Origin of the sequence: Citrobacter sp. Cf087 (genome assembly GCF_030334285.1) — a bacterium.
Lineage (GTDB): Bacteria > Pseudomonadota > Gammaproteobacteria > Enterobacterales > Enterobacteriaceae > Citrobacter > Citrobacter freundii.
This window is the reverse complement of the sequence record NZ_JAOWED010000029.1, coordinates 2,291-59,961: the sequence shown is the minus strand read 5'-3', so window position 1 is coordinate 59,961 and position 57,671 is coordinate 2,291. Positions and strand designations below refer to the sequence as shown.

Genomic DNA, 57,671 nt, shown 5'->3' with positions numbered 1-57,671 from the left:
AGACGACCCAGTTCGAGCGACTCGGCAGTCCCTAGCTGCTGACCAATACTGGCGAGAAGATCGCTATCCCAGCCAGCGCCTTCACGGATAACCGCTTCGCACAGCGCGCCGTCGGACAAATATAAGTTACTGTTATTGAGCGGTACAGGTTGGTTAAAAACGGTATGCGTTTGCCAGTGCATTGTGTCTCCCTCCGTCAATGGCCGTCGCTTTAAGTATGGTCATAACCCCAGAATTCGCGACGGAAGGAGATCACAAAAGCACGGTTAGCCCGCAATATAATGAGGAATAAAACGAGAAGTATCTTTAGTGATCAAAGTATTATCCTCGCGGATCCCCATACCACAGGCTTCATCATCCACGCTCCAACTGCCAATCAACGTGTAGCTGTCGCCAAAGCGCGGTAATGGCTGAAATGCCTGATAGATCATCGGTTCTTCCGCGTAATCACCCTCAGCATGCTCCACTATCTGTTGCTGACCATCAAAAATGGTGACGTTACCCCCCTCTCGAGAAAATATCGGTTTGCGTACATAGCTTTCACCAACCGCAATCTGTGGCGTTTCTCCTTCGAACCAGGCAGGCAGCAGGTTGGGATGGTTGGGAAATAAACGCCACAGCAAAGGCATTAGCCCTTTATTGCTAAGCACACTCTTCCACAACGGCTCAACCCACTGTTCGCGGCGATGGCGCAGCAAGGGGCCATTCTCATCTCGCATCATCCACTCCAGGGGATAGAGCTTAAAGGCGCGACGAATGACGTTATCGTCAAGGTCTGTGAGAACGCCGCCAACGCCAAGCCCCAGATCCTCAACGTAAATAAATCGCGATTCTTGCCCGGCCTGCTGTGCGCAATCCTGTAAATACAGCACCGTGGTACGGTCTTCATCGGTATCTTCACAGCAGCAGAAATAGAAGGGATCCGGGCTATAAAGCTCAGCAAAACGGGAGATCAACCGCTCCTGAATAGCGTTGTACTGATCGGCATCGCGTGAAATCACCCCGTTGCGACGCGCATCTTCCAGCCATAACCACTGGAAATACGCTGACTCATAGAGCGACGTTGGCGTATCCGCGTTGTACTCCAGCAGCTTGACCGGCGAGTTATTTCCGCACCAGACAAAATCCATACGGCCGTACAGAGAGGGATCGCGATTGCGCCAGCTTTCGGCAATAACGTCCCAGTACAGCGGCGGGATCGCCAGTTGCTGCATAATCTGTTCGTCGTTAACTGCTCGTTCGACGACATCCAGACACATCTGGTGCAGTTCCGCAGTAGGTTTTTCGATCTGCTCTTCCACTTGTCTGAGCGTAAAGCGGTAAGCCCGACTCTCATCCCAGTAGATTTCGTTATCGATAATATGAAAATCGAAACCGTGATCGTAAGCGATCCTGTCCAAATCTTGCCGAACAGGAACATCATGTCGCAGCATCGTTAACCTCCCCAGTGCCCACGCGCGCTGGACGAACGTCCGTAGCCACCGCGTGAAACCGTCGAAACTTTCTTTGTCGTATAGCTATGGCTGGTCGCGGTATCATTTTTTCCACTACCGGAACGCCAGCTGTAATCCCCAGAAGTCGTGCGCCAGACCGGGCGCGAAGCATAAGAAGAACCGCCGCTGCTGTAGACATACTGTTCGTCGCGATTTTTACGAATGACGCGACTGAGTAAAAAACCGGTGAATACAGGCACCCAGCTTTGATCGGTGCTGTCGAGATAACAGTCGCCAAACTGGGTCTGACAGCTTTGCTTATTCATCTGCTTTGGCAGGTTGGAGTAGAACTCTGTTTTCGCATTGTTCCAGCCATCAGCACAAACGGTGGCGCTATTGCCATCGTCAATACATTCACTCACCGCTGAGTAAAAGGTACCGTCGCCATCGTTATCGGTATTGCCGTCGTCTGCACATCCTTTAAGAACAAAAAATACCGCTCCGCCCATAATGGCCAGCGTCAGGTACTTTCCGCTGTAACGACTGCGTTTTTTGGCAAAAGGATCTACCGGGCGCCCGATTCGCGTGATGGCAGAATGCCCTGGCGCCCTGTTTTTGTTTCCTGATTTACGTTTTCTTGCCATGATCGTCCATTACCATGTCATGCAGGCGGCGTTAAAAATGCCCCCCGCCAGCGCAGCAGTCCCCATAAATAATCCCGCTGCAGTATTATGATTAATAATTTTTTCACTCAGTGTCGGCATATATAAACGCACGCCACCGTAAACGATAAGTTGTATCACCAGCGCGATACCGCCCCAGGAAAAATAATCCGGAATGCTGACGGCGTTAATTGCCGCGCTGGATAACGGAATAACGTAGCCAAGTAACGTACCGCTAAAGGCCAGTGATGCTGCTGTATTATTATTTTTAATCAGTTGCCATTCGTTGTGCGGCGTGATTTTTGAGTAGATAAACAGAAAAACGATCACCATGGCTGCGCCAATAAAAAAATAGGCGCAGAAAGCCAGTAATGAATCCAGTATGTGCATTGTGTAACCTTCCCTGAAATTAACCAATTACATTAAGTGATGTTAATGGAATATCCACACCCAGCGCCCGCGAGAATACCCACTCAGGCTCTCCCAGCTCATTAAACGACTCTTCACCGTTCAACAGCAGGTATTCCCATGTATCCTCTGTAACCTGCCGCTGATAACCCATGGTAAAATTATGTACATCCCATGTGGCATGCTGATGATTTTCCACTTTTTCCAGCATATAAACCGGCTCAATGTTCCCCGGCTCTTCCTCGTTAAAAAAGCGCTGCCAGCGCTCTTCCTGCCAAGAGAGCGTTGGCGTACCTATCGCGGATGGGCTAATAGCAGACTGCCAGTTTTTTTTCTGCGAAATCCCGTAGCTTTCTGCATAAACAAAAAATTTGATATCGTCGATATCATCAATGTCTGAGCCGCCCGTGGTATTGATTTGCAGAAACTCTTCTCCGGACGTGTAGTAGCGAAAAATCTGGCTTCCGCCGCCTAAATCGATGTGGCTAATCGCGGCGACGGTGTACTCTTCGCCGGGAAATTCGATCAATAAAGCCTCTTCTAACAGGCGAAACGCCAATGTATTGAGCGTAAACCCGGCATTCAGATGTAACCCCAACGGCCCGCGAACTGGCGCAGCAACATCCGCTTTACCAAATAAGCGCTGGAAAAAACTCATCATTATTTTCCTTTAATGACCTGCCAGCCATCTTTCGAGGCCGGCGCATTTCACCGACGTTTACTCGCCTTGCTGGCGCTGCAGTCGTGCCAAAACATCCTGAGCCGAACTTTTATTGGCTGACCCAATGCCGGCTTCGGCCAGCTTCTCGTCCAGGTCACGCCCATCCGCAACCTTTTCCAGCTGCGCAGCGGCATCCAGACGGGCCTGACGCTCTGCCTGGCGCGTTTGTAAACGCTTGAGCGACTCTGCGGCTGTAGAAACGCTGGAAGACGCGCCCACGGTCGACGTGGTCACGGCCTGCTGGGCGCGCTGCATCGCTTCTGTAGCCTTTACCACCTCCAGCTGCTCGAACTGTGCAATCCGTTGAGCGGTAGCACTAACCGCTTTTTCAACGCCATCACGAGAGGCTTCAAGGTTAGTAAGCACTTGCTCTTCAGCGGTAATGACATTCTCCAGACGGGCAATTTCTTCTGCAACCTCGTTAATCAGAGACGGGTCAGCGTTTTTACTCAGAGCTTCCAGCGCTCGCGTTTCCAGACTACTTTTGCGTGCCTGCAGATCGCTCAACTTGTCATGACTCAGTTTCACGCGCGCCAGCAGGTCAACCCGCGATTTTCCGGCTTTATCCAGTTCACCCTTCGCATCACGAATATGTTGTTCCAGCATCCGCACACCCTGCGCTTCTTCAATTGACTCTTCCGCCTGAGAAAGTACGGACTTGCCGAGGGTAAACAGGCTTTTTAAAATTCCCATAAATAGCGTTCCTTGTTATTCGTGAGTGTATTCTTCAGTGATTTCAGCCAAATCCAGAGCGTTATCCGCAAGCGTCGTCATCTCCAGGACCACATCATCCAACGATGAGTTCAGGGAAAGCGCCCCAAATGCAACGTAATATTCATCATGCTGAACGCGTGAAATCCCCACGGAAGACAGAGGAAGGAGTTTCTGATTACGCAATAAGAAAACATTAAACTCATCTTGCTGATGAATACTGCTGACAGGACAAATAATGGTTTCAATAATAATCTGGCGGGATGTAAATAAAACACTGAGCGGCAAATCGCCATAATCATTCATTTTAATAATTAATGACCGCTCATTATTTTCAATATCTATATTTAATTCATGAAGAGTTTGTAGTGCTTCAGCAAGCACCTGCGGATTCCATGCCATATATTTCCCATACATTAGTCAATTAGAAATAAATATCATTTTTCAGCCTTTATCATACTTGTTTAAGATAAAAAAAAGCCATCCGAATCAGGATGGCTTTTTCCGAAAATTAAGCTTAGCTGCGTTGGCGGACTGCTTCAAACAGGCAGATGCCCGTCGCAACTGAAACGTTCAGCGACGAAACGCTACCTGCCATCGGGATACTGATCAGTTCGTCACAGTGTTCACGGGTCAGACGGCGCATACCTTCACCTTCTGCTCCCATCACCAGCGCCAGACGTCCGGTCATTTTGCTCTGGTAGAGAGTATGGTCGGCTTCGCCAGCGGTTCCGACGATCCAGATATTCTCTTCCTGCAGCATACGCATGGTGCGCGCCAGGTTGGTCACGCGGATCAGCGGTACGCTTTCTGCCGCACCGCAGGCCACTTTTTTCGCCGTAGCATTCAACTGAGCGGAACGATCCTTCGGTACGATTACAGCATGTACGCCAGCGGCATCGGCGCTACGCAGGCATGCCCCCAGGTTATGCGGGTCGGTGACGCCATCGAGGATCAAAAAGAACGGCTGATCGAGCGTAGCAATCAGATCCGGCAGATCGTTTTCCTGATACTGACGGCCCGGCTTCACACGAGCAATAATCCCCTGATGTACCGCACCCTCGCTTTTCTCATCCAGAAACTGACGGTTAGCCAGTTGAATGACAACACCCTGTGCTTCCAGTGCGTGGATCAGCGGCAGCAGGCGTTTATCTTCACGACCTTTGAGAATAAAGACGTCCTGGAAGCGCTCAGGCGCACGTTCCAGCAGAGCCTGCACCGCATGGATGCCGTAAATCATTTCACTCATGAATGTACTCGTTAATAGTTTATGCATAACGCGGGCAACACGAGATTGCCCGGCTTACTGTTTATGGCAGTTATTGTGCGACTTTCTTTTTCGCCGCACGTTTAGCTTTGGTGGCGGCAGCAATTTTAAGCGTTTTTGCCGATGGCTTTTTCGCTTTTTTGTCGCCTTTCTTCTCAGCCGCATTCTTTTCCGCCTGAGGTTTGGCTCTGCCTTTTTTCTCACCGCGGAAAGCGCTATCCGGCTCGAAATTCACCTTTTTGCCCATCTGACGACGTTTACCGGTATTTTTACCCGCATCGCTTTTTTTGGCTTTTTCGCGCGCAGTTTTACCTTCATTACGCGGCGCACGTTCGCTGGAGATCAAGCTAAAGTCGATCTTACGCTCGTCCATGTTGACTGCTTCCACGCGAACTTCCACGCGATCGCCCAGGCGATACATCTGACCGCTGGATTCCCCCGTCAGGCGCTGCCCAACCTGGTCGAAACGATAGTAGTCGTTATCCAGGGAGGAGACATGCACCAGACCGTCGATAAACAACTCATCAAGACGGACAAAGAAGCCAAATCCGGTGACGCTGGCAATCACGCCTTTGAAGACATTCCCCACCTGATCCAGCATGAAGTCGCACTTCAGCCAGTCAGAGACATCGCGTGTGGCTTCGTCAGCACGGCGCTCGGCCATCGAACAGTGCTGACCCAGTTGCAGCATCTCTTCCATCGAATAATGGTAGCCACCCGTTTCCGTGGTGTTGCCTTTATGGCCCTGCTCCTGCGCCAGCAGATACTTAATCGCCCGGTGCAAGGAGAGATCCGGGTAACGACGGATCGGTGAAGTAAAGTGTGCATAAGATTGCAGCGCCAGGCCGAAGTGACCACGGTTTTCCGGATCGTAAATCGCCTGCTTCATCGAACGCAGCAGCATGGTTTGCAGCATTTCTGCGTCAGGACGGTCAGCAATCGACTCCAGCAGTTCAGCGTAATCGCGCGGCTCAGGTTTGTTGCCACCTGGCAGCTCCAGTCCCAGCTCTGCCAGGACGGAACGGAACGAGTTAATCGCTTCGGTCGTCGGCTTATCGTGAATACGGAACAGCGCTGGCTCTTTGGCTTTCTCAACGAATCGCGCCGCTGAGATGTTCGCCATGATCATGCACTCTTCAATCAGCTTGTGCGCGTCGTTACGCTGCGTCTGCTCAATACGCTCAATACGGCGTTCAGCATTGAAGATAAACTTCGCCTCTTCACTTTCAAACGAGATACCGCCGCGCTCTTCGCGGGCTTTATCCAGCACTTTGTAGAGGTTATGCAGCTCTTCAATGTGTTTGACCAGCGGTGCGTACTGCTCACGCAGCTCCTGGTCGCCCTGCAGCATGTGCCAGACCTTGGTGTAGGTCAGACGTGCATGGGAACTCATGACCGCTTCGTAGAATTTAAAGCCGGTTAAACGGCCTTTCGACGAAATGGTCATTTCACAGACCATACACAACCTGTCCACCTGCGGGTTGAGCGAACACAATCCGTTAGACAGCACTTCCGGCAGCATCGGAACAACCTGCGACGGGAAGTAAACGGATGTGCCACGGCTGCGGGCTTCCTGGTCCAGCGGAGTCGGCGGGCGAACGTAATAGCTTACGTCGGCAATTGCCACCCATAAACGCCAGCCGCCGCCGCGTTTCTTCTCGCAGTAAACCGCATCGTCGAAGTCACGCGCATCTTCGCCATCGATAGTCACCAGCGGCAGGTCGCGCAGATCGACACGTCCTATTTTCGCCTCTTCCGGCACTTCTTCTTTCAGTCCGGCGACCTGTTTCTCAACAGCCTGCGGCCAGATATATGGGATTTCATGAGTACGCAGGGCCATATCAACGGCCATGCTGGTTCCCATGTTGTCACCCAGCACTTCAACAATTTTACCCACCGCTTTGGTGCGGCGAGTCGGACGCTGGGTCAGTTCAACGACGACCACAAACCCCATACGAGCGCCCATCACCTCTTCCGGCGGGATCAGAATATCGAAACTCAGACGGCTGTCGTCAGGGACGACAAACCCAACGCCAGCATCGGTGAAATAGCGACCGACAATTTGGCTGGTTTTTGGCACCAGTACGCGCACAATACGCGCTTCGCGACGACCTTTACGGTCCGCGCCCAGTGGCTGCGCCAGTACCTGATCGCCATGAATGCAGGTTTTCATCTGCTCGCTGGACAGGTACAGGTCATCTTTGCGGCCTTCAACGCGCAGAAAGCCGTAGCCATCACGGTGGCCAATAACGGTACCTTTCAGCAGGTCGAGACGCTCCGGCAGCGCATAGCACTGACGACGGGTGAAGACCAGTTGTCCGTCACGCTCCATCGCGCGCAGACGGCGGCGCAGTGCTTCCTGCTGCTCTTCACCTTCAATGTTGAGTTCAGCGGCCAGCTCATCGCGGTTGGCCGGTTTTTCACGTTTAGTTAAATGTTCGAGGATAAATTCCCGGCTTGGGATAGGATTCGCGTATTTTTCAGCTTCGCGTTCCTGGAAAGGATCTTGTGACATTGAGGTTCCTCCATTGTCAGCTCTGATGGAATTCCTTCGTCTTTCACGACGCCTCTTTGTTGGCTGCCTTTGCTCCCACCAGTAACTTACTTTTGTAAGCTCCTGGCGACTCGCTCAGTTGCCGCCGCGATGCGACGCGAAATACTTTGGACTTCATTATTCCACCAGCAATAATTTATAAAGCGGTTGATTCTCTTCAACCAAATCAGCAAGTGTGTAGTTGTCCAGCTCCGTGAGAAAACTTTGCACTGCCTTAGAAAGCGCCTGTTTGAGTCGACAGGCCGGGGTAATGTGGCAAAACTCGCTGCTACAGTTGACCAACGATAAGGGTTCCAGCTCGCGAACCACATCACCAATACCAATATCCTTAGCGGGTTTACCCAAGCGGATACCGCCATTTTTTCCTCGAATAGCAGTAACAAAGCCCGCCCGGCTAAGTTGATTGATTATTTTGACCATATGATTACGGGACACGCCGTAGACTTCTGTCACCTCAGAAATACTGGTCATACGTCCTTCGGGAAGTGACGCCATGTAGATTAGCGCACGTAATCCGTAATCGGTGAAACTTGTTAACTGCACATCAACCTCAGGAAAAGGGATAAAACGGATAAACCTGGTGGTATTAATTATATTGATGATAAACCAGCCACCAGCCAGGTCGCTAATTTATTTCAGTTCGGGAAGGAAAAAAGCGAGGAACTTACGTGATTTTAAGCCGGATTCTGATGCAAAGCACCTTATCCGGCTTGAGATATTGCAAGCGCAGCGCCATTCGACGCCACGCTATAACCAGAATTATGCGTCGAACGGGTCGCGCAGGATCATGGTTTCAGTACGGTCTGGGCCAGTTGAGATAATATCAATCGGCACACCGGTCAGTTCTTCAATACGCTTGATGTAGTTCAGTGCAGCCTGCGGCAGACCGCTACGTTCCTTCACGCCGAAAGTAGATTCAGACCAGCCCGGCATGGTTTCGTAAATCGGCTCGATACCTTTCCAGTCGTCTGCTGCCAGCGGAGTAGTCGTTACTTCACGGCCATCCGGCATACGGTAAGCGACACAGATTTTCACCTCTTTCAAACCGTCCAGTACGTCCAGTTTGGTCAGGCAGAAGCCAGACAGGGAGTTAATCTGTACTGCACGGCGTACAGCAACGGAGTCCAGCCAGCCGGTACGACGACGACGACCGGTGGTCGCGCCATACTCGTTACCTTGTTTGCACAGGAACTCTCCAACGTCATCAAACAGTTCAGTCGGGAACGGCCCCGCACCTACACGAGTAGAGTAAGCTTTGATGATACCCAGAACGTAGTCCACATAACGTGGGCCCAGGCCAGAGCCGGTTGCCACGCCACCTGCGGTGGTGTTGGAGGACGTTACGTACGGATAGGTACCGTGGTCGATATCCAGCAGCGTACCCTGCGCACCTTCAAACATGACGAAATCGCCACGCTTACGCGCCTGGTCCAGCAGATCGGAAACATCAACAACCATCGAGGTCAGGATGTCGGCGATAGCCATCACATCATCCAGCACTTTCTGGTAGTCAACTGCTTCAACTTTATAGAAATTCACCAGCTGGAAGTTGTGATATTCCATCACTTCTTTCAGTTTTTCAGCGAAGGTTGCTTTATCAAACAGATCGCCAACACGCAGACCGCGACGAGCTACTTTGTCTTCATAAGCCGGACCGATACCACGACCGGTAGTACCGATCGCTTTCTCGCCACGCGCTTTCTCACGAGCGTTATCCAACGCAACGTGATAATCAAGGATCAGCGGACAAGCTTCAGACAGCAGCAGGCGCTCGCGAACCGGGATACCACGATCTTCCAGTCCTTTCATTTCTTTCATCAGCGCGGACGGAGACAGAACAACACCGTTACCGATGATGCTGATGACATTCTCGCGAAGAATACCTGATGGAATAAGATGGAGGACGGTTTTTTCACCGTTGATTACGAGAGTATGGCCTGCGTTGTGACCACCCTGGTAGCGCACAACATATTTAGCCCGTTCAGTCAGAAGATCGACGATCTTCCCTTTACCTTCGTCACCCCATTGGGTGCCCAGTACGACGACGTTGTTACCCATTTTTCAAAATCACCGTTTGCTTAAAAATGGATTCTACCACCGCTTTTTCAGATATACAGCACTTTTTGCATGCGAAAATCCGCAAATTAGTCTACTTATTAATCAGCCAATCGTTTTCCTCAACATGTAGTAGACCACAACGCCCGCAACCACAAGACCTCCACCAAAACGACGCAAAATATTTTCGGGAAGTTGCGCCATTGCAGAGATCATTTTCTTCCATGCGCTGGGATAAAGCATCGGACCCAGCCCTTCCAGCACCAAAACCAGCGCGAGCGCCAGCAAAATTGTTGAATTCATCCATCGCCCTTATATAAAAAGAAAACCACCGCATCCCTAGAGATGCCGGTGGTTTTGCTGCTTTAAAACCGCAGGAACGCGATTAGCGTGTCGCGGAACTCGGTGTCTTCATGTAGCGGAAGAAATCGCTGTCCGGACTCATGACCATCACGTCCTGGTTGCCTTCGAAGCTCTTCTCGTAAGCACGCAGGCTACGGATGAAGGCGTAGAAGTCTGGATCCTGACTAAATGCATCGGCAAACAGCTTAGCGGCTTCTGCATCGCCTTCACCGCGCATGATACGGCCCTGACGCTCAGATTCTGCCAGCGTTTTAGTGACTTCATAGTCCGCCGTTGCACGCAGTTTTTCCGCCTCTTCCTGGCCTTGTGAACGATGGCGACGCGCTACCGCTTCACGCTCAGCGCGCATACGGTTGTAGATAGCCTCGGACACTTCAGCAGGCAGGTTGATTTGCTTAATACGCACGTCAACCACTTCGATGCCCAATGCCGCCATACTGTTCGGGTTGATGACCGGTACTTTACCGTTCGTTTCAGCCTGAACACGTTCAGCCGCTTCGGCAATCGCGCTATCTGCTGCCGGAGTCGCCACTTCATCTTCCGTGCCAGCAGAACCGGAGTTCAGCGCGTCACGGACTTCCAGGGTCAGACGACCGCGGGAATCGGTAACGATGTCCTTCACGTCCAGACGACCAATTTCAGAACGCAGACGGTCAGAGAACTTACGTTTCAGCAGGACTTCCGCCTGAGAAACATCGCCACCGCCCGTTGCCAGGTAGTAACGGCTAAAGTCACTGATGCGCCACTTAATGTAGGAGTCAACGATCAGATCTTTCTTCTCTTTGGTAACAAAGCGATCGGCCTGGTTGTCCATGGTCTGAATACGCGCATCGAGCATCTTCACAGATTCAATAAACGGAATCTTGAAGTGCAGGCCTGGTGCAACGACCAGCGGCTTGTTTTCATCGTCACGCAGAACTTTACCAAAGCGCAGAGTAATACCGCGCTCGCCTTCTTTGACCACAAAGACAGACATGAACAGAACTACCAGAACGATGATGATAATCGCAATAACTGACTTACGCATCGTTATTCCCCCTGACGCTGGTAGTCGTTACGCTGCGCATTCGCGCGGCGTTGGTCCATAATATCGCCCTGACTGGTGGACGATGTATTGCTTGCTCCAGTGCTGGAAGTCGTTGCTGGCGGCAGACGCAACAGGTTTGAACTGCTGTCAGTCTTTGCTGCTGGCGCACTACCACCTTTCAGCATTTGATCCAGCGGCAGAACCATCAGATTGCTGCCTTTATCGTTAACCAGGACTTTGCGGGTATTGCTCAGCACTTTTTCCATGGTTTCGATATACAGACGCTCACGGGTAATTTGCGGTGCGGCTTTATATTCCGGCAGAATTTTTGCGAAGCGAGCCACTTCACCCTGTGCTTCCAGGATGGTCTGAGTCTTATACGCACGCGCTTCTTCCAGAATACGCTGAGCCTGACCGTTTGCACGCGGCTGAACTTCGTTGGTGTACGCTTCTGCTTCACGGATGTACTGCTGTTCGTTTTCACGTGCTGCGATAGCATCGTCAAACGCGGCTTTTACTTCTTCCGGCGGACGTGCTGCCTGGAAGTTGACGTCCAGCAAGGTGATACCCATGTTGTACGGACGGATCGTTTCTTCCAGTTCACGCTGGGTATCGCTACGAATAACGGTACGCCCTTCGGTCAGGATACGGTCCATGGTGTATTTACCGATAACCCCACGCAGGGCGCTGTCAGTTGCCTGACGCAGACTGTCATCCGCACTGGTTACGCTAAACAGGTAACGCTGCGGATCGGTCACGCGGTACTGTACGTTCATTTCGACGCGCACGACGTTTTCGTCAGAGGTCAGCATAACGCCGGATGCGGCAAGTTCACGCACGGCTTCAACGTTGACCGGTGTCACTTCATCGATAAAGGTCGGTTTCCAGTTCAGACCCGGTTCAACCAAATGGCTGAATTTACCGAAGCGTGTCACCACGCCACGTTCCGCTTCTTTAATGGTATAGAAACCGCTAGCCGCCCAGATAATGACGATGGCGGCCGCTGCGATAGTAAAGACTCGACCGCCCAGTTGCGGACGCGGGCCTTGAGATGAACTACCGCCGCCAGAACCAGTACCTTTACCGCCACCCAGACCACCGAGCTTTTTACTCAGTTTGCGGAAGATATCGTCCAGATCGGGAGGTCCCTGCTCGCGACCACCTTTGTTTCCATTTCCCTCAGGGTTGCCGCCAGGTTTGCTGCTTCCCCAGGGGTCGCGGTCTTGTCCGTTATTACCGGGCTGATTCCACGCCATTTTTGTGCTCCATATTTGTTATGCGATGCTATACCTGCGTCTTTTGCGCTGCCGATGCGTTGGCTGCGTCCCTCAACTCCAGTCACATAGTTGACTATGCTCCTGGAGATTTCAGGACTTGCCGCCTTCCTGCCGCACAAAATCCACAAGGTATAGAGGCGAAAAAATCTTCAGGCCATATCCGTCAGATCAGACAACATAGTCTTCCAGTGCCGGTTCTTGTTTACAGAGGCGACGCCAGTCTACGATCGGCATACGAACCTGCAGACCTACGCTGCCGTCTTCCTCCATCCACTCTTTTTCTATTGCCTGAAGTTGATAAAACCGGCTTCTCAAACGCCCTTCCTGCGGCGGCAAACGCAACGTATGCTGCGCCACCTCACCGGAAAGTCGCTCAGTCAAAGCCTGAAAAAGTTGTGGTATACCAATCCCCGTTTGCGCTGATACCCAAACGCGAATGGGTTTATTCTCTTCATCTCTATCGATACGTGGCTCAAAGTCATCCAACATATCGATTTTATTCATCACCAGCAGGGTCGGGATCTCATGCGCATCGATCTCTTCGAGCACCGTGTCGACTGCCTCGATGTTTTCCTGCACACGAAAATCTGCAGCATCAATAACGTGCAGCAGCAATGTCGCCTGACGTGTTTCCTGCAAGGTGGCTTTAAATGCCGCCACCAGGTCGTGCGGCAAATGGCGGATAAACCCTACGGTATCCGCCAGCACGGTCTCCCCCACGTCCGCCACGTCTATGCGGCGCAGCGTTGGATCCAGGGTCGCAAACAGCTGGTCCGCTGCATAAACCCGGGCTTCGGTGATCTGGTTGAACAGGGTGGATTTTCCGGCGTTGGTATATCCCACCAGTGATACGGTTGGGACATCCGCTTTCTTGCGCGACTGCCGCCCCTGCTCACGTTGCTTTTCAACTTTTTCCAGGCGCGACTGTATTTGCAAAATGCGATTACGCAGCAAACGACGGTCGGTTTCGAGCTGGGTTTCACCCGGACCGCGCAAACCAATCCCGCCCTTTTGCCTTTCAAGGTGGGTCCAGCCACGGACCAGACGCGTAGCCATATGGCGCAACTGCGCCAGCTCAACCTGCAACTTACCCTCATGGGTGCGCGCACGCTGGGCAAAAATATCTAAAATAAGACCGGTCCTGTCGATTACAAGACACTGGCACAACTGTTCCAGGTTACGTTCCTGGGCGGGGCTCAGAGCATGATCAAAAATCACCACCGCAGCGCCAGTCGCTTTTACGGCTTCGGCAATTTCGATTGCCTTACCTTCACCAACAAAATACTTCGGGTGCGGTGCTTTACGGCTCCCGGTAATCACCTGCATTGCTTCGACACCGGCGGAAGAAACCAGAGATTCAAACTCCTGGAGGTCTTCCATATCTTTGTCTTGCGAAAAATAGATGTGTACCAGTACCGCCTGCTCACCGGCATCATAACGGTCAAACAAGCGTCAACCCCTTAATATAAATCAACGGGGAACGCAGGATCGCTGGCTCCCCGTATGTAAAACAGCTAATAACCTTATTCGGTTTCTTCGCTGTCCTGTTGCGCAGATGAACCTTGCGCGTTGCTACCGTGATGGTAGTTGCTGCCAGTGCCGCCGGTGGCATTATTGCTGTGATGAGAAACCGGACGAGACGGGACAACAGTAGAAATCGCGTGCTTATAAACCATCTGGCTGACCGTGTTTTTCAACAGGATCACGAACTGATCAAAAGACTCGATTTGACCTTGCAGCTTAATACCATTCACCAAATAAATAGAAACTGGAACACGTTCCCGACGCAGTGCGTTCAGGAACGGATCTTGTAAAGATTGCCCCTTAGCCATTCTCTCTTTTCCTTATATGCTTATTTGTACTTTGAACCTTTCGATTCTGAAAAATTGCGCACGATACGTTTCAATTGTACACATTCAGTTCGCGATAGCACCAACAACCTGTAATACTTCGTTTCGCGCCTGGTCAGGCTTTTCACTGTCAAGCCAGTGCACCCCTTCCCAACCACGCAACCAGGTTACCTGTCGCTTCGCCAACTGCCTCGTGGCGCAAACACCTCTATAAACCATTTCATCGTATGAAATTTCACCTTCAATGTATGACCACATCTGGCGATACCCTACACAACGAATGGAAGGCAAATCCGTATGCAAATCTCCACGGGCAAAAAGCGCCCGGACTTCTGCTTCAAAACCTGAAGCTAACATCTGATGAAAACGCTGCTCAATTCGCTGATGGAGCAGTTCACGGCTCGCCGGGGCGATTGCAAACTGATGCACCTGATACGGCAAAGCATCTCCTGACGTTTGCGTCAGCTCCGTTAAAGTTTTACCCGAAATGAAAAAAACTTCCAGTGCCCGGGAAAGTCTTTGCGGATCATTTGGATGAATACGCGCCGCAGCCACCGGATCGATGTCCTGAAGCTGTCGGTGTAACGCGTCCCAACCCTGCTCTGCCGCCTGCTGCTCAATTCTGGCCCTGACTTCCGGGTCCGCCGACGGTAACGGCGACAGCCCTTCAAGCAAGGCTTTGAAATATAACATTGTGCCGCCCACCAGCAACGGGATACGCCCCGCGGCGGTGATGTCGGCCATCTCGGCTAACGCATCGCGACGAAAATCCGCAGCGGAGTACGCTTGCGACGGATCGCGAATATCCAGTAATCGGTGCGGCGCGGCCTGTAATTCATCTGCATCGGGCTTGGCTGTACCGATATCCATTCCCTTGTAAATAAGGGCGGAATCAACGCTTATCAACTCTATGGGCAAAACTTTACGCAATTCAATTGCGAGTGCCGTTTTACCGGAGGCCGTTGGCCCCATCAAAAAAATCGCCTTTGGCAGGCTCGCCTTACGGGTATCACTCATGTTTCAGGGCATTCATTACCGAATGTAAATCAACAGGTTGTAACAGACCACCCGGCGGTGCCTTCACGAGTTGTGGGCAGAGCCGCTCAACATCCGCTAACAGCGTAATCGCCTGTGCCATACTCCACTGTGGATGCTCGCTAATCAGGTTACGTGCGATCCACTGCGCAATATTGCCTGGCTCGAATACGGATTGCTGCGCCAGGTAGCCTATCAGTTCAGGAATCAAGATTTGTAAATTTTGTTGGCGTAAGGGTAAAGGCACCGCCCGGATGGTCACATGCTGCGCATCCAGTTGAAATTCAATGCCCAGCTCAGCCAGTTGGCTCTGTCCTTTTTGCAGCGCCGCTTTTTCATCGGCGTTGACTTTTAACCGTAAAGGGATCAGCAACGGCTGGGCGCAAACGGTCCCCTGGTCCGGCGTTAATTGCGCCTGACGCAGCCAACGCTCAGCCACCGGTAATGCCAGCAACCGAATATGGCCATCGCACTCGAGTAACGCACAGTCTGCACCGACAATTGTTAGCACCCGGCCAAAGCCCTGACTGCTGCCACTCAGAGGTGCCGATGATGTTTCAGAGACCGGCGTTTTACGCGTTGGAGCCGGCGTCTGCATCAGTTTCTGATAAATTTCGCCCTGCTGCTTTTGATATCCGGGTTGGGCATGAGGCCAACTGGCCCCCGCCTGACGGCCTGCGCCACTACTGCTGTTTCCAGCGCCAGTTGAGTACTGCGGTGTCGCAGGTTCACGCGCGGGAGCCGGCTCGGCAAAATGGTTACGTCCGGCAGCAACGCGGTTTTCCGGGATGTGCCTTGGAGCGGGTTCGTCGTCATCAGCCAACGGCAGCGGCGTTTCAAGCTGCTGTTGCAGGACGCTCAACACGCCCTGGTAAATAAAATCGTGCACCAGGCGGGATTGATGGAAACGGACCTCATGTTTAGCTGGGTGTACGTTGACATCCACTTGATGCGGATCGATTTCCAGATACAGCACAAAAGCGGGTTGTTGATCGGCTCCCAGCTTATCTTCACAGGCCTGGCGGATAGCATGGTTGATCAGCCGATCTCGCATCATCCGACCATTCACATAACAGTACTGTATTTCTGCCAGTGCTGCCGTTGTGTGGTTAGGATCGGCCACCCAGCCGCGCAGCGTCAAATCACCATGCTGCCATTCAATCGCCAGCGCATGCTCCAGAAACGGCGTGCCGCAAATCGCGCCCAGCCGGCGCTCTTTCTGCCCATCCGCGGCCACTGCCCGGTACTGACGCACCACTTTGCCGTTGTGAGACAAATTAATCGTCACATCAAAACGCGCCAGCGCAATGCGGCGAATAATCTCGTCGATATGATTAAATTCAGTTTTCTCGGTGCGCATAAATTTGCGCCGCGCCGGGGTGTTGTAGAACAGATCTAACACCTCCAGTGTGGTTCCCACTGGATGCGCAGCAGGTTTTACCGTCACATCCATGTCGCGCCCTTCAGCATAGGCTTGCCAGGCCTCAGGCTGCTCTTGTGTGCGCGACGTCAGGGTTAAACGAGACACGGAGCTGATACTTGCCAGCGCTTCGCCACGAAATCCGAGGCTAACGATGGCCTCAAGATCGTCAAGCGAGGCTATTTTACTGGTGGCATGACGCGCCAGCGCCAGCGCCAGCTCGTCTTTTTTAATCCCGCAGCCGTTGTCACGAATACGGATAAGCTTCGCGCCGCCGCGCTCAATATCGATATCAATGCGCGTCGCACCGGCATCGATGCTGTTTTCCACCAGCTCTTTCACCACTGACGCAGGCCGTTCTACCACCTCGCCTGCGGCAATCTGGTTCGCCAGCTGTGGCGGTAGAACCTGAATCGGCATGGCTAATCCTTAATTTGTTAACGTGTTACCCGGCGATATGGCGCTGGCGGTTTGCGCCGGCGCGCCCTGCGGTCCGGTTTGCATCGGGTGCGCCTGGAAATAGTTACGCAATCCTTTGTATATCGCCTCAGCCAGTTGCTGCTGGTAATCATCGCTCGCCAACAGACGTTCTTCGCTGTTGTTACTGATAAAGCCGGTTTCAACCAGCACAGACGGGATATCAGGCGAACGCAGTACGCCAAGACTGGCGTGTTCCGGACGGCGCTTATGCATCGAACCAATACGTTCTAACTGGCCGATCATGCTGGTCGCCACATCATACCCGACGCGCTGCGAATGACCGAACTGCAGATCCAGTACGGCCTGGCTGAGATAAGGATCGGACTGGCTGTTTGCCAGCACATCGCCCGCGCCGCCCAACAGCTCTGATTGTTTTTCGTGCTGCTCCAACCAGCCGGCCATCTCACTGTTCGCCCGACGGTTCGACAGCACCCAAACGGAAGCACCTGTGGCATCACGGTTTGGCGCGGCATCCGCGTGAATAGAAACCAGGAAATTGGCGTTTTGTTTACGTGCGACGTCTGAACGCCCCATCACCGAGATAAAGTAATCGCCATCACGGGTGAGTACGCCTTTAAACATTGGGTCATCATTGAGCAAGCTGCGCAGTTTACGCGCCACGGCAATCGTGACGTTTTTCTCACGCGTGCCGCCAGGGCCAATCGCCCCCGGATCCTGCCCGCCGTGTCCGGCATCAATGGCAATAACCACTTTTTCACCGCTGCCGGTGCTGGCGCGCGCCGCAGGTCGTGTGGAGGTATTACTGTTGGTCACCATCGTGGTGCGATCGTTCTCTGCTTTAAACGGGTTACGCGCAGGCTCGGCAGGACGAGGGGCGACAACCGGCGTTTCAACACGCTTAACAACCACGGGAGGTGGAGGCGGCGGCGGTGGCGCATCCGCTTTGATGGTAAACACAACGGTATAATTGCCGCCGTTCTGGCGTTTAACGGCTTCGGCCTTGCCGTTCTCGGTTAAATCCACCACCAGACGCAAGGACTGCGCATCTTTTGGCGTGCCGGAGCGGATAGATTTCACCAGATTATTGCCGCTAAACAGCAGCGGTAATCCCTGAATCACTCCGGTTTGTTTAATATCCAGCGCGACCGTGCGTTTCCCGTCCTGGGTCACGGCGTATTCAGGCTCGCCAATAAAGCTCAGAGTAATCCGCGCCTGTTGATTGCCATTGGAAACCTGAAGATCGGAGAGGCTGGCGGCCCCTGCCTGCGCGCACAGCAGGACCAGGGTTGCCATCAGCCAGTTTCTGATGCGATAAATCATCCCGCCACCCTTAAGGTTATTCGGCTAAACGCGCCAGCAATAATTCACCCGATGAGGAGACTGCGCTTACGCGCGCCTCTCGACCTTGCGCCTGATATTCAATGTGTATTTCGACGTCCGGGTCTGGCAGTACACCTTTACCTTGTTGCGGCCATTCCACCAGGCAGATGGCATCATTGGCAAAATAATCGCGGATCCCCATAAATTCCAGCTCCTCCGGGTCCGCAAGTCGGTATAAATCGAAGTGATATACCATCAAGTTATCGAGTGAATAGGGTTCAACCAGCGTGTAGGTGGGGCTTTTTACATTACCTTTATGACCTAACGCCTGCAGAAATCCCCGGCTGAAAGTGGTTTTACCCGCCCCCAGGTCGCCGTACAAATATATAACCGTCGCGCCGTCACAGGCTTTGGCTACCCGCAGTCCCAGGTCTAAAGTTGCCTGCTCATCAGGTAGTGGAATTACTCGATTCATCATGATAAACGTCAATCACATCAGGGTTAACAATACGCTGTAGCGTGGTAAAGAGATCTGTCGCCAGCATGCCGCGCGTACCAAAACGCGCCGCCAGCACATCCGCCGCCGCTCCGTGCGCAACACATCCCGCACATGCTGCATCATACGGGGTAAGCTTCTGTCCGAGCAATGCGCCAATAATACCGGAAAGCACATCCCCCATTCCGCCGCTGGCCATCCCTGCATTGCCAGTATCAATAATACCTAACTCAGCTTGTTCAGCAGCAACAACCGTACCCGCGCCTTTCAGCACTACCACGCCTCCGTACCGTTTTACCAGACGTTGTGCACAAAGTAAGCGATCGTCTTCAATTTCTGCAATGGAACAGCCCAGCAGTCGCGCGGCTTCACCTGGATGCGGCGTGATCACGCGATTGTGACGTTTATCGGGGTTGATTGCCAGCAGGTTCAGCGCATCCGCATCCCAGAGCATCGGTTTGCGAAAATTCTCCACTTTTTGCAGCGCTTTTTTGCCCCACTCCTGCTGACCAAGACCTGGTCCTATCACCACAACATCCGCCCATGCCAGGCTCCCTTCCAGAGTCTGCGGCGTCAGCGCATCGACCATTAGTTCTGGTCTGGCAGTCAGAACAGGCGCAATGTTCTCACTGCGCGTCAATACTTTGACCAGCCCGGCTCCCGCACGCAACGCCGCTTCACCGGCCATACGTATTGCACCTGCCGTGCCGTGGTCGCCACCGATAATCACCAGCCGACCGTGGGAGCCTTTGTGTGAGGTGGGCCGACGCGGCGTTAGCCAGTGCGCAAGCTGTTGAGCATCAAAACGTTGCAGCGGCGCGTTCTGCCCCGCCAGCCAGTCGTCCAGCCCGAGTGCATTAACATGCAGACGTCCGGTGACATCGCGTGCTTTACCGGTGAGCAGACCTGGCTTGAGCGCAATAAAGGTAACGGTATGCGCAGCGTTGATGACTGCCCCCGGCGTCGCCCCCGTCTGCGCCAGCAGGCCGGAGGGAATGTCGATTGCAATTGTAGGGGCTGGGTGGCTATTGGCACGTTCGATCAACGCCGGGAGAGGTTCACGCGGCGCGTTTTTTAAGCCAGTACCTGACAGCGCGTCGATAATGACGTCCACGCTGTCTGGCCAGTTAATATCAGCAGCATGAATAACGCCACCGGCGTTAAGCCAGGCGTCGTGCGCCTGCTGCGCTTCCTCGGGGAGCGGTTTATCACCCTCGTGCGCCAGCAACGTAACATTAAAACCCTGCGCTTTGGCAAGTCTTGCCACCACGTAACCATCACCGCCGTTGTTGCCGTGACCACATAGCACCAGCCAGTGTTGGGCGTTCGGATAGGCCTCGCGGGTGACCTGAAACGCCGCCTCTCCCGCCCGTTGCATCAGCTCATACAACGTCAGCCCTAAACTGTCTGCCGCCTCTCGCTCCATACGCCTGATGTCATCGGCGTGCCAGATGGAGTGTGGTATACTTGCGGGGTTTTTCTTCATTGTATGGTCCGTCATGTCAGAGCCCCTCGATCTCAATCAGTTAGCGCAAAATATTAAGCAGTGGGGGCTGGAGCTTGGCTTTCAGCAGGTCGGTATTGCCGATACCGACCTCAGCGAAGCAGAGCCCAAACTGCAGGCCTGGCTGGATAAACAATACCACGGCGAGATGGACTGGATGGCCCGTCACGGCATGATGCGCGCCCGCCCCCACGAATTATTGCCCGGTACGCTACGCGTCATCAGCGTACGTATGAACTATCTTCCTGCCAAAGCGGCCTTTGCCAGCACGTTGAAGAACCCTTCTCTGGGTTACGTCAGCCGTTACGCGCTTGGCCGCGACTACCATAAGCTGTTACGTAACCGCTTAAAAAAGCTGGGAGAGATGATTCAACAGCACTGCGCTTCGCTGAATTTTAGACCTTTTGTCGATTCTGCGCCCATTCTTGAGCGTCCTTTGGCGGAAAAAGCCGGGCTTGGCTGGACAGGTAAGCACTCACTAATCCTCAATCGCGAAGCCGGTTCATTTTTCTTCCTCGGGGAATTACTGATCGATTTACCCTTGCCGGTCGACCAACCAGCAGAAGAAGGATGCGGGAAATGCGTCGCCTGCATGACAATCTGTCCCACCGGGGCCATCGTTGAACCCTACACCGTAGATGCGCGCCGCTGTATCTCTTATCTCACTATCGAACTGGAAGGCCCGATACCGGAAGAGTTTCGTCCATTGTTGGGGAATCGAATTTACGGCTGCGATGATTGCCAGCTCATTTGCCCGTGGAACCGCTATTCACAGTTGACGACAGAGGATGACTTCAACCCGCGCAAGCAGCTTCATGCTCCGGAGTTAATAGAGCTGTTTAGCTGGAGCGAAGCGTGGTTTTTAAAAGTCACGGAGGGGTCTGCCATTCGTCGTATTGGCCACCTGCGCTGGCTGCGAAATATCGCCGTTGCGTTGGGTAATGCTCCCTGGAATGACGCTGTTATTCTCGCGCTGGAAAGTCGCAGAGGTGAGCACCCACTTCTCGACGAACACATAGACTGGGCGGTTGCTCAGCAAATCGAGAAGCGAAATGCCTGCGTAGTTGAGGTGCAGCTACCGAAGAAACAACGTTTGGTCAGGGTCATTGAGAAGGGTCTGCCGCGCGACGCTTAAGTCATCCACAGCTTGTGTATAAAAATAAAAACACATTGATATTCAAGAAGGAAAAAATCGTCAAGTGATCGCATTAACAATTTGAAATGATAATTAAATCAATAATTTCAATTAGTTAAAATGATACTATTTACCCGGCGAAGCTTTTTGCATTCCAGGAATAATACCCGAACCTGTGGATAAGTCTGTTTACAAGAGTATGTCAATGACGAAACAAAACGTCCCCAACGCGATTATTCGTTGTGGATATTTTTATTGAGGTAAGAATTTGGAGCGGGAAACGAGACTCGAACTCGCGACCCCGACCTTGGCAAGGTCGTGCTCTACCAACTGAGCTATTCCCGCTTGGGTGCGTCTGTGCTTAATAAGCACTTTCAAATTTTGGAGCGGGAAACGAGACTCGAACTCGCGACCCCGACCTTGGCAAGGTCGTGCTCTACCAACTGAGCTATTCCCGCTTGGGTGCGTCTGTGCTTAATAAGCACTTTCAAATTTTGGAGCGGGAAACGAGACTCGAACTCGCGACCCCGACCTTGGCAAGGTCGTGCTCTACCAACTGAGCTATTCCCGCAAATTTGTTGCTGTCGTAATTCGCATTTCTGCGTCGTTACGGGAGGCGCATTATACGAGAAATCCGTTTAGCTGCAACCCCCTTGAATACGTTTTTTTCGAAAATTCGTTCAAGTGATTACTTTACAATCAAGCTGAACAATTTAGCGTCAAAAAGCCGGTGACGCAAGCCACCGGAGAACAAAATCAAAGCTTAATAAAATGTTCGCGATAGTAAGCAAGCTCAGCAACAGATTCACGAATGTCGTCCATCGCCTGATGCGTTCCCTGCTTGGTGAAGCCAGCCAGGATCTCCGGCTTCCAACGACGCGCCAGTTCTTTGAGCGTACTAACGTCAAGATAGCGATAATGGAAATACGCCTCCAGCTCCGGCATGTATTTAAACAGGAAACGACGATCCTGGCCGATGCTGTTGCCACAGATAGGTGATTTCCCTTCCGGAACCCACTCTTTCAAAAAAGCCAGCGTGGCCAGTTCTGCTTCACGATCGCCCATGGTGCTCGCCTTCACGCGTTCCACCAGCCCGCTACCGGTGTGCGTACGTACGTTCCAGTCATCCATTAATGCCAGTTGTTCGTCGGACTGGTGCACCGCAATTGTCGGTCCTTCTGCCAGAATATTCAGGTTGGCATCCGTCACCAGCGTGGCGATCTCAATAATGCGATCGCGCTCGGGATCCAGACCTGTCATCTCCAGATCGATCCAAATCAGGTTGTTTTCATTGGCACTCATGCTATTTTCCACCCTTCAGCGTCACATTCAGTGTGACTACATTGATCTAAAATTGTGTGTATCATAAATGTTTTGCCCATCATGGGCGACCAGGAGCCAGTCCGATTGAGTAAGAATAAACTCTCCAAAGGCCAACAGCGCCGTGTGAACGCCAATCACCAGCGTCGTCTTAAAACGTCCACGGAGAAGCCCGACTACGACGACAACCTGTTTGGCGAAACCGCTGAAGGCATCGTTATCAGCCGTTTTGGCATGCATGCCGACGTAGAGTCTGCTGACGGTGAAATTCACCGCTGCAACATCCGCCGTACAATTCGCTCGCTGGTTACTGGCGATCGCGTAGTCTGGCGCCCGGGTAAAGCGGCGGCTGAAGGCGTGAATGTCAAAGGTATCGTTGAAGCGGTACACGATCGTACCTCGGTACTGACACGTCCCGACTTTTACGACGGGGTAAAACCTATTGCCGCCAACATCGACCAGATCGTTATTGTCTCAGCCATCTTACCCGAGCTGTCACTCAATATTATCGACCGATATCTGGTAGCCTGCGAAACGCTACATGTTGAACCAATTATCGTACTGAATAAGATCGATCTGCTGGATGATGAAGGCATGGCCTTCGTTAACGAACAGATGGATATCTATCGCGACATTGGCTATCGGGTGTTGATGGTATCCAGCCGTACTAAAGACGGCCTGAAACCGCTTGAAGAAGCATTAACCGATCGCATCAGCATTTTTGCCGGTCAGTCGGGCGTAGGTAAATCCAGCCTGCTCAATAATCTTCTCGGCCTGCAGGAAGAGATCCTGACCAACGATGTCTCCGACAACTCCGGTCTTGGACAGCACACTACCACGGCCTCTCGCCTGTATCACTTCCCGCACGGCGGCGACGTTATCGACTCCCCTGGCGTACGTGAGTTCGGACTGTGGCATCTGGAGCCGGAACAAATCACGCATGGCTTTGTCGAATTTCATGACTACCTGGGCCATTGCAAATACCGCGACTGCAAGCATGATACCGATCCAGGCTGCGCTATCCGTGAGGCTGTAGAAAAAGGGGCCATAGCCGAAACCCGGTTTGAAAATTATCACCGCATCCTGGAAAGCATGGCGCAGGTAAAAACGCGTAAAAACTTTTCTGATACAGACAACTGACAACTAAGCTAAGCATCGCTAGAATCGTCCCCCTTTTTTCAGGATCCGGTCCACATGCCGGATCGGGAACAAATTATGGCCTGGAGGCTACCTTGTTAAACTCATTTAAGCTTTCGCTACAATACATTCTGCCGAAACTATGGCTCACTCGCCTGGCGGGTTGGGGTGCGAGCAAACGAGCGGGATGGCTGACCAAATTGGTTATCGATCTGTTCGTGAAATATTACAAGGTCGATATGAAAGAGGCGCAAAAGCCGGACACCGCCAGCTATCGCACCTTTAATGACTTCTTTGTTCGCCCGCTGCGCGACGATGCTCGCCCGATTAATACCGATCCAAACGTACTGGTCATGCCCGCTGACGGCGTGATCAACCAGTTAGGCAACATCGAAGAAGACAAATTGCTGCAGGCTAAAGGGCACAGCTATACCCTTGAAGCGCTGCTGGCTGGCAACTATCAGATGGCGGACAAATTCCGCAACGGTACGTTTGTGACCACTTACTTGTCTCCACGCGATTACCACCGTGTACACATGCCGTGTAACGGTATCCTGCGTGAAATGATGTATGTGCCGGGCGATCTCTTCTCTGTAAACATCCTGACTGCGCAAAACGTACCGAACCTGTTTGCCCGCAACGAACGCGTAATCTGTTTGTTTGATACCGAATTTGGTCCGATGGTGCAGATTCTGGTCGGCGCGACTATCGTCGGCAGCATTGAAACCACATGGGCTGGCACCATTACCCCACCGCGTGAAGGCGTCATCAAGCGCTGGACCTGGCCGGAAGGCGAAAGCGAAGGGTCGGTGGCGCTGTTGAAAGGTCAGGAAATGGGCCGCTTTAAGCTCGGTTCCACCGTCATCAACCTGTTCGCACCTGGCAAAGTTAACCTGGTTGAGCAGTTGCAGGATCTTTCCGTGACCAAAATCGGCCAACCAATGGCCATCTCGACCGAGACTTTCGTGACGCCAGAGACAGAACCGGCCCCGCTGGCGAAAGAAGAGATCGAAGCAGAACACGACGCCAGCCCGCTGGTTGACGACAAAAAAGACGAAAGTTAAACATAGGAATCGCTGCTGTGCGCCTGATTATCACTTTTCTGATGGCCTGGTGCCTTAGCCTGGGGGCGTACGCCGCGACGGCCCCCGATGCCAAACAACTCACACAGGAACTGGAGCAGGCAAAAGCGGCAAAACCCGCTCAGCCAGAAACCGTCGAGGCGCTCCAGTCCGCGCTGAATGCCCTTGAGGAGCGGAAAGGCTCTCTCGAGCGCGCACAGCAATATCAGCAGGTTATTGATAACTTCCCCAAGCTGTCCGCAACGTTACGCGCACAGCTTAGTAACCTGCGCGATGAACCGCGCAATGTGCCAACCGGACTCTCTACCGATGCATTAAACCAGGAGATCCTCCAGGTTAGCAGCCAACTGCTGGAAAAGAGTCGTCAGGCCCAGCAGGAGCAGGATCGCGCCCGGGAAATCGCCGACTCGTTAAGCCAGCTTCCTCAACAGCAAACCGATGCCCGCCGCCAGCTCAATGAGCTTGAGCGGCGCATTGGTACCGCCAACGGCAATTCCGCGCAGAATCAGGCGATGCAAGCTGAATCCGCCAAACTTAAAGCCCTGGTCGATGAACTGGAGCTGGCACAGCTTTCCGCCAATAACCGTCAGGAACTGGCGCGTATGCGCTCCGAACTGGCGGAAAAACAGAGTCAACAACTCGACACTTACCTGCAGGCTTTGCGCAATCAACTCAACAGTCAGCGTCAGCGCGAAGCAGAGCGAGCGCTGGAAAGTACCGAACTGCTGGCGGAAAACAGCGCGGGACTGCCGGAAGGAATTGTCGATCAGTTCAAGGTTAACCGCGAGCTGTCTCAGGCCTTGAACCAGCAGGCGCAACGTATGGACCTGGTCGCCTCGCAGCAGCGTCAGGCTGCCAGCCAAACGCTGCAGGTCCGCCAGGCCTTGAATACGCTGCGAGAGCAGTCTCAGTGGCTTGGGGTTTCAAATATGCTGGGAGAAGCGCTGCGCGCGCAGGTATCCCGTCTGCCGGAAATGCCCAAGCCCCAGCAGTTGGATACCGAAATGGCGCAGCTTCGCGTGCACCGTATGCGCTATGAGGATCTCCTCAACAAACAGCCGCAGCTGCGTCAGATTCATCAGGCCGATGGACAACCGCTGACCGCTGAACAGAGCAGTATTCTCAACGCCCAGCTACGCACCCAGCGCGAGCTGCTGAACTCATTGTTACAGGGCGGCGATACGCTGATCCTTGAGCTGACCAAGCTCAAAGTCTCCAACAGCCAACTGGAAGATGCGCTAAAAGAGGTCAACGAAGCAACGCACCGCTATCTGTTCTGGACGTCAGACGTCAGTCCCATCTCGCTCTCCTGGCCTGTCGACATCGTTCAGGATCTGCGGCGTTTGATCTCATTAGATACGTTTAATCAGTTGGGTAAAGCCAGCATCATGATGCTGACCAGCAAAGAAACACTATTGCCGCTGTTCGCGGCGTTGGTGCTGGTTGGCTTTAGCCTCTCTTCGCGCAAGCACTTCACCCGTTTCCTTGAACGCTCGTCCGCGCGAGTCGGGAAAGTCACCCAGGACCATTTCTGGCTGACAATACGCACGGTATTCTGGTCAATACTCGTCGCTTCTCCGTTGCCGGTGTTATGGGCAACGCTCGGTTACGGGTTGCAGGAAGCCTGGCCTTACCCGCTGGCTGTTGCTATCGGCGATGGCGTTACCGCCACGGTGCCTATGCTATGGGCGGTAATGATTTGCGCCACCTTTGCGCGTCCCAACGGTCTGTTCATTGCCCACTTTGGCTGGCCACGTAACCGCGTCGCGAAAGCCATGCACTACTACCTGATGAGCATCGGACTGATTGTCCCGCTGATCATGGCGGTGATTATGTTTGATAATCTCAATGACCGAGAATTCTCCGCCTCACTGGGACGTCTGTGCTTTATTCTGATTTGCGGTGCGCTGGCGGTCGTGACCCTGAGCCTGAAACGCGCCGGGATACCGCTGTACCTCGATAAAGAGGGCAACAGCGATAACATGGTCAATAGTATGCTGTGGAATATGCTGATGGGCGCGCCGCTGATTGCCATTCTCGCTGCGGCAGTGGGTTATCTCGCCACATCGCAAGCCCTGCTGGCACGTCTGGAAACATCCGTGGCGATTTGGTTCTTATTACTGGTGGTGTATCACGTCATCCGCCGCTGGATGCTAATTCAGCGCCGCCGCCTTGCGTTTGACCGCGCCAAACATCGACGCGCCGAAATGCTGGCGCAACGTGCGCGGGGCGAAGAGGAACCACCTCATTCAACCAGCCTTGAAGGTACGATCGATGTAGATGAAAGCGAAGTGGATCTGGATGCAATCAGCGCGCAATCGCTGCGCCTGGTACGTTCTATTCTGATGCTTATCGCCCTGCTCTCGGTCATTGTGCTGTGGTCAGAAATTCATTCCGCTTTCGGCTTCCTGGAAAACATCTCGTTGTGGGATGTCACCTCCACGGTGCAGGGCGTGGAAAGCTTAGAACCGATAACGCTGGGCGCGGTGCTCATTGCTATTCTGGTGTTTATCATCACCACCCAGCTAGTGCGCAACCTACCCGCGTTGCTGGAGCTGGCGCTACTGCAACATCTGGATTTAACCCCCGGCACCGGTTACGCCATCACCACTATCACTAAGTATCTTCTGATGCTGATTGGCGGCCTGGTGGGCTTCTCGATGATCGGTATTGAGTGGTCCAAACTGCAATGGCTGGTGGCGGCTCTCGGTGTCGGTCTGGGCTTTGGTTTGCAGGAGATCTTCGCCAACTTTATTTCCGGCCTGATTATCCTGTTTGAAAAGCCAATCCGCATTGGCGACACGGTTACAATTCGCGATCTCACCGGTAGCGTGACGAAAATTAATACCCGTGCCACCACTATCAGCGACTGGGACCGCAAAGAGATCATCGTACCCAACAAAGCCTTTATCACCGAACAGTTTATCAACTGGTCGCTATCCGATTCGGTTACCCGTGTGGTGTTAACCATCCCGGCACCGTCGGAGGCTAACAGCGAGGAGGTTACGCAGATCCTGCTGACTGCCGCACATCGTTGCTCGCTGGTTATCGATAACCCGGCGCCAGAAGTCTTCCTGGTTGACCTGCAACAAGGAATTCAAATCTTCGAACTGCGAATTTATGCCGCTGAAATGGGGCATCGCATGCCGCTGCGCCATGAAATCCACCAGTTGATTCTGGCAGGCTTCCGCGAGCATGGTATTGATATGCCATTCCCACCGTTCCAGATGCGTCTGGAGAGCCTCGGCGGTAAGCAAACAGGCAGAACATTAAGTTCTGCAGGAAGAGGCAGCCGCCCGGCGGGAAGTTTGTAAGCGGAAGGCTTCACTGTATCCGGCCTACTAAGATGCATCTTTGTAGGCCGGATTGGGCAGGTCGTTTATTCCACCGCCCACTCAGGTTCGTTGGCCGCGCGACGGCTGTAGTTCTCATAAATCGCCATCGCCAGCAGCGAGAAGAAGATCGGGCCGCCGGTCATCCACAAGGCACTGTTCCAGTCCCGGGCTTCAATTACTGGCTGGATGATGGTGAACACGTTGGCAAACGTCACCACCAGAACGACCACACCCGTTGCCAGCAGCGTCGCCGCTCGGGTTTTAAAGACAACAAACGGCCTTTCCAGACCCGGACGGGATTTAAAGAACGGAAACGCCAGCGCCAGGAACAGATACGGCAGCGTCATGGATACGTTCGCCATCAGCGTCAGTTTGTTATAGAACGCTGAAGCCGTATCGCCACCAAATGAAACCAACAGGATAAACAGGCTCACCAGCAGGCACTGTAACCACATTGCCGTCGTCGGCATCCCTACGGCATTCAGTTTGGTCATCGGCGCGGGCCACAACGCTTTCGGCGTGCCCTGAATAATCGCTTTCAGCGGTGAGTAGCTGAGGGTGAAAAAAGCGCCGGTATAGGCAAGGAACATGGAAAGCCCGGTAATACGTGCAAACCATACGCCCATCACCATCGCGGTCTCAGGGGAAAGATGCAGCGCATTACCCAACGTCATCCCGAGGCTCTTCATCAGGATATAAGTAATATTGCCGAGGTTGACCGAGCTATTGCTTAATACCTGCTGCCAGTTGGTGCTAACGCCCCATAAAAAGATGGCCAGTGAATAACCAACAGAAATGACAATAGCGGCAAAAACAATGCCTTTAGCAAAGTTCTTTTCTGGTTTTTCTGTTTTATCAACCAGTCCCCCTACAGCTTCAATTCCGCCATAAGCAAAAATGGCAAACACAACAAATGACAACATTGCCAGCCCGGACTGATATCCGGGATTAGGTGAGGAGATAAAATTAATATCCTGTGCAAAGTGGCCACCAGTTAATAACAAAATAGCGACACTCACTAACAACAGAACTAAATTAAGACACATTACGGCAATTCCGCCTACTGCCGTAATACGCGCAATCTTATTAATACCCCGGGATGCCACGCAGGTCACCAGAATCATCCAGCCGACGGCGAGCAGCCCGACAACCTGCGTAGGCTCAAGCCCTGCAATACGCCAGTGCTGCGTCATGTCTGCGCCAAACAAGAAGGTTGAAAAAGGTACCCAGACTTTCGCCGCAGTACTTACCATCCATATCACATAAGAAGAAAACCACATAAACGTGCCGATAAAGGCATAGCGCGGTCCAACGCTATTATTCATCCACGAATAGATTCCCCCCTCTTCTTTCCGATAGGCAGACCCCATTTCCGCCATCATTAAAGCAAATGGAATAAAGAATAATAATGCAGAAAATATATACCACGGTATTGCACTATACCCCATTAAATAGAATGCGGAGGGGCTATTAGCAAAACCGAAAACTGACGTAAATATCATGAGAATGAGACCTGGCAGGCTCATCTTTTTTATTGTTTGGGTCATTAAACCATCCCTTACTCTGGCAAGCGTTTAGCAAACGCCGCTCACCGGTTGGCACTGCTCTCTTTGCAGAGTTCAGCGATAAAAAAATCAACACAGAATTGATACCTAAACGATATCAAATATCCAGGTGTAAATTGTGGCTATTAGAGGGGAAATGAAAAAATATGCTACAAAGTGGCGATTAAGCCGCCACTTTGTATTACGGAAGAGTAAGTTATGCGCGATCGACGGTAAATGCGATAACCTCGGCCAGGCTCTCTGCGCCCAGCGCCAGCATCACCAGACGGTCAACACCCAGAGCCACGCCTGAGCAATCCGGCATGCCTACTTTCAGCGCTTCCAGCAGGTTGGTATCGATAGGTTGCTGCGGCAGACCACGTGCGGCACGTTTGCGGTTATCCTGTTCAAACCGTTGCTGCTGCTCGCGCGCGTCGGTCAATTCATGGAAACCATTTGCCAACTCAATACCTTTGTAATAAACCTCGAAACGTTCAGCCACGCGGTGATCTTCGGTACTGATTTGCGCCAGTGATGCCTGGCTGGCCGGGAAATGATACACAAACGTCGGTTTGTCTTTACCAATATGCGGCTCAACGCCCATCGTAAACAGCAGCTGCAGTAAGGTGTCCCGGTCTTCTTCGGTATCGGCGATATTGCTGAGATCCAATTTCGCCGCCACTTCCCGCAGTTGGGTTTTATCCGCAGACAGCGGGTCTATCTCCAGATGACGCTGGAAGGCTTGCTGGTAAGAGAGGCTTTCCGCAGGCGAACAGTCCAGCACCTGCTGAAGCAAATCGTCCACCTCATTCATCAGCCGATACATATCGTAGTGCGGACGATACCACTCAAGCATGGTGAATTCAGGGTTATGATGGCGCCCCATCTCTTCATTACGGAAGCTGCGGCACAGTTGATACACCGGGCCGCACCCTGCCACCAGCAGGCGCTTCATATGGTATTCAGGGCTGGTCATTAAATAGAGATTCATCCCCTGGGAGTGTCCAGGGCCAACGAAACGCGTTTCGAACGGGAACAGATGGATGTCCGTTACCGTTGCCTGACTCATACAAGGGGTCTCAACCTCAAGCACGCCACGATCGGCAAAAAAGCGGCGAATCTCCGCTATAATTGCTGCACGTTTTAACAGATTGGGGATGGACGCGCTCGGCTGCCAGGTTGCCGTTTCGCTCATGGTTGTTTCTCCGATTTATGACAAGGGCACGAAGTCTACTCGTATCGCGCTAACGAGACAAATTTCAGGCAGCAGTAATCAGCACTGGCAATTGGATAAAAAAAGCGACATAGGGTGGTTTAGTAATTAAATTAATCAAATTCAATGATAATTCCCCCCTGTGACACGCTAAAAAAATCGAACACGTCAAATTTCCCGCACATCCCTAAGACTATACTATTGTACCTATAAAGGAGCAGTGGAAACGCGTTCATAACCTGTTTGAAGCCGATGAAGCATCTGATTTCAGGCGGGGATGAAATAACAACAATCTGGAGGAATGTCGTGCAAACCTTTCAAGCCGATCTTGCCATTATAGGCGCCGGTGGCGCGGGATTACGTGCTGCAATTGCTGCCGCACAAGCAAATCCCAACGCTAAAATCGCACTGATCTCAAAAGTGTACCCAATGCGCAGCCATACCGTTGCTGCCGAAGGCGGCTCTGCTGCTGTCGCGCAGGATCATGACAGCTTTGACTACCATTTTCACGATACGGTAGCAGGCGGAGACTGGCTATGTGAGCAGGATGTCGTGGATTACTTTGTCCACCACTGCCCAACTGAAATGACGCAACTGGAACAATGGGGCTGCCCATGGAGCCGTCGTGAAGACGGTAGCGTCAACGTACGTCGCTTCGGCGGCATGAAAATCGAGCGTACCTGGTTTGCCGCAGATAAAACCGGCTTCCACATGTTGCATACGCTGTTCCAAACATCTTTGCAGTTCCCGCAGATTCAGCGCTTTGACGAACACTTCGTTCTGGATATCCTGGTGGACGAGGGTCATGCCCGCGGCCTGGTTGCCATGAACATGATGGAAGGCACGCTGGTGCAGATCCGTGCTAACGCAGTCGTAATGGCAACGGGCGGCGCTGGTCGTGTTTACCGTTACAATACCAACGGCGGCATCGTAACCGGCGACGGTATGGGCATGGCGCTGAGCCACGGCGTTCCGCTGCGTGATATGGAATTCGTTCAATATCACCCGACGGGTCTGCCAGGCTCCGGTATCCTGATGACAGAAGGTTGCCGTGGTGAAGGCGGTATCCTGGTCAACAAAAACGGCTACCGTTATCTGCAAGACTACGGCATGGGTCCGGAAACCCCGCTGGGCGAGCCGAAAAACAAATACATGGAACTCGGTCCGCGCGACAAAGTTTCTCAGGCTTTCTGGCACGAATGGCGCAAAGGCAACACCATTTCCACTCCGCGTGGCGATGTGGTTCACCTCGACCTGCGTCACCTCGGTGAGAAAAAACTGCTCGAACGTTTACCGTTCATCTGCGAACTGGCGAAAGCTTACGTGGGTGTCGATCCGGTTAAAGAACCGATCCCGGTACGTCCGACCGCGCACTACACCATGGGCGGTATCGAAACCGATCAGCACTGTGAAACCCGCATTAAAGGTCTGTTCGCTGTCGGCGAATGTTCCTCTGTTGGTCTGCATGGCGCTAACCGTCTGGGCTCTAACTCCCTGGCGGAACTGGTGGTCTTCGGTCGTATGGCCGGTGAACAAGCTGCGGAACGCGCTGCAACGGCTGGCGCTGCAAACAGTGCCGCTCTGGATGCACAGGTTGCTGGCGTTGAAAAACGTCTGAAAGATCTGGTTAACCAGGAAGGTAACGAAAACTGGTCTAAGATCCGTGATGAAATGGGTATCTCCATGGAAGAAGGTTGCGGTATCTACCGTACGCCGGAACTGATGCAGAAAACCGTTGATAAGCTGGCTGAACTGCAGGAACGCTTCAAGCGCGTACGTATCACTGATACCTCCAGCGTCTTCAACACCGACCTGCTGTATACCATCGAACTGGGTCACGGTCTGAACGTTGCTGAATGTATGGCGCACTCCGCGCTGGCGCGTAAAGAATCCCGCGGCGCGCATCAGCGTCTGGATGAAGGCTGTACCGAGCGTGACGACGTGAACTTCCTCAAACACACCCTCGCCTTCCGCGATGCTGACGGCACGACTCGCCTGGAATACAGCGACGTGAAAATCACCACTCTGCCACCGGCTAAACGTGTTTACGGTGGCGAAGCGGAAGCAGCCGATAAGAAGGAGAAGGCGAATGGCTGAGATGAAAAACCTGAAAGTTGAGGTGGTGCGCTATAACCCGGAAACCGATACCGCGCCGCACAGTGCTTTCTACGAAGTTCCTTATGATGAAACCACGTCACTGCTGGATGCGCTGGGCTACATCAAGGATAACCTGGCACCGGACCTGAGCTACCGCTGGTCCTGCCGTATGGCAATCTGCGGCTCCTGCGGCATGATGGTCAACAATGTACCGAAACTGGCATGCAAAACCTTCCTGCGTGATTACACAAACGGCATGAAGGTTGAAGCGCTGGGCAACTTCCCGATTGAGCGCGATCTGGTCGTCGACATGACGCACTTTATCGAAAGCCTGGAAGCGATCAAACCGTACATCATCGGTAACCCGCGTACACCGGATCAGGGTCCAAACACCCAGACTCCGGCGCAGATGGCGAAGTATCATCAGTTCTCCGGTTGCATCAACTGTGGTCTGTGCTACGCCGCGTGCCCGCAGTTCGGCCTGAACCCTGAGTTCATTGGACCGGCTGCGATTACGCTGGCGCATCGTTACAACGAAGATAGCCGCGACCACGGTAAGAAGGAGCGTATGGCTCAATTGAACAGCCCGAACGGCGTCTGGACCTGTACTTTCGTGGGCTACTGCTCCGAAGTCTGCCCGAAACACGTCGATCCGGCTGCGGCCATTCAGCAGGGTAAAGTTGAAAGTTCAAAAGACTTTCTTATCGCTACCCTGAAACCACGCTAAGGAGTGCACGATGACGACTAAACGTAAAGCCTATGTGCGGCCAATGACGTCCACCTGGTGGAAAAAGCTGCCATTTTATCGTTTTTACATGCTGCGTGAAGGCACGGCAGTCCCGGCAGTCTGGTTCAGCATTGAACTGATTATCGGCCTGTTTGCACTCAAGCATGGTGCAGAGTCCTGGATGGGCTTTGTCGCCTTTTTACAAAACCCGGTGGTGGTAATCCTTAACATTATCGCCCTGGCAGCAGCGCTGCTGCATACCAAAACCTGGTTTGAGCTGGCACCAAAAGCAGCCAACATCATCGTAAAAGACGAAAAAATGGGGCCAGAGCCGATCATCAAAGGTCTCTGGGCAGTCACTGTGGTTGCTACAGTAGTCATACTGTTTGTTGCCCTGTTCTGGTAAGGAGTCCGGAATGATTAATCCAAATCCAAAACGCTCTGACGAACCCGTATTCTGGGGCCTGTTTGGTGCAGGCGGTATGTGGAGCGCAATCATTGCGCCGGTAATGATCCTGCTGGTAGGCATTATGCTGCCGCTGGGCTTTGTTCCTGATGCTTTCAGCTATGAACGCGTACTGGCATTCGCTCAGAGCTTCATCGGACGTGCGTTTCTGTTCCTGATGATCGTTCTGCCGCTGTGGTGTGGTTTACACCGTATGCACCACGCGATGCATGACCTGAAAATCCACGTGCCGGCTGGCAAATGGGTATTCTACGGACTGGCAGCTATCCTGACCGTTGTAACGGCGATTGGTATTCTGACCATCTAAGTACATGCGTTAATTATCAGGCCCGCCATTGGCGGGCCTTTTTTATTTGTGCAGCACCCCGGTCAACCAACGGGAAAATTCACGCATCGCAGGCGTCTCCGGGCGAGATTGCAAACGCGTTATCCAGTAGCTTCCCAAATCAATCTGCGTTAAAAAAGGCTGAACGATACGTTCACTGCTGAGCAAATGCGTGAACATTCTGACTGGCGCAATTGCCACACCGATCCCCGCCTGAGCGGCTTCCAGCATGGTGACGGACGAATCAAACACCATCACATTGTGCGTCGGTGACGGAGGCGCCTCTCCGGCCGCCTGCATCCAAAGCGCCCATTCATCCCGCCGATACGATCGTAATAACGGAAATTTCAGGATATCCGCAGGCGTTTGAATCTGCGAAGCCAATGTTGGCGAACACAGTGGAGACATCAGCGCGCTACATAAATATTGCGCATCGGTATCGTGCCAGGCTCCCCCACCGTAGCGAATGGTATAATCCAGCCCTTCGGCGGCGGGATCCACGCGATTGTTATGGGTAGAAATATGCAAATCAATATGTGGGTAACTGCGCTTAAAATCGCTCAACAGCGGGAAAAGACAGCCGATAGCAAAGGTTCCCACTACGCCAATTTTAAGTTTTTCCTGGGTCTGTTTAGTGGCAAAACGATCCAACATCCCCGCCATACGATCGAAGGAGTCATTAAGTACAGGTAACAGACTTTCCCCTTCAGTCGTCAACATTAATCCACGAGAACCGCGCACAAAAAGCTGACAATTCAGCTGCTGCTCCAGCGATTTGACATGCTGGCTGATGGCAGAATGCGTCACGTTGAGCTCAATCGCAGCGCGGGTAAAGCTGAGATGTCTGGCCGCGGCTTCAAAAGCCCGCAGCGAGTTAAGAGGGATATAGCTACGCGTCATCATCCGGCCTGTTAGAAAAACTTATATCTGCTGCTAAATTTAACCGTTTGTCAACACGGTGCAAATCAAACACACTGATTGCGTCTGACGGGCCCGGACACCCTTTTGCTTTTAATTACGGAACTGATTTCATGATGAAAAAATCGATATGCTGCGCACTGCTGCTGACAGCCTCTTTCTCCACGTTTGCTGCCGCAAAAACAGAACAACAAATTGCCGATATCGTTAACCGCACCATCACACCACTGATGCAGGAGCAGGCTATTCCGGGTATGGCCGTGGCGATTATCTACGAGGGGAAACCTTATTACTTTACCTGGGGTAAAGCCGATATCGCCAATAACCACCCAGTCACGCAGCAAACGCTGTTTGAGCTAGGGTCGGTCAGTAAGACGTTTAACGGCGTGTTGGGCGGCGACGCTATCGCCCGCGGCGAAATTAAGCTCAGCGATCCGGTCACGAAATACTGGCCAGAACTGACAGGCAAACAGTGGCGGGGTATCAGCCTGCTGCACTTAGCCACCTATACAGCGGGTGGCCTGCCGCTGCAGATCCCCGATGACATTACGGATAAAGCCGCATTACTGCGCTTTTATCAAAACTGGCAACCACAATGGACTCCGGGCGCTAAGCGTCTTTACGCTAACTCCAGCATTGGTCTGTTTGGTGCGCTGGCGGTGAAACCTTCAGGTATGAGCTACGAAGAGGCAATGACCAGACGCGTCCTGCAACCATTAAAACTGGCGCATACCTGGATTACGGTTCCGCAAAGCGAACAAAAAAACTATGCCTGGGGCTATCGCGAAGGGAAGCCTGTGCACGTTTCTCCGGGACAACTTGACGCCGAAGCCTATGGCGTGAAATCCAGCGTTATCGATATGGCCCGCTGGGTTCAGGCCAACATGGACGCCAGCCACGCTCAGGAGAAAACGCTCCAGCAGGGCATTGAGCTTGCGCAGTCTCGCTACTGGCGTATTGGTGATATGTACCAGGGATTAGGCTGGGAGATGCTGAACTGGCCGCTGAAAGCTGATTCGATCATCAACGGCAGCGACAGCAAAGTGGCATTGGCAGCGCTTCCCGCCGTTGAGGTAAACCCGCCAGTACCTGCCGTGAAAGCCTCATGGGTGCATAAAACGGGATCCACAGGTGGATTTGGCAGCTACGTTGCCTTCGTTCCAGAAAAAAACCTTGGCATAGTGATGCTGGCAAACAAAAGCTATCCTAACCCGGCTCGCGTAGAGGCGGCCTGGCGCATTCTTGAAAAACTGCAATAACTGACAGAGGGGTCCGGTAAATCGGACCTCCTTTCTTGCTCTTTTTTTCCTGCTGTCATCTACACTTAACAAAAAACAGTAAGGAAAACACTATGCGCATTCTGCCCGTCGTTGCTGCAGTTACGGCTGCATTCCTGGTTGTCGCTTGCAGCTCCCCAACACCGCCGAAAGGCGTTACCGTGGTGAATAACTTTGATGCCAAACGCTATCTGGGAACATGGTATGAAATTGCGCGCTTCGACCATCGTTTCGAGCGCGGGTTGGATAAAGTGACCGCAACGTACAGCTTGCGCGACGACGGCGGCATCAACGTTATTAACAAGGGCTATAACCCTGACAGGGAGATGTGGCAGAAAACGGAAGGGAAAGCCTATTTCACCGGCGACCCAAGCACGGCCGCGCTTAAAGTATCATTCTTCGGCCCCTTCTATGGTGGGTATAACGTAATTGCACTCGACCGGGAATATCGTCACGCGCTGGTTTGCGGTCCGGATCGCGACTACCTGTGGATCCTTTCACGGACCCCAACTATTTCAGATGAAATGAAACAGCAAATGTTAGCCATCGCGACCCGGGAGGGGTTTGAGGTGAATAAGCTGATTTGGGTGAAACAACCTGGCGCTTAGTGAGTGCTCAGCTTCAGACCAATAATGCCAGCAACGATCAGCCCAAGGCTCAGCAAACGTGCCGGGCTGGCAGATTCACCCAGCAGCAAAATCCCTGTAATGGCCGCCCCGACGGCGCCAATGCCGGTCCAGACCGCATAAGCGGTTCCTACAGGTAATGTGCGCATTGCCCAGGAGAGCATGGCAATACTGACGATCATCGCCGCAATAGTGATAATGCTTGGCGTAAGACGCGTAAAACCGTGGGTATATTTCAGGCCAATCGCCCAAACGACTTCGAGCAAACCTGCAATTAATAAAACGATCCAGGACATATCAGGCTCCAGAACAATGGGGCCGTCCCCGGTGAAAGAAGCGTTTGCAGGTCGTCCTACAAAGCTGATGTGTGAAATGTCATTTTTGCCCGGAAGAAAATGAATTTCAACCTTTTTATTCACTGCCAGCTAAAAGCAAGAATTAAGCATAATTAGCGGCGTAGTTCCCGCATTTGGCACTCATCGGAGTTCTCTATGATGAAGGGCTTTCTGAAACCGGAAAGTCGATTGCCCCTCTTCTGAATGCGAAACGTTTATGCTTAAAATTTTAGTGATTGACCGGTGCCACTTTACCCGCACAGGGATAGAGGCCTTGCTTAATCATTCTGGCAGGTTCAGCTCTTCATTTCTGGTATCAGGAATCAATAATCTCCTGTTAGCAAAAGAGCATATTTTGCAATGGAAACCGCATCTGGTGATCGCGGATTTATACAGTTTTATTAGCGAGACGCACTCCAGTCCGCCAATTAACCCTTTTTTTATGAGTTGTGGCGTCATCCCATTGATTTTACTGCAATCAGCAGATAGACAGCATGCCCCCATCGCACCCTCTCAATCCGTCGCCCATTCGGTCTTGACCAAGCACACCACGCTGAACACACTCTCCCACACAATTCAGGAAGCACTTCAGGTTCGCCCCGCATTAGAAATACCCAAAAACGCCACGCCTTTGCTTACGCCGCAGGAGGAGAAAGTATTATCAATGTGGATGGATGGTGTGAGTAACAATGCCATTGCCGCCGCACTCAGCATACATGGCAAAACGGTCTACACCTATAAGAGGAATATCCGTATGAAACTGCACCTGGGGAACCGCTTCTCGCCGTTTCTGTCACTCCCAGGGAAGGGAGATTAACGGTACGACACGACGTCGTACCGTTCTTCATTATTGCTGAGCTTTTGTCGCTGCACCAGAAATGGCGCTACCGCCTTCAGAAATATCCTGTCCTACGCCTCGTGTGGTATTACACGCGGTTAAAACGGAAGAAAGTACCAACACAGAAAAGATCGCAGCAATTGTCTTCTTAACCATAACGTCTTCCTTTTCTAGCCAATATTGTTTGTGTATAGCTACTTAATAATAGACAAGATCTGGGAGTGTGATGGATAAACAACCGTTTTTAAGACTATATGAAATGATTAGCTGGCAGCGTGAGAGATTGAATTGCCAAGATGTTTGATGTCTTCACCGAAGCCGCGCGCGGTATTGCATCCCGTCAGGAGGGTGCTGGTGAAAAGGAGTAGCATTACAAGACCGAGAAGACGTTTCATCATTCCTGCCCTGGAAAAAGTATGGCGCAGCAACCTGCGCCATAAGATCAAATGGAAGACTTATTTTACGCGAGAAACGTATTCGCCGGAGCGGGTATCCACTTTGATCACTTCGCCGATCTGTACGAACAGCGGAACTTTAACGACTGCGCCGGTAGACAGGGTAGCCGGTTTGCCGCCAGTACCAGCGGTATCGCCTTTCAGACCTGGGTCGGTTTCAACAACTTCCAGCTCAACGAAGTTCGGCGGAGTTACAGAGATCGGCTGACCGTTCCACAGGGTCACGATGCATTCAGCCTGGTCCAGCAGCCATTTAGCGTTATCGCCTACCGCTTTCTCGTCAGCAGCCAGCTGTTCGAAAGTGGTGTTATTCATAAAGTGCCAGAACTCACCGTCGCTATACAGGAAAGTCAGGTTCATGTCGGCTACGTCTGCGCCTTCAGCGGAGTCAGTAGACTTGAAGGTTTTCTCTACGCGAGTACCGGTCAGCAGGCGACGCAGCTTAACGCGCGCAAACGCCTGGCCTTTACCTGGTTTAACGAATTCGCTGGCTTCAACCGCATAAGGTTCGCCGTCCAACATGATTTTAAGACCAGCACGAAAATCGTTGCTATAGTACGTTGCCATAAGGCCCTCTGAAAATTGTTAACTGGTAGCTAAGCCACAAAATGGCGCATATTGTAACCCTAAATACCCCATCCAGAGAAGATTGGTTATCGCAACTTGCCGATGTTGTGACCGATCCCGATGAACTTCTGCATCTTTTGAATATAGACGCAGATGAAAAACTGTTGGCCGGACGCGACGCGAGACGGCTTTTCGCCCTGCGCGTGCCGCGCGCGTTTATTGCCCGCATGGAGAAAGGTAACCCGGACGATCCGCTTTTGCGTCAGGTACTTACCTCCCAGGAAGAGTTTGTTGCTGCGCCAGGTTACTCAACCGACCCGCTAGAAGAACAGCACAGTGTGGTTCCCGGTCTGCTGCATAAATATCGCAATCGGGCACTGTTGCTGGTCAAAGGCGGTTGTGCGGTGAATTGTCGCTATTGCTTCCGTCGACACTTCCCATATGCCGAAAACCAAGGCAATAAACGCAACTGGCAGGTCGCTCTCGACTACATTACCGCGCATCCTGAGCTGGATGAAATCATCTTCTCTGGTGGCGATCCGTTAATGGCCAAAGACCACGAACTGGACTGGTTGCTCACGCAACTGGAAGCCATTCCGCACATTAAACGCCTGCGTATTCACAGCCGTTTGCCGATAGTGATCCCTGCGCGCATTACCGAAGGACTGGTCGAACGTTTTGCGCGCTCCACGCTGCAGATTCTGCTGGTCAATCACATTAACCATGCCAATGAAGTTGATGAGACGTTTCGCCAGGCGATGAGTAGTCTGCGCGCCGCGGGCGTTACGCTACTCAACCAAAGCGTATTGCTGCGTGGCGTGAACGATAACGCACAAACCCTGGCTAACCTTAGCAACGCACTATTTGATGCCGGTGTGATGCCCTATTACCTGCACGTGCTGGATAAAGTACAGGGTGCCGCCCACTTTATGGTCAGCGATGATAAAGCGCGTCACATTATGCGTGAACTGCTGACACTGGTTTCCGGTTACATGGTCCCCAAACTGGCGCGTGAAATTGGTGGAGAGCCAAGTAAAACGCCGTTGGACCTGCAGTTACGCCAACAATAACCATTATTGAGTGTCCGATTTCGGACACTCGCTATCGATCACGATTATTTAATATCCCTGCAGGTGGAGCCGCACTTTTAATATGTGCTATTTTAACTCGCAGCGCGCAATTAGTTATTTGCAAGATATATAAATCAAGTCAAATCTAGATTTTCAATAAATATATGGTTAGGGAGAACCTTTGATGGCTATCAGTATTAAAGGTATTAATACCGGTGTTATTCGTCAGAAGAATGAATTTGTTGCTTTGGCATTGAAGATTAAAGAACCAAGAAATAAAGAGTCGCTGTTTTTTCTCTCTCCGCTTGGGCTAAGAGATCTGCTTATCGCGCTCGAGAGCAGGCTCTATATGAAGCACCAACTTAGCGAAGACGCACGTTTGCAATATGAAAAAGAACGTGACAAAGCCAGCAAAAAGATGCACGAAAACATTCCGTTAATTCAGGAAGATGAGTTAAAGAATGCGGATATTAACCGTCGCATAAATTCACTGACGTTAGTGGATGATAAAGGGGAGAACTTAGCATTTTCTCTGACGCTACATGACGGGAAAACAGATGAATTACTGGTTAATGAATTACAGATTCAGGTGTTGGCGCATGCAATTATTCATGCAATAAATAATGCTGGCATGCGGGATTTAGCGCTACGAATTACATCGCTGCTGGATTTCCTGCCGCTGTACGATGTGGATTGCCAGCAAAACGACAATCTGGAATACGACTCTTATACACAACCCGAATGGAAACATAACTTGTTTAATCATTATCTGGCGATTATTTACCGCTATACGGATGATAAAGGAAAAGCCCATTTCTGTGGTTCGGTAGTAAAAACTCGCGCCGCTTCCGGCAGCAAAGAGGCCGAAGCCATTACTCGCCGTCTGCTCGATTTCAGCCCACGGCTGAAAAAACTTGCCGGTGTACCGTGCCAGGTGTTTATCAGAACGTTGACGGGTGATAAGACGCAAAAGCTCAATCAGGATCAGTGCCTGCGAGCACTGCATCATTTACGTGTTCAGTCTAGTCTGCACATAAGACTCAGAATGCCTGATGGCGCTGCGCTTATCAGGCCTACGATTGCATGAGTCTGTCCAGGCCACTTTATTACACAAAATCATTCAATCTGCATCGCGGCGGCAAACGAAGAAAATCCCCAGGAGCATAGATAACTATGTGACTGGGGTTTCACAGCGCAGCCAACAAAGAGGCTGGTTGAAGGATGAAGTGTAATCAGTTAGGGCACTTATAAACCTGTCCAATCATCTCACTGGCGGTAGGAACAAAGCTGGACAGCATTCCCTGCGATGGGCTGCTGACGCCATAAATCACGTTACCGCCCATTGCCGCAGCCTGGTTACGCAGATCGTTTGCTGCGCCACGCATTGAGCCGCCCTCTTCGCCGTGCTGGCCAGAAAGCCAGTTGCTTTGCTTACCGGTTGCCGTGCCTATCAGTTGGCACTCTGCGCCAGGCTTGTCTTCGACAAAGCGTACGCTTTGCCCGGCTGAACTCAGTTCGTTGCTGGAGCTACAACCCGCCATCAGTAGCGCGGCACCAACGATCCCTGCTAAATTTTTCACGTGCATGTCATTCCCCATGATCAATTAGTTGGACGTTATGTCCGTAGCTGAATCATATACTAAAAAGATGACCAAAAGAAAAACCCCCGGACATTTCTGCCCGAGGGTTTCTCAATTCTGGGAGATGAGCACCCAAATCATTCTGGTTGCAGGAAGGCGGCCAGTTTGTTAATCCCCAGGAGCTTACTCAAGTAAGTGACTGGGGTTAGCAAACGCAGCCAACGCATCTGCAGCCTGAAGGATGCAGGGTGTGGGCAATTACATCATGCCGCCCATACCACCCATGCCGCCCATACCACCAGCAGCCCCTAAGTCAGGTGCATCGCCTTTCGGCAGGTCGGTAACCATGCACTCGGTGGTGATCATCAGACCCGCAACAGAAGCCGCGTACTGCAGAGCAGAACGAGTTACTTTGGTTGGATCCAGGATACCCATGTCGATCATGTTGCCGTATTCTTCAGTTGCAGCGTTGTAACCGTAGTTACCGTCACCGGCTTTCACGGTGTTAGCCACTACAGACGGCTCTTCGCCGCAGTTCAGTACGATTTGACGCAGTGGGGATTCCATTGCGCGCAGCGCAACTTTAATACCTACGTTCTGGTCTTCGTTCTGACCTTTCAGGCCGGCAATTTTAGATGCTACGCGAATCAGCGCAACGCCACCACCAGCAACCACGCCTTCTTCTACCGCAGCACGGGTAGCGTGCAGGGCATCTTCAACGCGGGCTTTCTTCTCTTTCATTTCAACTTCAGTCGCAGCACCAACTTTGATAACCGCAACGCCGCCTGCCAGTTTCGCTACGCGCTCCTGCAGTTTTTCACGGTCATAGTCGGAAGTTGCTTCTTCGATCTGCTGACGAATCTGAGTCACGCGACCCTGGATTGCAGCTTCGTCGCCCACGCCATCGATGATGGTGGTGGTATCTTTGTTGATAACAACGCGTTTCGCCTGGCCCAGATCTTCCAGAGTTGCTTTTTCCAGCTCCATACCGATCTCTTCAGAGATAACGGTACCACCGGTCAGGGTAGCGATATCCTGCAGCATTGCTTTACGACGATCGCCGAAGCCAGGTGCTTTAACCGCAGCGACTTTCACGATACCGCGCATGGTGTTAACAACCAGAGTTGCCAGCGCTTCGCCTTCAACATCTTCAGCGATGATCAACAGCGGTTTGCCTGCTTTCGCTACAGCTTCCAGAACCGGCAGCATTTCGCGGATGTTGGAGATTTTCTTGTCAGCCAGCAGGATGAACGGGCTTTCCAGTTCTACTGCGCCAGTTTCCGGCTTGTTGATGAAGTAAGGAGACAGATAGCCACGGTCGAACTGCATACCTTCAACCACGTCCAGTTCGTCCTGCAGACCGGTACCGTCTTCAACGGTGATCACGCCTTCTTTACCGACTTTGTCCATCGCTTCAGCGATCAGTTTACCTACGGTTTCGTCGGAGTTAGCGGAGATGGTACCAACCTGAGCAATAGCTTTAGAGTCGGAGCATGGTACGGACAGTGCTTTCAGTTCTTCAACAGCAGCAGCGACAGCTTTGTCGATACCACGTTTCAGATCCATCGGGTTCATGCCCGCAGCAACGGCTTTCAGACCTTCAGTGATGATGGACTGAGCCAGTACGGTTGCGGTGGTGGTACCGTCACCTGCAGCGTCGTTCGCTTTAGAGGCAACTTCTTTCACCATCTGCGCACCCATGTTTTCGAACTTGTCTTCCAGTTCGATTTCACGTGCTACGGAAACACCATCTTTAGTGATGGTCGGTGCACCGAAAGATTTATCCAGAACTACGTTACGGCCTTTTGGACCGAGGGTAACTTTCACTGCATCTGCCAGTACGTTTACGCCGCGCAGCATTTTCACACGAGCGTCGTTACCGAATTTTACGTCTTTAGCTGCCATTTTCTCTTTCCCTTAAATTCGTATGTTCAGTGTCGTTCGCGGATTAGGCTTCAACAATTGCCAGGATGTCGCTTTCAGACATGATCAACACTTCTTCATTGTCGATCTTCTCAGATTTAACACCGTAGCCATCGTTGAAAATAACGATATCGCCGACTTTCACGTCCAGCGGCTGTACGGTACCGTTGTCCAGGATGCGACCCTTACCGACAGCGATGATTTCGCCACGAGTTGATTTACCTGCTGCAGAACCAGTCAGTACGATGCCGCCAGCAGATTTGGATTCAACTTCTTTACGTTTGACGATCACACGATCATGTAACGGACGAATACTCATTGATAGCTCTCCTTTGAGAAAGTCTTTATCAGTTATGGGTGACGCCGGCCCGTAAACGGTTTCCCGGCTAGTGACCAGAGAGATGGGGATGGGGTTTTGTGCCTTCAAGGGGGCAAGCGAAAAAAATTTTTTATCAGCAGAAAATCCCGTCAAAATGCCGACCTGCCTCACATTCCATAACGATTTCAGTCACGTCGTCATAAGCAAATCTGATTGTGATACCATCAAAAATCTGCGTTGTAGCCCGGTCAATGGGCATAATCGGATAACCACTTATGAGCGGACTGAAACAAGAGCTGGGACTGGCTCAGGGCGTTGGCCTGTTGTCGACATCATTGTTAGGTACAGGCGTTTTCGCCGTCCCCGCGCTGGCTGCGCTGGTGGCTGGCAATAACAGTCTGTGGGCCTGGCCGGTGCTGATTGTTTTAGTCTTTCCCGTGGCGATTGTCTTCGCCGTTCTGGGACGTCATTTTCCCAGTGCGGGCGGCGTGGCGCATTTTGTCGGCATGGCCTTTGGCTCACGCCTGGAGCGCGTCACCGGGTGGCTGTTTTTGTCGGTGATTCCCGTCGGTTTGCCTGCGGCGTTGCACATCGCCGCCGGATTTGGTCAGGCGATGTTTGGCTGGCATGACGAGCAGCTTCTGCTGGCTGAGCTGGGTACGCTGGCATTGGTTTGGTACATCGGCTCCCGCGGCGCAAGCTCAAGCGCTAATCTGCAAACGGTCATTGCCGGACTGATTGTTGCCCTCATTGTTGCTATCTGGTGGGCGGGCGATCTGAAACCAGGCGAAATCCCCTTCCCTGCAATTAGCGATATTGAACTCCCCGGTCTGTTCGCCGCGCTGTCGGTGATGTTCTGGTGTTTTGTTGGCCTCGAAGCGTTTGCTCACCTGGCGTCTGAATTCAAAAATCCGGAACGAGACTTCCCACGCGCGCTGATGATTGGCCTGCTGCTGGCTGGATCTGTTTATTGGGCATGCACCGTCGTCGTTCTCCATTTTGGTGCCTACGGCGAGCAAATGGCCGCCGCAGCATCGCTGCCAGAAATCGTCGTGCAACTGTTTGGTGTACAGGCACTGTGGGTCGCCTGCATCATTGGTTATTTGGCCTGTTTTGCCAGCCTCAACATTTATATTCAAAGTTTCGCTCGACTGGTCTGGTCGCAAGCGCAGTATAAGCCTGAGAGTTATCTGGCTCGCCTGTCCCCCCGCCACCTTCCGCGCAATGCGCTAAACGCCGTATTAGGCTGCTGCGTAGTCAGTACTCTGTGTATCTATATGCTGCAAATCAATCTCGATGCGTTAATCGTCTACGCCAACGGCATCTTTATTATGATTTATTTGCTGTGCATGTTGGCGGGTTGTCGATTACTGAAAGGGCATTACCGCGCACTGGCGATCATTGGTGGTCTGCTGTGCCTACTACTACTGGCAATGGTCGGCTGGAAGAGTTTGTACGCGTTGATTATGCTGGCAGGGCTGTGGCTGTTTTTACCCCGCAGGCCGGATAAGGCAACGTTGACGCCATCATCCGGCCTATAAACACTTTTGCCGGATGGCGCTAACGCTTATCCGGCCTACATACTGAGGCTTAATCCCGACGATCGTCTTTATGTTCGATGCTGTCGCGCTTGTCATCCTTACGCTGAAATTCACCATCAAAAGTCTCACCGCCACCGGTTCCGGCGCTAAAACCACCGCCAGGCATACGTGAAAAACGTAAATGTGGCAGCAGTTTCATCGTCAGATGTTTTTGCACCGGGGGTAATAAAAGAAGAAGACCGAGGAAATCGGTGAAAAAACCAGGCAGTACCAACAGCAGACCGGCAATAATCAGCGATACGCTTTTGATCATTTCTGCAGCCGGACTTTCACCAGCCGCCATTTTTTGTTGCATCAGTAAAAAGTTCTTAAATCCCTGATTACGAACCAGAGACATACCGATAACCGACGTAAAAATAACCAAAATCAGCGTCATCAGGACGCCCATCACATGGGCAACCTGAATAAAAATAGATATCTCTATGTAAACATAGAGAAAAATGGCAAGTAATGGTATCCAGCGCAAAGGGATCTCCTGTTAATAACAGCCGTTTTGTTCAACTTCTGTTCGAAAAATTATGTTAATCGCATCGATTTGATATTGTGGTGGTTAGCAAAATTTCAAGTGGCTTGTACACTAATATTTAGGGTTAATCACAAAGGGGTGATCCATTTCACAGAATAATAAATAAGGGGTAAATTCCACGCTTTAAGTGATCCAGATTACGGTAGAAATCCTTAACCAGCATATGATCTCGGGTATCAGACCGATGCAGGGGATAATCGTCGGTCGAGAAACAATCGAAATCACATATATCCTGTGTGTTTAGTCAAATCATTGGCAGCTTGAAAAAGAAGGTTCACATGTTAAACAACATTCGTATCGAAGAAGACTTGTTGGGTACCAGGGAAGTTCCAGCGGACGCCTACTACGGTGTCCACACTCTGAGAGCGATTGAAAACTTCTACATTAGCAACAGCAAAATCAGCGATATTCCTGAATTTGTTCGCGGTATGGTAATGGTTAAAAAGGCAGCGGCAATGGCCAACAAAGAGCTGCAAACCATTCCTAAGAGTGTGGCAAATGCCATCATCGCGGCGTGTGATGAAGTCCTGAATAACGGAAAATGCATGGATCAGTTCCCGGTAGACGTTTACCAGGGTGGTGCGGGTACCTCCGTCAACATGAACACCAACGAAGTTCTGGCCAATATCGGTCTGGAACTGATGGGTCACCAGAAAGGTGAATATCAGTACCTGAACCCGAACGACCACGTTAACAAATGTCAGTCTACCAACGATGCATACCCAACTGGCTTCCGTATCGCTGTATACGCATCCATCATCAAACTGATTGATGCACTGAACCAGCTGCGTGAAGGCTTTGAGAAAAAAGCCGATGAATTCCAGGACATCCTGAAAATGGGTCGTACCCAGCTGCAGGATGCTGTACCGATGACTCTCGGTCAGGAATTCCGTGCTTTCAGCGTACTGCTGAAAGAAGAAGTGAAAAACATTGGGCGTACCGCTGAGCTGCTGCTGGAAGTTAACCTCGGCGCAACAGCAATCGGTACTGGTCTGAACACGCCGAAAGAGTACTCTCCGCTGGCAGTACAGAAACTGGCTGAAGTCACTGGCTTCGCCTGTGTTCCGGCAGAAGACCTGATTGAAGCAACTTCTGACTGTGGCGCATACGTTATGGTGCACGGCGCACTGAAACGTCTGGCTGTGAAGATGTCCAAAATCTGTAACGACCTGCGTTTGCTCTCCTCTGGTCCGCGTGCGGGTCTGAACGAGATCAACCTGCCGGAACTGCAGGCTGGGTCTTCTATCATGCCAGCTAAAGTGAACCCGGTTGTTCCGGAAGTCGTAAACCAGGTTTGCTTCAAAGTCATCGGTAACGACATCACTGTCACCATGGCATCTGAAGCTGGTCAGCTGCAGCTGAACGTAATGGAGCCGGTCATTGGTCAGGCAATGTTTGAATCCATTCACATTCTGAGCAACGCTTGCTACAACCTGCTGGAAAAATGCGTTAGTGGTATCACTGCTAACAAAGAAGTCTGTGAAGCGTTTGTATTCAACTCCATCGGCATCGTTACTTACCTCAACCCGTTCATCGGTCACCACAACGGCGACATCGTCGGTAAAATTTGTGCCGAAACTGGTAAGAGCGTACGTGAAGTTGTCCTGGAACGCGGTCTGTTGACCGAGTCTGAACTGGACGATATCTTCTCTGCACAGAACCTGATGCACCCTGCTTATAAAGCAAAACGTTATACTGATGAAAGCGAACAGTAATCGTGTAGGGTAGTACCGGAGAAGGCACGTCATGATGACGTGCCTTTTTTCTTACTCGAAGTTACTTAAAAACAACAATTTAATATCAACTTGTTAAACAACAAGGAAGGCTAATATGATAGTTTTAGAACTTATCATCGTTTTGCTGGCAATCTTTTTAGGTGCCAGACTTGGGGGTATCGGTATTGGATTTGCAGGTGGGCTGGGTGTTCTGGTTCTTGCCGCTATCGGCGTAAAACCAGGTAATATTCCGTTCGATGTTATTTCCATTATCATGGCGGTTATCGCTGCTATCTCTGCCATGCAGATTGCCGGTGGTCTGGACTACCTGGTTCACCAAACTGAAAAACTGCTGCGTAAGAACCCGAAATACATCACGATCCTTGCACCTATCGTGACCTATTTCCTGACTATCTTTGCCGGTACTGGCAACATCTCTCTGGCAACACTGCCAGTTATCGCTGAAGTTGCGAAGGAACAAGGTATCAAGCCTTGCCGTCCGCTCTCTACCGCAGTGGTTTCTGCACAGATTGCGATTACGGCTTCTCCAATCTCCGCAGCAGTGGTTTATATGTCTTCCGTCATGGAAGGTCATGGCATCAGCTACATTCACCTGCTGTCCGTGGTCATTCCGTCCACCCTGCTGGCCGTTCTGGTGATGTCCTTCCTGATCACCGCACTGTTCAACTCCAAACTGTCTGACGACCCGATTTATCGTAAGCGTCTGGAAGAAGGCCTGGTTGAACTGCGCGGTGAAAGACAAGTTGAAATCAAAGCTGGCGCGAAAACCTCCGTTTGGCTGTTCCTGCTGGGCGTGGTTTGCGTAGTTGTATACGCCATCATCAACAGCCCAAGCCTTGGCCTGGTCGCTAAACCGCTGATGAACACCACCAACGCAATCCTGATCATCATGCTGAGCGTCGCGACGCTGACCACGATCGTCTGCCGCGTTGAAACTGACTCCATCCTGAACTCCAGCACCTTCAAAGCCGGTATGAGCGCCTGTATTTGTATCCTTGGTGTTGCATGGCTGGGTGATACCTTCGTATCTCACAACATTGACTGGATCAAAGATACTGCAGGTAGCGTAATTCAGGGTCATCCGTGGCTGCTGGCGGTCATCTTCTTCTTTGCTTCCGCGCTGCTGTACTCTCAGGCTGCAACCGCTAAAGCACTGATGCCGATGGCTCTGGCTCTGAACGTTTCCCCACTGACGGCTGTTGCATCTTTCGCCGCTGTTTCTGGTCTGTTCATTCTGCCAACCTACCCAACTCTGGTTGCGGCGGTTCAGATGGATGACACCGGTACAACTCGCATCGGTAAATTCGTCTTTAACCATCCGTTCTTCATCCCAGGTACTCTGGGTGTGGTTCTGGCTGTCTGCTTCGGCTTCTTGCTGGGCAGCTTCATGCTGTAAGACTTTACTGCAGGGTGCCTTCGCGCCCTGCAGTTCCTCCTCCCCACCCCGCTTTAGCTAACATCCTTCCCTCGTCCGTTGTATAGTGACCATTCTTTTGCTGGTTACTCTGTTCTTTCGAGGTGTTTATGCTTGATGTAAAGAGTCAGGATATTTCCATCCCCGATACCGTTGTGGTGCTCTGTACCGCCCCGGATGAAGCAACCGCCCAGGATCTCGCCGCCAAAGTGCTGGCGGAAAAGCTGGCTGCCTGCGTGACCCTGCTACCCGGTGCGACCTCCCTCTACTATTGGGAAGGCAAACTGGAACAGGAATATGAAGTGCAGATGATTTTAAAAACCACCGTCACACACCAGCAAGCCCTTCTCGATTGCCTGAAGTCACATCATCCGTATCAAACGCCTGAACTTCTGGTTTTACCCGTCACTCACGGAGACTTTGATTACCGCTCATGGCTCAACGCATCCTTACGCTGATCCTGCTGCTGTGCAGCACATCTACCTTTGCTGGATTATTTGACGCGCCTGGCCGCTCGCAGTTTGTACCTGCCGATCGGGCGTTTGTTTTTGATTTTCAGCAAAACCAACACGATCTGAACCTCACATGGCAGGTTAAAGATGGCTATTATCTGTATCGCAAACAGATAAGCATTACGCCATCTCAGGCCGATATTGCCGAGATAAAACTGCCGCCAGGCGTCTGGCATGAAGATGAGTTTTACGGCAAAAGTGAGATTTACCGTAAACAGCTGACTATCCCGATCACGGTCAATCAGGCTAAGTCTGGCGCAACATTAACGATCACATACCAGGGCTGCGCCGACGCCGGATTTTGCTATCCACCAGAAACAAAAACGGTGCCATTAAGTGAAGTGTCTACCGGTGCCGCGGCCTCCCCTGCGCCAGCCCCAGCCACTACAGATCCGCAAGAGAAACCGCAGCCCACGACCCAACTTCCCTTTTCCGCACTGTGGGCATTGCTGATTGGAATTGGTATCGCGTTTACGCCTTGCGTACTGCCGATGTATCCGCTGATTTCCGGAATCGTACTGGGTGGCAAGCAACGCTTATCAACCGGACGGGCACTGCTGCTGACGTTTATCTATGTCCAGGGGATGGCGCTCACCTATACCGCGCTGGGTTTGGTTGTTGCAGCCGCCGGTTTACAGTTCCAGGCTGCGCTTCAGCATCCCTACGTCCTGATTGGCCTTGCCGTCATCTTTACGCTGCTGGCTCTGTCGATGTTTGGCCTGTTCACACTGCAACTGCCTTCATCGCTGCAAACGCGCCTCACGCTAATGAGTAACCGCCAGCAAGGCGGAGCTCCCGGCAGCGTCTTTGCGATGGGGGCGATTGCTGGCCTCATCTGTTCTCCTTGCACAACGGCCCCGCTAAGCGCGATTTTGCTGTATATCGCTCAAAGCGGGAACATGTGGCTGGGAGGCGGCACGCTGTATCTGTACGCGCTGGGGATGGGATTACCTCTGATGCTGATTACCGTATTTGGCAATCGCCTGTTGCCTAAAAGCGGCCCATGGATGGAACATGTCAAAACCGCTTTTGGCTTTGTCATTCTGGCGCTTCCCGTCTTCTTACTCGAACGTATCGTTGGTGACGAGTGGGGCGTTCGCTTATGGTCACTGTTAGGCGTCGCGTTCTTTGGCTGGGCGTTCATTACCAGCCTGCAGGCAAAGCACGCCTGGATGCGTATCGTGCAGATTGTCCTGTTAGCCGCAGCACTGGTATGCGTGCGTCCACTGCAAGACTGGACGTTCGGCGCGCCGCATACTCAACCCCAGGCACACCTTAACTTCACGCCGGTGGCATCGGTAGATGCGTTAAATCAAGCGCTGGAGCAAGCTAAAGGCAGGCCAGTCATGCTGGATCTGTATGCCGAGTGGTGTGTTGCCTGTAAGGAATTTGAAAAGTACACGTTCAGTAATCCGCAGGTTCAGCAAGCGCTAGGCAACACGGTGCTGTTGCAAGCGGATGTGACAGCAAACAATGCCCAGGATGTCGCTCTGCTGAAACATCTACAGGTTTTAGGTTTGCCGACTATCTTGTTCTTTGATGCCGAGGGAAAAGAGCATCCGGAGGCCCGGGTAACGGGTTTTATGGATGCCGCTACCTTCAGCGCACATTTGCGCGATCGCCAACCGTGAGCGACACTTGCAACAGGAAATACGGAGGAGAATACCGTGCAACGTGAAGATGTCCTGGGAGAAGCCCTGAAATTACTTGAGGTGCAAGGGATAGCCAATACCACGCTGGAAATGGTGGCCGAACGTATCGATTATCCTCTGGATGAACTGCAGCGCTTTTGGCCCGATAAAGAGGCCATTCTGTACGATGCGCTACGTTACCTCAGCCAGCGGGTGGATGTCTGGCGGCGTCAGCTTTTGCTGGATGACACCCTGAGCGCTGAGCAGAAATTGCTGGCGCGCTACACCGCACTGTCCGAATGCGTGAGCAATAATCGCTATCCCGGCTGTCTGTTCATCGCCGCCTGTACGTTTTACCCTGATCCCGGGCATCCGATCCATCAGTTAGCCGATCAGCAAAAAAAGGCTGCACATGACTTCACCCATGAACTGCTCACGACGCTGGAAGTTGACGACCCGGCAATGGTCGCCAAACAGATGGAACTGGTGCTGGAAGGCTGCCTGAGCCGCATGCTGGTTAATCGTAGTCATGCTGATGTCGAAACGGCACACCACCTGGCTGAAGATATCCTACGCTTTGCCCAGTGCCGAATGGGCGGTGCGCTGACCTAAGCGAGCATTATCTGTTTTAGCCGCATCTGTCGGGGAGATTTGTGCAAACTTCAGGCATAACCATGCAGATTGCCGCAATATTAAGCGGTTGAACAATGTTTCCAGAAATTTGATTGACTGACAGACGTGAATACGGTTTAATGCGCCCCGTTGCCCGGATAGCTCAGTCGGTAGAGCAGGGGATTGAAAATCCCCGTGTCCTTGGTTCGATTCCGAGTCCGGGCACCACTATTCAGAAGAACCCGCCTATGGCGGGTTTTTTGCTTTCAGGTTCTGCTAGATTTCTGATCGTTCTGTCCACAGCGACTCCTACCCTACCTCATCACGCCAGTTAAACCTTTCAGTGAGACCACGATGGTACTGCAAAAAATATAGCGGTATCAGGCACACCTCTTTTTCTGACGTGCTTAACCGTAGGCCAGATTTGAGTAATTTGTCTGAACAGCCTTGGGCACTGAACCAGCGGGTGAAGGAACTGGGCATAGAGTAGCCAGGATTCTGCAGGTAGCGAATAACCCGATCGCGTTGCAAGGTACGCACATTCATCCCCAGGAGCTGGAACTGGTCGCCGCCTCGATATCTGAAGCAAACGCCAGGGAGTAAAGGCCAACCTTAATCTACAATTGCCATCATACCGAGCAAATAGTGAGTCAACGAGGAATCTGGATGGTGAAAACAAAAATCATACAGCCAGCGCAGGGGGCTCATGCCTATCCGTTGCTGATCAAGAGCCTACTGCTGTCGGGTGGGCGTTCTCATCCCGAGCGAGAAATCGTCTACGCCGATAAGCTCCGTTACGACTATCGTACCCTCAAACAGCGCATTCATCGCCTGGCAAACATGCTGACAGCGGCCGGTGTCATGCCTGGAGACACCGTCGCCCTGCTAGATTGGGACAGCCATCGCGCCCTCGAGTGCTTCTTCGCGGTACCCATGATTGGGGCCGTGCTGCACACGGTGAACGTCCGCTTCTCGGCGGACCAAATCGCTTACACCATGAATCATGCCGAGGACAACCTGGTACTGGTGCACGACGACTTCTTGCCGGTTGTCGAGTCACTGGCAGAGACACTGACCACTGTCCGGGGATACATCCAGCTTAGTGACGAAGAATCGAAGGCGACCAGCCTGTCGGTGCTCGGGGAATATGAGACCCTGCTGGCCGCAGCGGGAGAACTCTTTGACTTCCCCGACTTCGATGAAAACTCGATAGCTACCTTGTTCTATACCACTGGAACCACGGGCAATCCCAAGGGAGTCTACTTTAGCCATCGCCAACTGGTCCTGCACACGCTCAATGAGCTGGGTCTCCTGGCTGCCCACGAGGGACAGTCGCTGCTACGATCGAACGATGTCTACATGCCGATCACCCCTATGTTCCACGTGCATGCCTGGGGCGCTCCTTATGTCGCAACAATGCTGGGTGTGAAGCAGGTATACCCCGGTCGTTACGACCCCAACAAACTGGTGCGGTTTTATCACGATGAGGGTGTGACCTTCTCGCATTGTGTGCCAACCATTTTGCAGATGATCCTTGAGTGCGAAGAAGCCACGCAGACTGATCTGTCAGGATGGAAGATGTTACTCGGTGGCAGTTCACTGTCCCTTGGACTGGCGACACAGGCCCACCATAGGGGCATACGCATTCACGCCGGCTATGGCATGTCTGAGACCTGTCCCCTGCTCTGTATGACCCACTTAAGCGATGCCGAGCTGGCCCTTCCCATGGATGAACAGTTACCCCTGCGGATTCGGACCGGCCTGCCTGTCCCGTTGGTGGATCTGCGTATCGTCGATGGCGAAGGTCGGGAGGTGGTGCACGACGGAGAAGCCCTGGGCGAAATAGTGGTACGAGCCCCTTGGTTGACTCAGGGCTACCTGAAGGAACCCGAGAAAGGAGCTGAGCTATGGAATGGCAGTTGGCTGCACACCGGCGACATAGCCTCTATCGATCCCCATGGGATAGTGGAAATCAAGGATCGCATCAAAGACGTAATCAAGACGGGCGGTGAGTGGATAAGCACGCTGGAGCTTGAGAGCCTCATCAGCTCACACGCGGCGGTCAGGTCGGTAGCCGTCGTCGGGATACCTGATGAGCAGTGGGGCGAACGCCCCCTGGCTCTGGTGGTTTGCAAGGAAGGGGAGGACCTGGAGCCGCAAGCCATAGCGACACATTTACAAGGATTCGTCGACCGCGGCCACATCACTAAATGGGCGATCCCACGACAGATAAGGATAGTCCCGGATATTCCTAAAACCAGCGTTGGCAAGATCAACAAGCGCCTGATTCGGGAGCTCGAAGCCAGCAATGGGAAGGATATCATTTAAACGATCTGTCGCATTCACAGCGTAAGGTTAACAACAGTCACACTGCTTATATTTCAGGTAGCTTGCCGATATCAATGCTCTGCCGGGGAACTCACCGTCCCCGCGCGGATGCTGATCTCCCCTTTAGCAACATGGGGTTCTGGTCGAGGTCAGGTCCTGCTGGACGAAAACCCGTCATCAGCGCCTTCCATCCAGCCTGATCATTTACCTAAATCTGCTTTATTCAACAACGCCAGATTCACCCTCACTCATGCTTTCTTTGCTTTGAATAAACCGCAGCGCCAAATAAAGGTCTGGTGCCATAATCATGTCGTCGTCCTTCATTGTCGGTCGACTCTCTTTAAACCAGCGTGTTAACTCCGTTTTCCGGCCCGCAAGAATTAACTTAATCTGCCGCCCCTTCAGGTCCCGTTTTAACTCATTAATGGTTGCCAGGACGCTGATATCTGAATAGGTAAAGCAAGAAACGGCGTCAATGACCACCCATTTAGGTTGTAGTACTGCACCATCGACTAAATTCAAAACGCGACGCTTAAAATAGGCCACATTAAAATAGGTCAGCGGTGAGTTAAATCGGTACATCAACACGCCAGGGATCATTTTCACATCAGTTGAATTACCTAGTGAGTGAATCATCCCATTTTCGTCAATTCCCAATAAGTGTTCAGTAGGACGAAAAACTGTGCGCAGGAACTGCAACAGACCCAGCAATACCGCAAGGCCAATCCCCTGAATAACACCAATAATCAGAACACAACCAAAGGTGAAGAATGCCAGGCGAAATGCGGATTTATTTCTTCGTCTCAGATTCCAGAGCCCGCGTAAATCAATCAATGACCACGATGCATAAATTAGAACAATACCTAATGCAGATACCGGAATAAATGGTAATGGCTGCGTGAAAAATACTACGACGATTCCGATGATTAAGGCTGCAACAACGGAAACCAGCTGGCTTTTCCCTCCGGTGGAGTCATTTACCGCAGTCCGGGAATCGGCTCCGCTAATCGCAAACCCCTGAGATAAGCCAGACATCAGATTCGCAACACCCAAAGCCCTGAACTCAGCATCAGCATTTATTTCGTATCCATTTTTCGCGGCAAAACTGCGAGCGGTTAGCATCAGGCTAACAAAACTGACTAATGCCAGGTTCAGCGCAGGGATCAATAAATCACGCGCCAGACCAGGCTGAAATGAGCCCCAGTGAACAACAGGCAAACCAGACTGGAAGCCCGATCCCCCAATAGTGGCAATACCATACTGCTGCGCAGATGTGATCCATACCAGCGCCGTTGTTATCACAATAGCAATCAACGGTGCTGGCCATTGGCTACGAAACGTTTTGATAGCTATTAAAATCGCTAACGTTAGGATGGAGATCCCTAAGGTTAATAAATGAATTTCTGAGAGTCGGCCTGGCAGGGCAATAATCTTCTCAATCACTTGCTCTTCATCAAGCGTAATCCCCAGCACCTTACCGAGTTGCCCGACAATAATCGTCACGGCAACGCCGTTAAGCAGCCCCGTTAGAATGGGATGAGAAAGCAGATCAGCAAGCGCACCCAGGCGAAACTTACTGGCAAGTAGACACCATCCTCCCATCATCACGGTCATGACGATTGTTAACTGCCAGTGGAGTTCTGGATTTCCGGCAGAAAGAGGAACCACAACTGCCGCAATTACCGCGCAGGTCGTGGCATCAGGGCCAACAATCAATTGGCGGGAAGAACCAAACAGTGCATAAGCTAGCATTGGCAAAACGCAGGAATATAACCCGACGATAGCCCCGACTCCCGCCAACTCAGCGTAAGCAATCGCAACCGGTAGTGCTACGGCAGCAACGGATAACCCGGCTTTAACATCATGTTTTAGCCAGCTTTTATCGTACGCTAATAAATTTTTTAGACCCGGCATGTAGTTTAATACCATTTTTCCGAACACTTTATTCTCCGGATAGACCCTTACTAATAGATAAAGGTACACGTAACTGTCGCAGGAGATCCTGATATTTTCGGGAGGTAATACAGATAATTCAGATTGGGTGTTTATCGTGTATGCCGCAGAATGGCTTGTGTTATGGAGGCTCAGGATATTGCTTTGCACCCGATGGTGCGGTGTCGTGATCTGCCTGATGCGCTGCGCTTATCAGGCCTGCACAATACGTTCAGCCCGGCGGTTTTACCCCGCACACACGCAAAAAAGCCCATCCGTCAGGATGGGCTTCTTCACTTTATTTGATGCCTGGCAGTTTATGGCGGGCGTCCTGCCCGCCACCCTCCGGGCCGTTGCTGCGCAACGTTCAAATCCGCTCCCGGCGGATTTGTCCTCCTCAGGAGAGCGCTCACCGACAGACCACAGATAAAACAAAAGGCCCGGTCTTTCGACCGGGCCTTTCGCTTTTATTTGATGCCTGGCAGTTCCCTACTCTCGCATGGGGAGACCCCACACTACCATCGGCGCTACGGCGTTTCACTTCTG

The 57,671-nt window shown here is 52.1% G+C and carries 54 protein-coding genes and 4 tRNA genes (1 of these 58 cut by a window edge); 21 read left to right on the top strand and 37 right to left on the bottom strand.

Annotated elements, in window-relative coordinates:
- The 21 genes from OGV57_RS11740 to nnr all read right to left on the bottom strand — a co-directional run.
- A protein-coding gene (locus tag OGV57_RS11740) for an isovaleryl-CoA dehydrogenase (protein WP_054527989.1) crosses the window boundary here: on the bottom strand, positions 1–182 show its 5' end (the start). It extends 1,441 nt beyond the left edge of the window; the window shows 182 of its 1,623 coding nt (coding positions 1–182); the start codon lies at positions 180–182; the stop codon falls past the left edge of the window.
- Positions 183–266: 84 nt separating this feature from the next.
- The gene (locus OGV57_RS11735; protein WP_054527988.1) at positions 267–1,433 is read right to left on the bottom strand and encodes a glutathionylspermidine synthase family protein; all 1,167 of its coding nucleotides are present in this window, start codon (positions 1,431–1,433) and stop codon (positions 267–269) included.
- A 2-nt stretch (positions 1,434–1,435) separates the two neighbouring features.
- Positions 1,436–2,077 (bottom strand): DUF1190 domain-containing protein, encoded by a 642-nt coding sequence (locus tag OGV57_RS11730; protein ID WP_054527987.1) that lies wholly within the window; start codon positions 2,075–2,077, stop codon positions 1,436–1,438.
- A gap of 9 nt (positions 2,078–2,086) precedes the next feature.
- Positions 2,087–2,485: a DUF350 domain-containing protein gene (locus OGV57_RS11725; RefSeq protein ID WP_048212886.1), complete on the bottom strand. Its 399-nt coding sequence runs from the start codon at positions 2,483–2,485 to the stop codon at positions 2,087–2,089.
- Positions 2,486–2,504: 19 nt separating this feature from the next.
- Positions 2,505–3,164, bottom strand: a complete 660-nt coding sequence (locus OGV57_RS11720) for a YjfK family protein (protein ID WP_054527986.1) — start codon at positions 3,162–3,164, stop codon at positions 2,505–2,507.
- 57 nt (positions 3,165–3,221) lie between these two features.
- Positions 3,222–3,917, bottom strand: coding sequence for a PspA/IM30 family protein (locus tag OGV57_RS11715; protein WP_054527985.1), 696 nt, complete (start codon positions 3,915–3,917; stop codon positions 3,222–3,224).
- 15 nt (positions 3,918–3,932) lie between these two features.
- On the bottom strand, positions 3,933–4,337 hold the full coding sequence (locus OGV57_RS11710) for a YjfI family protein (RefSeq protein ID WP_054527984.1): 405 nt from the start codon (positions 4,335–4,337) through the stop codon (positions 3,933–3,935).
- A 115-nt stretch (positions 4,338–4,452) separates the two neighbouring features.
- A complete protein-coding gene (rlmB, locus tag OGV57_RS11705) occupies positions 4,453–5,184 on the bottom strand; it encodes a 23S rRNA (guanosine(2251)-2'-O)-methyltransferase RlmB (RefSeq protein WP_003025615.1) in 732 nt (243 codons plus the stop codon).
- 70 nt (positions 5,185–5,254) lie between these two features.
- Positions 5,255–7,717 (bottom strand): ribonuclease R, encoded by a 2,463-nt coding sequence (gene rnr, locus OGV57_RS11700; protein WP_003025612.1) that lies wholly within the window; start codon positions 7,715–7,717, stop codon positions 5,255–5,257.
- A 156-nt stretch (positions 7,718–7,873) separates the two neighbouring features.
- Positions 7,874–8,299 (bottom strand): nitric oxide-sensing transcriptional repressor NsrR, encoded by a 426-nt coding sequence (nsrR, locus tag OGV57_RS11695; RefSeq protein WP_003025609.1) that lies wholly within the window; start codon positions 8,297–8,299, stop codon positions 7,874–7,876.
- Between the two features lie 216 nt (positions 8,300–8,515).
- Positions 8,516–9,814, bottom strand: coding sequence for an adenylosuccinate synthase (gene purA, locus OGV57_RS11690; RefSeq protein ID WP_003025606.1), 1,299 nt, complete (start codon positions 9,812–9,814; stop codon positions 8,516–8,518).
- Between the two features lie 102 nt (positions 9,815–9,916).
- Positions 9,917–10,114 (bottom strand): DUF2065 domain-containing protein, encoded by a 198-nt coding sequence (locus OGV57_RS11685; protein ID WP_003025602.1) that lies wholly within the window; start codon positions 10,112–10,114, stop codon positions 9,917–9,919.
- Positions 10,115–10,196: 82 nt separating this feature from the next.
- Positions 10,197–11,201 (bottom strand): protease modulator HflC, encoded by a 1,005-nt coding sequence (gene hflC, locus OGV57_RS11680; protein ID WP_003025595.1) that lies wholly within the window; start codon positions 11,199–11,201, stop codon positions 10,197–10,199.
- A gap of 2 nt (positions 11,202–11,203) precedes the next feature.
- Positions 11,204–12,457 carry an FtsH protease activity modulator HflK gene (gene hflK / locus OGV57_RS11675; RefSeq protein ID WP_003025593.1) on the bottom strand — a complete coding sequence of 418 codons (1,254 nt, stop codon included), beginning with the start codon at positions 12,455–12,457 and terminating at the stop codon, positions 11,204–11,206.
- Between the two features lie 189 nt (positions 12,458–12,646).
- Positions 12,647–13,927 carry a ribosome rescue GTPase HflX gene (hflX, locus tag OGV57_RS11670; RefSeq protein WP_003025589.1) on the bottom strand — a complete coding sequence of 427 codons (1,281 nt, stop codon included), beginning with the start codon at positions 13,925–13,927 and terminating at the stop codon, positions 12,647–12,649.
- A gap of 74 nt (positions 13,928–14,001) precedes the next feature.
- Positions 14,002–14,310, bottom strand: coding sequence for an RNA chaperone Hfq (hfq, locus tag OGV57_RS11665; RefSeq protein ID WP_003025584.1), 309 nt, complete (start codon positions 14,308–14,310; stop codon positions 14,002–14,004).
- Positions 14,311–14,394: 84 nt separating this feature from the next.
- Positions 14,395–15,345 (bottom strand): tRNA (adenosine(37)-N6)-dimethylallyltransferase MiaA, encoded by a 951-nt coding sequence (gene miaA, locus OGV57_RS11660; protein ID WP_003839486.1) that lies wholly within the window; start codon positions 15,343–15,345, stop codon positions 14,395–14,397.
- Positions 15,338–17,203, bottom strand: coding sequence for a DNA mismatch repair endonuclease MutL (mutL, locus tag OGV57_RS11655; protein WP_054527983.1), 1,866 nt, complete (start codon positions 17,201–17,203; stop codon positions 15,338–15,340). The genes miaA and mutL overlap by 8 nt, the downstream gene beginning before the upstream one ends.
- A gap of 9 nt (positions 17,204–17,212) precedes the next feature.
- Complete coding sequence (gene amiB / locus OGV57_RS11650; protein WP_054527982.1) at positions 17,213–18,544, bottom strand: N-acetylmuramoyl-L-alanine amidase AmiB; 1,332 nt, start codon at positions 18,542–18,544, stop codon at positions 17,213–17,215.
- Between the two features lie 16 nt (positions 18,545–18,560).
- Positions 18,561–19,022 carry a tRNA (adenosine(37)-N6)-threonylcarbamoyltransferase complex ATPase subunit type 1 TsaE gene (gene tsaE, locus OGV57_RS11645; RefSeq protein WP_003025570.1) on the bottom strand — a complete coding sequence of 154 codons (462 nt, stop codon included), beginning with the start codon at positions 19,020–19,022 and terminating at the stop codon, positions 18,561–18,563.
- Complete coding sequence (gene nnr / locus OGV57_RS11640) at positions 18,994–20,541, bottom strand: bifunctional ADP-dependent NAD(P)H-hydrate dehydratase/NAD(P)H-hydrate epimerase (RefSeq protein WP_054527981.1); 1,548 nt, start codon at positions 20,539–20,541, stop codon at positions 18,994–18,996. The genes tsaE and nnr overlap by 29 nt, the downstream gene beginning before the upstream one ends.
- Here nnr and queG point away from each other — a divergent pair.
- Positions 20,540–21,679, top strand: a complete 1,140-nt coding sequence (gene queG / locus OGV57_RS11635; RefSeq protein WP_048219878.1) for a tRNA epoxyqueuosine(34) reductase QueG — start codon at positions 20,540–20,542, stop codon at positions 21,677–21,679. The genes nnr and queG overlap by 2 nt on opposite strands.
- A 269-nt stretch (positions 21,680–21,948) precedes the next feature.
- On the opposite strand, the gene OGV57_RS11630 is transcribed toward queG, so the two are convergent.
- The 4 genes from OGV57_RS11630 to orn form a co-directional block, all read right to left on the bottom strand.
- Positions 21,949–22,024: transfer RNA gene (locus tag OGV57_RS11630), tRNA-Gly, on the bottom strand.
- Positions 22,025–22,061: 37 nt separating this feature from the next.
- Positions 22,062–22,137, bottom strand: a tRNA-Gly gene (locus OGV57_RS11625).
- A 37-nt stretch (positions 22,138–22,174) separates the two neighbouring features.
- Positions 22,175–22,250 (bottom strand) — tRNA-Gly (locus OGV57_RS11620).
- A 185-nt stretch (positions 22,251–22,435) separates the two neighbouring features.
- Positions 22,436–22,981, bottom strand: a complete 546-nt coding sequence (gene orn, locus OGV57_RS11615; RefSeq protein ID WP_003839477.1) for an oligoribonuclease — start codon at positions 22,979–22,981, stop codon at positions 22,436–22,438.
- A gap of 105 nt (positions 22,982–23,086) precedes the next feature.
- On the opposite strand from orn, the gene rsgA reads away from it, so the two are divergent.
- The 3 genes from rsgA to mscM all read left to right on the top strand — a co-directional run bounded on the left by rsgA (position 23,087) and on the right by mscM (position 28,532).
- Positions 23,087–24,139, top strand: coding sequence for a small ribosomal subunit biogenesis GTPase RsgA (gene rsgA / locus OGV57_RS11610; protein ID WP_003025561.1), 1,053 nt, complete (start codon positions 23,087–23,089; stop codon positions 24,137–24,139).
- Between the two features lie 92 nt (positions 24,140–24,231).
- Positions 24,232–25,200 (top strand): archaetidylserine decarboxylase, encoded by a 969-nt coding sequence (gene asd / locus OGV57_RS11605; RefSeq protein ID WP_003844975.1) that lies wholly within the window; start codon positions 24,232–24,234, stop codon positions 25,198–25,200.
- 17 nt (positions 25,201–25,217) lie between these two features.
- Complete coding sequence (gene mscM, locus OGV57_RS11600; RefSeq protein ID WP_003025557.1) at positions 25,218–28,532, top strand: miniconductance mechanosensitive channel MscM; 3,315 nt, start codon at positions 25,218–25,220, stop codon at positions 28,530–28,532.
- 65 nt (positions 28,533–28,597) lie between these two features.
- Here mscM and yjeM read toward each other — a convergent pair whose 3' ends face one another.
- Positions 28,598–30,100 (bottom strand): glutamate/gamma-aminobutyrate family transporter YjeM, encoded by a 1,503-nt coding sequence (gene yjeM, locus OGV57_RS11595; protein ID WP_049014757.1) that lies wholly within the window; start codon positions 30,098–30,100, stop codon positions 28,598–28,600.
- A gap of 214 nt (positions 30,101–30,314) precedes the next feature.
- Positions 30,315–31,292 (bottom strand): elongation factor P--(R)-beta-lysine ligase, encoded by a 978-nt coding sequence (gene epmA, locus OGV57_RS11590; RefSeq protein WP_003830517.1) that lies wholly within the window; start codon positions 31,290–31,292, stop codon positions 30,315–30,317.
- A 324-nt stretch (positions 31,293–31,616) separates the two neighbouring features.
- Between epmA and frdA the strand changes: the two genes are divergently transcribed.
- From frdA to frdD, 4 genes are read left to right on the top strand one after another with little or no spacing between them, the layout of a single operon-like run.
- Positions 31,617–33,407: a fumarate reductase (quinol) flavoprotein subunit gene (gene frdA / locus OGV57_RS11585; RefSeq protein WP_003025543.1), complete on the top strand. Its 1,791-nt coding sequence runs from the start codon at positions 31,617–31,619 to the stop codon at positions 33,405–33,407.
- Positions 33,400–34,134, top strand: coding sequence for a fumarate reductase iron-sulfur protein (gene frdB, locus OGV57_RS11580; RefSeq protein ID WP_003025540.1), 735 nt, complete (start codon positions 33,400–33,402; stop codon positions 34,132–34,134). Before frdA ends, frdB begins: the two co-directional genes overlap by 8 nt.
- A 10-nt stretch (positions 34,135–34,144) precedes the next feature.
- Positions 34,145–34,540: a fumarate reductase subunit FrdC gene (gene frdC, locus OGV57_RS11575; RefSeq protein ID WP_003025537.1), complete on the top strand. Its 396-nt coding sequence runs from the start codon at positions 34,145–34,147 to the stop codon at positions 34,538–34,540.
- A 10-nt stretch (positions 34,541–34,550) separates the two neighbouring features.
- Positions 34,551–34,907, top strand: coding sequence for a fumarate reductase subunit FrdD (gene frdD / locus OGV57_RS11570; RefSeq protein WP_003025535.1), 357 nt, complete (start codon positions 34,551–34,553; stop codon positions 34,905–34,907).
- 42 nt (positions 34,908–34,949) lie between these two features.
- Here frdD and ampR read toward each other — a convergent pair whose 3' ends face one another.
- A complete protein-coding gene (gene ampR, locus OGV57_RS11565; protein ID WP_003025533.1) occupies positions 34,950–35,825 on the bottom strand; it encodes a LysR family transcriptional regulator AmpR in 876 nt (291 codons plus the stop codon).
- Between the two features lie 131 nt (positions 35,826–35,956).
- Between ampR and blaCMY the strand changes: the two genes are divergently transcribed.
- Together blaCMY and OGV57_RS11555 are read left to right on the top strand one after the other, a co-directional pair.
- On the top strand, positions 35,957–37,102 hold the full coding sequence (blaCMY, locus tag OGV57_RS11560; RefSeq protein WP_054527980.1) for a CMY-2 family class C beta-lactamase: 1,146 nt from the start codon (positions 35,957–35,959) through the stop codon (positions 37,100–37,102).
- A gap of 92 nt (positions 37,103–37,194) precedes the next feature.
- Positions 37,195–37,728, top strand: a complete 534-nt coding sequence (locus OGV57_RS11555; RefSeq protein ID WP_003025522.1) for a lipocalin family protein — start codon at positions 37,195–37,197, stop codon at positions 37,726–37,728.
- Here OGV57_RS11555 and sugE read toward each other — a convergent pair.
- Positions 37,725–38,042 carry a quaternary ammonium compound efflux SMR transporter SugE gene (sugE, locus tag OGV57_RS11550; protein WP_000118520.1) on the bottom strand — a complete coding sequence of 106 codons (318 nt, stop codon included), beginning with the start codon at positions 38,040–38,042 and terminating at the stop codon, positions 37,725–37,727. The two genes, OGV57_RS11555 and sugE, sit on opposite strands and share 4 nt — an antisense overlap.
- 256 nt (positions 38,043–38,298) lie before the next feature.
- Between sugE and OGV57_RS11545 the strand changes: the two genes are divergently transcribed.
- Positions 38,299–38,898: a helix-turn-helix transcriptional regulator gene (locus OGV57_RS11545; protein ID WP_003025485.1), complete on the top strand. Its 600-nt coding sequence runs from the start codon at positions 38,299–38,301 to the stop codon at positions 38,896–38,898.
- Between the two features lie 30 nt (positions 38,899–38,928).
- On the opposite strand, the gene ecnB is transcribed toward OGV57_RS11545, so the two are convergent.
- The 3 genes from ecnB to efp form a co-directional block, all read right to left on the bottom strand.
- Positions 38,929–39,075: a lipoprotein toxin entericidin B gene (gene ecnB / locus OGV57_RS11540; protein WP_003025482.1), complete on the bottom strand. Its 147-nt coding sequence runs from the start codon at positions 39,073–39,075 to the stop codon at positions 38,929–38,931.
- 107 nt (positions 39,076–39,182) lie between these two features.
- The gene (gene ecnA, locus OGV57_RS11535; RefSeq protein ID WP_003830568.1) at positions 39,183–39,317 is read right to left on the bottom strand and encodes a lipoprotein antitoxin entericidin A; all 135 of its coding nucleotides are present in this window, start codon (positions 39,315–39,317) and stop codon (positions 39,183–39,185) included.
- A 57-nt stretch (positions 39,318–39,374) separates the two neighbouring features.
- A complete protein-coding gene (gene efp, locus OGV57_RS11530) occupies positions 39,375–39,941 on the bottom strand; it encodes an elongation factor P (protein WP_003025478.1) in 567 nt (188 codons plus the stop codon).
- Between the two features lie 41 nt (positions 39,942–39,982).
- Here efp and epmB point away from each other — a divergent pair, with 41 nt between their 5' ends.
- Positions 39,983–41,011 carry an EF-P beta-lysylation protein EpmB gene (gene epmB / locus OGV57_RS11525; protein WP_048241753.1) on the top strand — a complete coding sequence of 343 codons (1,029 nt, stop codon included), beginning with the start codon at positions 39,983–39,985 and terminating at the stop codon, positions 41,009–41,011.
- A 184-nt stretch (positions 41,012–41,195) separates the two neighbouring features.
- Positions 41,196–42,098 carry a YjeJ family protein gene (gene yjeJ / locus OGV57_RS11520; protein WP_054527979.1) on the top strand — a complete coding sequence of 301 codons (903 nt, stop codon included), beginning with the start codon at positions 41,196–41,198 and terminating at the stop codon, positions 42,096–42,098.
- 145 nt (positions 42,099–42,243) lie between these two features.
- Here the strand turns inward: yjeJ and OGV57_RS11515 are convergent, their stop codons facing one another.
- The 3 genes from OGV57_RS11515 to OGV57_RS11505 all read right to left on the bottom strand — a co-directional run bounded on the left by OGV57_RS11515 (position 42,244) and on the right by OGV57_RS11505 (position 44,833).
- The gene (locus OGV57_RS11515; protein WP_054527978.1) at positions 42,244–42,597 is read right to left on the bottom strand and encodes a DUF4156 domain-containing protein; all 354 of its coding nucleotides are present in this window, start codon (positions 42,595–42,597) and stop codon (positions 42,244–42,246) included.
- Positions 42,598–42,849: 252 nt separating this feature from the next.
- Positions 42,850–44,496 (bottom strand): chaperonin GroEL, encoded by a 1,647-nt coding sequence (gene groL / locus OGV57_RS11510; RefSeq protein ID WP_003025464.1) that lies wholly within the window; start codon positions 44,494–44,496, stop codon positions 42,850–42,852.
- A gap of 43 nt (positions 44,497–44,539) precedes the next feature.
- The gene (locus OGV57_RS11505) at positions 44,540–44,833 is read right to left on the bottom strand and encodes a co-chaperone GroES (protein ID WP_000027827.1); all 294 of its coding nucleotides are present in this window, start codon (positions 44,831–44,833) and stop codon (positions 44,540–44,542) included.
- A gap of 275 nt (positions 44,834–45,108) precedes the next feature.
- On the opposite strand from OGV57_RS11505, the gene yjeH reads away from it, so the two are divergent.
- Entirely contained in the window at positions 45,109–46,374 is a 1,266-nt protein-coding gene (gene yjeH, locus OGV57_RS11500) for an L-methionine/branched-chain amino acid transporter (protein ID WP_003025460.1), read from the top strand.
- Positions 46,375–46,423: 49 nt separating this feature from the next.
- Here yjeH and OGV57_RS11495 read toward each other — a convergent pair whose 3' ends face one another.
- Positions 46,424–46,900, bottom strand: a complete 477-nt coding sequence (locus tag OGV57_RS11495; protein WP_003025457.1) for an FxsA family protein — start codon at positions 46,898–46,900, stop codon at positions 46,424–46,426.
- 338 nt (positions 46,901–47,238) lie between these two features.
- Between OGV57_RS11495 and aspA the strand changes: the two genes are divergently transcribed.
- The 7 genes from aspA to OGV57_RS11460 all read left to right on the top strand — a co-directional run bounded on the left by aspA (position 47,239) and on the right by OGV57_RS11460 (position 55,193).
- A complete protein-coding gene (gene aspA / locus OGV57_RS11490) occupies positions 47,239–48,675 on the top strand; it encodes an aspartate ammonia-lyase (RefSeq protein ID WP_003025452.1) in 1,437 nt (478 codons plus the stop codon).
- Between the two features lie 115 nt (positions 48,676–48,790).
- Positions 48,791–50,092 (top strand): anaerobic C4-dicarboxylate transporter DcuA, encoded by a 1,302-nt coding sequence (dcuA, locus tag OGV57_RS11485; RefSeq protein WP_003025449.1) that lies wholly within the window; start codon positions 48,791–48,793, stop codon positions 50,090–50,092.
- Positions 50,093–50,220: 128 nt separating this feature from the next.
- Positions 50,221–50,568: a divalent cation tolerance protein CutA gene (cutA, locus tag OGV57_RS11480; RefSeq protein WP_003025447.1), complete on the top strand. Its 348-nt coding sequence runs from the start codon at positions 50,221–50,223 to the stop codon at positions 50,566–50,568.
- On the top strand, positions 50,544–52,253 hold the full coding sequence (locus OGV57_RS11475) for a protein-disulfide reductase DsbD (RefSeq protein WP_054527977.1): 1,710 nt from the start codon (positions 50,544–50,546) through the stop codon (positions 52,251–52,253). Before cutA ends, OGV57_RS11475 begins: the two co-directional genes overlap by 25 nt.
- 36 nt (positions 52,254–52,289) lie before the next feature.
- Positions 52,290–52,865: a transcriptional regulator gene (locus tag OGV57_RS11470; RefSeq protein WP_003844992.1), complete on the top strand. Its 576-nt coding sequence runs from the start codon at positions 52,290–52,292 to the stop codon at positions 52,863–52,865.
- Between the two features lie 152 nt (positions 52,866–53,017).
- Positions 53,018–53,093: transfer RNA gene (locus tag OGV57_RS11465), tRNA-Phe, on the top strand.
- 438 nt (positions 53,094–53,531) lie between these two features.
- Positions 53,532–55,193 carry a fatty acid--CoA ligase gene (locus OGV57_RS11460; protein WP_048234127.1) on the top strand — a complete coding sequence of 554 codons (1,662 nt, stop codon included), beginning with the start codon at positions 53,532–53,534 and terminating at the stop codon, positions 55,191–55,193.
- Positions 55,194–55,412: 219 nt separating this feature from the next.
- Here the strand turns inward: OGV57_RS11460 and OGV57_RS11455 are convergent, their stop codons facing one another.
- Complete coding sequence (locus tag OGV57_RS11455) at positions 55,413–57,134, bottom strand: SulP family inorganic anion transporter (RefSeq protein ID WP_053064292.1); 1,722 nt, start codon at positions 57,132–57,134, stop codon at positions 55,413–55,415.
- Positions 57,135–57,671 lie beyond the last annotated feature (537 nt).

Coding starts and splice junctions, on each gene's coding strand:
- OGV57_RS11735 (WP_054527988.1), bottom strand. CDS start 1,433: ATGCTGCGACATGATGTTCCTGTTCGGCAAGATTTGGACAGGATCGCT.
- OGV57_RS11730 (WP_054527987.1), bottom strand. CDS start 2,077: ATGGCAAGAAAACGTAAATCAGGAAACAAAAACAGGGCGCCAGGGCAT.
- OGV57_RS11725 (WP_048212886.1), bottom strand. CDS start 2,485: ATGCACATACTGGATTCATTACTGGCTTTCTGCGCCTATTTTTTTATT.
- OGV57_RS11720 (WP_054527986.1), bottom strand. CDS start 3,164: ATGATGAGTTTTTTCCAGCGCTTATTTGGTAAAGCGGATGTTGCTGCG.
- OGV57_RS11715 (WP_054527985.1), bottom strand. CDS start 3,917: ATGGGAATTTTAAAAAGCCTGTTTACCCTCGGCAAGTCCGTACTTTCT.
- OGV57_RS11710 (WP_054527984.1), bottom strand. CDS start 4,337: ATGGCATGGAATCCGCAGGTGCTTGCTGAAGCACTACAAACTCTTCAT.
- rlmB (WP_003025615.1), bottom strand. CDS start 5,184: ATGAGTGAAATGATTTACGGCATCCATGCGGTGCAGGCTCTGCTGGAA.
- rnr (WP_003025612.1), bottom strand. CDS start 7,717: ATGTCACAAGATCCTTTCCAGGAACGCGAAGCTGAAAAATACGCGAAT.
- purA (WP_003025606.1), bottom strand. CDS start 9,814: ATGGGTAACAACGTCGTCGTACTGGGCACCCAATGGGGTGACGAAGGT.
- OGV57_RS11685 (WP_003025602.1), bottom strand. CDS start 10,114: ATGAATTCAACAATTTTGCTGGCGCTCGCGCTGGTTTTGGTGCTGGAA.
- hflC (WP_003025595.1), bottom strand. CDS start 11,201: ATGCGTAAGTCAGTTATTGCGATTATCATCATCGTTCTGGTAGTTCTG.
- hflK (WP_003025593.1), bottom strand. CDS start 12,457: ATGGCGTGGAATCAGCCCGGTAATAACGGACAAGACCGCGACCCCTGG.
- hfq (WP_003025584.1), bottom strand. CDS start 14,310: ATGGCTAAGGGGCAATCTTTACAAGATCCGTTCCTGAACGCACTGCGT.
- miaA (WP_003839486.1), bottom strand. CDS start 15,345: ATGAGTGATACCCGTAAGGCGAGCCTGCCAAAGGCGATTTTTTTGATG.
- mutL (WP_054527983.1), bottom strand. CDS start 17,203: ATGCCGATTCAGGTTCTACCGCCACAGCTGGCGAACCAGATTGCCGCA.
- amiB (WP_054527982.1), bottom strand. CDS start 18,544: ATGATTTATCGCATCAGAAACTGGCTGATGGCAACCCTGGTCCTGCTG.
- tsaE (WP_003025570.1), bottom strand. CDS start 19,022: ATGATGAATCGAGTAATTCCACTACCTGATGAGCAGGCAACTTTAGAC.
- queG (WP_048219878.1), top strand. CDS start 20,540: ATGTCAGAGCCCCTCGATCTCAATCAGTTAGCGCAAAATATTAAGCAG.
- nnr (WP_054527981.1), bottom strand. CDS start 20,541: ATGACGGACCATACAATGAAGAAAAACCCCGCAAGTATACCACACTCC.
- orn (WP_003839477.1), bottom strand. CDS start 22,981: ATGAGTGCCAATGAAAACAACCTGATTTGGATCGATCTGGAGATGACA.
- yjeM (WP_049014757.1), bottom strand. CDS start 30,100: ATGACCCAAACAATAAAAAAGATGAGCCTGCCAGGTCTCATTCTCATG.
- epmA (WP_003830517.1), bottom strand. CDS start 31,292: ATGAGCGAAACGGCAACCTGGCAGCCGAGCGCGTCCATCCCCAATCTG.
- frdB (WP_003025540.1), top strand. CDS start 33,400: ATGGCTGAGATGAAAAACCTGAAAGTTGAGGTGGTGCGCTATAACCCG.
- frdC (WP_003025537.1), top strand. CDS start 34,145: ATGACGACTAAACGTAAAGCCTATGTGCGGCCAATGACGTCCACCTGG.
- frdD (WP_003025535.1), top strand. CDS start 34,551: ATGATTAATCCAAATCCAAAACGCTCTGACGAACCCGTATTCTGGGGC.
- ampR (WP_003025533.1), bottom strand. CDS start 35,825: ATGACGCGTAGCTATATCCCTCTTAACTCGCTGCGGGCTTTTGAAGCC.
- blaCMY (WP_054527980.1), top strand. CDS start 35,957: ATGATGAAAAAATCGATATGCTGCGCACTGCTGCTGACAGCCTCTTTC.
- OGV57_RS11555 (WP_003025522.1), top strand. CDS start 37,195: ATGCGCATTCTGCCCGTCGTTGCTGCAGTTACGGCTGCATTCCTGGTT.
- sugE (WP_000118520.1), bottom strand. CDS start 38,042: ATGTCCTGGATCGTTTTATTAATTGCAGGTTTGCTCGAAGTCGTTTGG.
- OGV57_RS11545 (WP_003025485.1), top strand. CDS start 38,299: ATGCTTAAAATTTTAGTGATTGACCGGTGCCACTTTACCCGCACAGGG.
- ecnB (WP_003025482.1), bottom strand. CDS start 39,075: ATGGTTAAGAAGACAATTGCTGCGATCTTTTCTGTGTTGGTACTTTCT.
- ecnA (WP_003830568.1), bottom strand. CDS start 39,317: ATGATGAAACGTCTTCTCGGTCTTGTAATGCTACTCCTTTTCACCAGC.
- efp (WP_003025478.1), bottom strand. CDS start 39,941: ATGGCAACGTACTATAGCAACGATTTTCGTGCTGGTCTTAAAATCATG.
- epmB (WP_048241753.1), top strand. CDS start 39,983: ATGGCGCATATTGTAACCCTAAATACCCCATCCAGAGAAGATTGGTTA.
- yjeJ (WP_054527979.1), top strand. CDS start 41,196: ATGGCTATCAGTATTAAAGGTATTAATACCGGTGTTATTCGTCAGAAG.
- OGV57_RS11515 (WP_054527978.1), bottom strand. CDS start 42,597: ATGCACGTGAAAAATTTAGCAGGGATCGTTGGTGCCGCGCTACTGATG.
- groL (WP_003025464.1), bottom strand. CDS start 44,496: ATGGCAGCTAAAGACGTAAAATTCGGTAACGACGCTCGTGTGAAAATG.
- OGV57_RS11505 (WP_000027827.1), bottom strand. CDS start 44,833: ATGAGTATTCGTCCGTTACATGATCGTGTGATCGTCAAACGTAAAGAA.
- yjeH (WP_003025460.1), top strand. CDS start 45,109: ATGAGCGGACTGAAACAAGAGCTGGGACTGGCTCAGGGCGTTGGCCTG.
- aspA (WP_003025452.1), top strand. CDS start 47,239: ATGTTAAACAACATTCGTATCGAAGAAGACTTGTTGGGTACCAGGGAA.
- dcuA (WP_003025449.1), top strand. CDS start 48,791: ATGATAGTTTTAGAACTTATCATCGTTTTGCTGGCAATCTTTTTAGGT.
- cutA (WP_003025447.1), top strand. CDS start 50,221: ATGCTTGATGTAAAGAGTCAGGATATTTCCATCCCCGATACCGTTGTG.
- OGV57_RS11475 (WP_054527977.1), top strand. CDS start 50,544: ATGGCTCAACGCATCCTTACGCTGATCCTGCTGCTGTGCAGCACATCT.
- OGV57_RS11460 (WP_048234127.1), top strand. CDS start 53,532: ATGGTGAAAACAAAAATCATACAGCCAGCGCAGGGGGCTCATGCCTAT.